General features: G+C 67.1%; 53 protein-coding genes and 1 tRNA gene (2 of these 54 only partly in view). 26 read left to right on the top strand and 28 right to left on the bottom strand.

The window, feature by feature from the left end; all coding sequences use genetic code 11:
- The 4 genes in view from KDW55_RS07245 to KDW55_RS07230 are tightly spaced (at most 25 nt apart) and all read left to right on the top strand, a layout consistent with a single transcriptional unit that may run on beyond the window.
- Positions 1–210: the final stretch of a cytochrome C oxidase subunit I gene (locus KDW55_RS07245; protein ID WP_069241777.1), read on the top strand. 417 nt of this gene lie to the left of the window's left edge; 210 of the gene's 627 nt are visible here — the last part of the coding sequence; the start codon falls outside the window, past its left edge; the stop codon is at positions 208–210.
- Between the two features lie 25 nt (positions 211–235).
- Positions 236–1,348 (top strand): COX15/CtaA family protein, encoded by a 1,113-nt coding sequence (locus KDW55_RS07240; protein WP_212160837.1) that lies wholly within the window; start codon positions 236–238, stop codon positions 1,346–1,348.
- A gap of 8 nt (positions 1,349–1,356) precedes the next feature.
- The gene (cyoE, locus tag KDW55_RS07235; RefSeq protein ID WP_040142097.1) at positions 1,357–2,259 is read left to right on the top strand and encodes a heme o synthase; all 903 of its coding nucleotides are present in this window, start codon (positions 1,357–1,359) and stop codon (positions 2,257–2,259) included.
- Between the two features lie 18 nt (positions 2,260–2,277).
- On the top strand, positions 2,278–2,895 hold the full coding sequence (locus KDW55_RS07230; RefSeq protein WP_069241776.1) for an SCO family protein: 618 nt from the start codon (positions 2,278–2,280) through the stop codon (positions 2,893–2,895).
- 138 nt (positions 2,896–3,033) lie between these two features.
- On the opposite strand, the gene KDW55_RS07225 is transcribed toward KDW55_RS07230, so the two are convergent.
- Positions 3,034–3,324, bottom strand: coding sequence for a YciI family protein (locus tag KDW55_RS07225; RefSeq protein WP_040144798.1), 291 nt, complete (start codon positions 3,322–3,324; stop codon positions 3,034–3,036).
- A gap of 222 nt (positions 3,325–3,546) precedes the next feature.
- Between KDW55_RS07225 and KDW55_RS07220 the strand changes: the two genes are divergently transcribed.
- Positions 3,547–5,115 carry a methyl-accepting chemotaxis protein gene (locus KDW55_RS07220; RefSeq protein ID WP_069241775.1) on the top strand — a complete coding sequence of 523 codons (1,569 nt, stop codon included), beginning with the start codon at positions 3,547–3,549 and terminating at the stop codon, positions 5,113–5,115.
- Positions 5,116–5,291: 176 nt separating this feature from the next.
- Complete coding sequence (locus tag KDW55_RS07215) at positions 5,292–6,107, top strand: MetQ/NlpA family ABC transporter substrate-binding protein (RefSeq protein ID WP_040142089.1); 816 nt, start codon at positions 5,292–5,294, stop codon at positions 6,105–6,107.
- Positions 6,108–6,195: 88 nt separating this feature from the next.
- Here KDW55_RS07215 and KDW55_RS07210 read toward each other — a convergent pair whose 3' ends face one another.
- The gene (locus KDW55_RS07210) at positions 6,196–6,510 is read right to left on the bottom strand and encodes a VF_A0006 family four-cysteine protein (protein ID WP_040142087.1); all 315 of its coding nucleotides are present in this window, start codon (positions 6,508–6,510) and stop codon (positions 6,196–6,198) included.
- 345 nt (positions 6,511–6,855) lie between these two features.
- On the opposite strand from KDW55_RS07210, the gene KDW55_RS07205 reads away from it, so the two are divergent.
- The 11 genes from KDW55_RS07205 (at position 6,856) to nagE (ending at position 23,060) form a co-directional block, all read left to right on the top strand.
- Complete coding sequence (locus tag KDW55_RS07205) at positions 6,856–7,821, top strand: ABC transporter substrate-binding protein (RefSeq protein WP_069241774.1); 966 nt, start codon at positions 6,856–6,858, stop codon at positions 7,819–7,821.
- Positions 7,822–7,975: 154 nt separating this feature from the next.
- Positions 7,976–8,872 carry an ABC transporter permease gene (locus KDW55_RS07200; RefSeq protein ID WP_040142082.1) on the top strand — a complete coding sequence of 299 codons (897 nt, stop codon included), beginning with the start codon at positions 7,976–7,978 and terminating at the stop codon, positions 8,870–8,872.
- Between the two features lies 1 nt (position 8,873).
- A complete protein-coding gene (locus KDW55_RS07195) occupies positions 8,874–9,668 on the top strand; it encodes an ABC transporter ATP-binding protein (protein WP_059544716.1) in 795 nt (264 codons plus the stop codon).
- 301 nt (positions 9,669–9,969) lie between these two features.
- A complete protein-coding gene (gene imuA / locus KDW55_RS07190; RefSeq protein WP_040142078.1) occupies positions 9,970–10,677 on the top strand; it encodes a translesion DNA synthesis-associated protein ImuA in 708 nt (235 codons plus the stop codon).
- The gene (locus tag KDW55_RS07185; RefSeq protein WP_040142075.1) at positions 10,610–12,097 is read left to right on the top strand and encodes a DNA polymerase Y family protein; all 1,488 of its coding nucleotides are present in this window, start codon (positions 10,610–10,612) and stop codon (positions 12,095–12,097) included. The genes imuA and KDW55_RS07185 overlap by 68 nt, the downstream gene beginning before the upstream one ends.
- A gap of 6 nt (positions 12,098–12,103) precedes the next feature.
- Complete coding sequence (locus KDW55_RS07180; RefSeq protein WP_040142073.1) at positions 12,104–15,319, top strand: error-prone DNA polymerase; 3,216 nt, start codon at positions 12,104–12,106, stop codon at positions 15,317–15,319.
- A 322-nt stretch (positions 15,320–15,641) separates the two neighbouring features.
- Complete coding sequence (locus KDW55_RS07175; protein ID WP_040142071.1) at positions 15,642–16,376, top strand: GntR family transcriptional regulator; 735 nt, start codon at positions 15,642–15,644, stop codon at positions 16,374–16,376.
- A gap of 122 nt (positions 16,377–16,498) precedes the next feature.
- On the top strand, positions 16,499–17,602 hold the full coding sequence (gene nagA / locus KDW55_RS07170; protein ID WP_040142069.1) for an N-acetylglucosamine-6-phosphate deacetylase: 1,104 nt from the start codon (positions 16,499–16,501) through the stop codon (positions 17,600–17,602).
- Positions 17,595–18,611 carry an SIS domain-containing protein gene (locus KDW55_RS07165; protein WP_040142067.1) on the top strand — a complete coding sequence of 339 codons (1,017 nt, stop codon included), beginning with the start codon at positions 17,595–17,597 and terminating at the stop codon, positions 18,609–18,611. The genes nagA and KDW55_RS07165 overlap by 8 nt, the downstream gene beginning before the upstream one ends.
- Positions 18,612–18,626: 15 nt before the next feature.
- Positions 18,627–21,209 (top strand): phosphoenolpyruvate--protein phosphotransferase, encoded by a 2,583-nt coding sequence (ptsP, locus tag KDW55_RS07160; protein WP_212197908.1) that lies wholly within the window; start codon positions 18,627–18,629, stop codon positions 21,207–21,209.
- 87 nt (positions 21,210–21,296) lie between these two features.
- Positions 21,297–23,060, top strand: coding sequence for an N-acetylglucosamine-specific PTS transporter subunit IIBC (gene nagE / locus KDW55_RS07155; RefSeq protein WP_212160841.1), 1,764 nt, complete (start codon positions 21,297–21,299; stop codon positions 23,058–23,060).
- Between the two features lie 184 nt (positions 23,061–23,244).
- On the opposite strand, the gene KDW55_RS07150 is transcribed toward nagE, so the two are convergent.
- The 6 genes from KDW55_RS07150 to rpoH form a co-directional block, all read right to left on the bottom strand.
- Positions 23,245–25,728: a family 20 glycosylhydrolase gene (locus KDW55_RS07150; protein ID WP_212160842.1), complete on the bottom strand. Its 2,484-nt coding sequence runs from the start codon at positions 25,726–25,728 to the stop codon at positions 23,245–23,247.
- Positions 25,729–26,331: 603 nt separating this feature from the next.
- Entirely contained in the window at positions 26,332–26,454 is a 123-nt protein-coding gene (gene cydX, locus KDW55_RS07145) for a cytochrome bd-I oxidase subunit CydX (protein WP_069241768.1), read from the bottom strand.
- Between the two features lie 55 nt (positions 26,455–26,509).
- Positions 26,510–27,646 carry a cytochrome d ubiquinol oxidase subunit II gene (gene cydB, locus KDW55_RS07140; protein WP_209824637.1) on the bottom strand — a complete coding sequence of 379 codons (1,137 nt, stop codon included), beginning with the start codon at positions 27,644–27,646 and terminating at the stop codon, positions 26,510–26,512.
- 31 nt (positions 27,647–27,677) lie between these two features.
- The gene (locus KDW55_RS07135) at positions 27,678–29,258 is read right to left on the bottom strand and encodes a cytochrome ubiquinol oxidase subunit I (protein WP_209821113.1); all 1,581 of its coding nucleotides are present in this window, start codon (positions 29,256–29,258) and stop codon (positions 27,678–27,680) included.
- Positions 29,248–29,526: a cytochrome oxidase putative small subunit CydP gene (gene cydP / locus KDW55_RS07130; protein ID WP_040142053.1), complete on the bottom strand. Its 279-nt coding sequence runs from the start codon at positions 29,524–29,526 to the stop codon at positions 29,248–29,250. The genes KDW55_RS07135 and cydP overlap by 11 nt, the downstream gene beginning before the upstream one ends.
- 327 nt (positions 29,527–29,853) lie before the next feature.
- The gene (gene rpoH / locus KDW55_RS07125; protein WP_212148337.1) at positions 29,854–30,789 is read right to left on the bottom strand and encodes an RNA polymerase sigma factor RpoH; all 936 of its coding nucleotides are present in this window, start codon (positions 30,787–30,789) and stop codon (positions 29,854–29,856) included.
- A gap of 360 nt (positions 30,790–31,149) precedes the next feature.
- Between rpoH and KDW55_RS07120 the strand changes: the two genes are divergently transcribed.
- Entirely contained in the window at positions 31,150–31,719 is a 570-nt protein-coding gene (locus KDW55_RS07120; protein WP_040142049.1) for an acyloxyacyl hydrolase, read from the top strand.
- A 45-nt stretch (positions 31,720–31,764) separates the two neighbouring features.
- Positions 31,765–32,148 (top strand): nuclear transport factor 2 family protein, encoded by a 384-nt coding sequence (locus tag KDW55_RS07115; RefSeq protein WP_040142047.1) that lies wholly within the window; start codon positions 31,765–31,767, stop codon positions 32,146–32,148.
- Between the two features lie 143 nt (positions 32,149–32,291).
- On the opposite strand, the gene leuA is transcribed toward KDW55_RS07115, so the two are convergent.
- Positions 32,292–33,938, bottom strand: coding sequence for a 2-isopropylmalate synthase (gene leuA, locus KDW55_RS07110; RefSeq protein WP_069241765.1), 1,647 nt, complete (start codon positions 33,936–33,938; stop codon positions 32,292–32,294).
- Positions 33,939–34,331: 393 nt separating this feature from the next.
- Positions 34,332–35,306, bottom strand: a complete 975-nt coding sequence (ybiB, locus tag KDW55_RS07105; protein ID WP_040142044.1) for a DNA-binding protein YbiB — start codon at positions 35,304–35,306, stop codon at positions 34,332–34,334.
- Positions 35,307–35,515: 209 nt separating this feature from the next.
- Between ybiB and maiA the strand changes: the two genes are divergently transcribed.
- Positions 35,516–36,160, top strand: coding sequence for a maleylacetoacetate isomerase (gene maiA / locus KDW55_RS07100; RefSeq protein ID WP_069241764.1), 645 nt, complete (start codon positions 35,516–35,518; stop codon positions 36,158–36,160).
- An 84-nt stretch (positions 36,161–36,244) separates the two neighbouring features.
- Here maiA and ftsY read toward each other — a convergent pair whose 3' ends face one another.
- Positions 36,245–37,405: a signal recognition particle-docking protein FtsY gene (ftsY, locus tag KDW55_RS07095; protein WP_040142040.1), complete on the bottom strand. Its 1,161-nt coding sequence runs from the start codon at positions 37,403–37,405 to the stop codon at positions 36,245–36,247.
- 202 nt (positions 37,406–37,607) lie between these two features.
- On the opposite strand from ftsY, the gene rsmD reads away from it, so the two are divergent.
- The 3 genes from rsmD to KDW55_RS07080 all read left to right on the top strand — a co-directional run bounded on the left by rsmD (position 37,608) and on the right by KDW55_RS07080 (position 39,157).
- Positions 37,608–38,222: a 16S rRNA (guanine(966)-N(2))-methyltransferase RsmD gene (gene rsmD / locus KDW55_RS07090; RefSeq protein WP_212160843.1), complete on the top strand. Its 615-nt coding sequence runs from the start codon at positions 37,608–37,610 to the stop codon at positions 38,220–38,222.
- Between the two features lie 111 nt (positions 38,223–38,333).
- Positions 38,334–38,831, top strand: a complete 498-nt coding sequence (gene coaD, locus KDW55_RS07085) for a pantetheine-phosphate adenylyltransferase (RefSeq protein WP_006398238.1) — start codon at positions 38,334–38,336, stop codon at positions 38,829–38,831.
- Positions 38,832–38,890: 59 nt separating this feature from the next.
- Positions 38,891–39,157, top strand: a complete 267-nt coding sequence (locus KDW55_RS07080) for a YfhL family 4Fe-4S dicluster ferredoxin (protein WP_040142035.1) — start codon at positions 38,891–38,893, stop codon at positions 39,155–39,157.
- A 114-nt stretch (positions 39,158–39,271) separates the two neighbouring features.
- Here the strand turns inward: KDW55_RS07080 and hisC are convergent, their stop codons facing one another.
- The 3 genes from hisC to KDW55_RS07065 all read right to left on the bottom strand — a co-directional run bounded on the left by hisC (position 39,272) and on the right by KDW55_RS07065 (position 41,743).
- The gene (gene hisC, locus KDW55_RS07075) at positions 39,272–40,339 is read right to left on the bottom strand and encodes a histidinol-phosphate transaminase (protein WP_212160844.1); all 1,068 of its coding nucleotides are present in this window, start codon (positions 40,337–40,339) and stop codon (positions 39,272–39,274) included.
- 129 nt (positions 40,340–40,468) lie between these two features.
- The gene (gene pth, locus KDW55_RS07070) at positions 40,469–41,068 is read right to left on the bottom strand and encodes an aminoacyl-tRNA hydrolase (protein ID WP_040142032.1); all 600 of its coding nucleotides are present in this window, start codon (positions 41,066–41,068) and stop codon (positions 40,469–40,471) included.
- A 120-nt stretch (positions 41,069–41,188) separates the two neighbouring features.
- Positions 41,189–41,743, bottom strand: a complete 555-nt coding sequence (locus tag KDW55_RS07065; protein WP_315854980.1) for a 50S ribosomal protein L25/general stress protein Ctc — start codon at positions 41,741–41,743, stop codon at positions 41,189–41,191.
- Here KDW55_RS07065 and KDW55_RS29730 point away from each other — a divergent pair.
- Positions 41,687–41,833 (top strand): ribose-phosphate pyrophosphokinase, encoded by a 147-nt coding sequence (locus tag KDW55_RS29730; protein ID WP_315854979.1) that lies wholly within the window; start codon positions 41,687–41,689, stop codon positions 41,831–41,833. The genes KDW55_RS07065 and KDW55_RS29730 overlap by 57 nt on opposite strands.
- 126 nt (positions 41,834–41,959) lie before the next feature.
- Here the strand turns inward: KDW55_RS29730 and KDW55_RS07060 are convergent, their stop codons facing one another.
- The 5 genes from KDW55_RS07060 to KDW55_RS07040 all read right to left on the bottom strand — a co-directional run bounded on the left by KDW55_RS07060 (position 41,960) and on the right by KDW55_RS07040 (position 46,446).
- Entirely contained in the window at positions 41,960–42,922 is a 963-nt protein-coding gene (locus KDW55_RS07060) for a ribose-phosphate pyrophosphokinase (RefSeq protein ID WP_040142028.1), read from the bottom strand.
- Between the two features lie 44 nt (positions 42,923–42,966).
- Positions 42,967–43,043 (bottom strand) — tRNA-Gln (locus tag KDW55_RS07055).
- 53 nt (positions 43,044–43,096) lie between these two features.
- Entirely contained in the window at positions 43,097–43,978 is an 882-nt protein-coding gene (gene ispE, locus KDW55_RS07050; protein WP_212160846.1) for a 4-(cytidine 5'-diphospho)-2-C-methyl-D-erythritol kinase, read from the bottom strand.
- Between the two features lie 27 nt (positions 43,979–44,005).
- Complete coding sequence (lolB, locus tag KDW55_RS07045) at positions 44,006–44,623, bottom strand: lipoprotein insertase outer membrane protein LolB (RefSeq protein WP_040142024.1); 618 nt, start codon at positions 44,621–44,623, stop codon at positions 44,006–44,008.
- Complete coding sequence (locus KDW55_RS07040) at positions 44,623–46,446, bottom strand: tetratricopeptide repeat protein (RefSeq protein WP_212160847.1); 1,824 nt, start codon at positions 46,444–46,446, stop codon at positions 44,623–44,625. Before KDW55_RS07040 ends, lolB begins: the two co-directional genes overlap by 1 nt.
- Before the next feature lie 365 nt (positions 46,447–46,811).
- On the opposite strand from KDW55_RS07040, the gene mutM reads away from it, so the two are divergent.
- Both mutM and mutY read left to right on the top strand, forming a co-directional pair.
- The gene (gene mutM, locus KDW55_RS07035; protein WP_040142018.1) at positions 46,812–47,639 is read left to right on the top strand and encodes a bifunctional DNA-formamidopyrimidine glycosylase/DNA-(apurinic or apyrimidinic site) lyase; all 828 of its coding nucleotides are present in this window, start codon (positions 46,812–46,814) and stop codon (positions 47,637–47,639) included.
- 36 nt (positions 47,640–47,675) lie between these two features.
- Entirely contained in the window at positions 47,676–48,782 is a 1,107-nt protein-coding gene (gene mutY, locus KDW55_RS07030) for an A/G-specific adenine glycosylase (RefSeq protein WP_040142016.1), read from the top strand.
- 120 nt (positions 48,783–48,902) lie between these two features.
- On the opposite strand, the gene KDW55_RS07025 is transcribed toward mutY, so the two are convergent.
- The 9 genes from KDW55_RS07025 to lptC all read right to left on the bottom strand — a co-directional run.
- The gene (locus KDW55_RS07025) at positions 48,903–49,538 is read right to left on the bottom strand and encodes an LON peptidase substrate-binding domain-containing protein (protein WP_212148333.1); all 636 of its coding nucleotides are present in this window, start codon (positions 49,536–49,538) and stop codon (positions 48,903–48,905) included.
- A 27-nt stretch (positions 49,539–49,565) separates the two neighbouring features.
- Positions 49,566–50,474, bottom strand: a complete 909-nt coding sequence (rapZ, locus tag KDW55_RS07020; RefSeq protein ID WP_040142012.1) for an RNase adapter RapZ — start codon at positions 50,472–50,474, stop codon at positions 49,566–49,568.
- 75 nt (positions 50,475–50,549) lie between these two features.
- Complete coding sequence (gene hprK, locus KDW55_RS07015; protein ID WP_006483133.1) at positions 50,550–51,518, bottom strand: HPr(Ser) kinase/phosphatase; 969 nt, start codon at positions 51,516–51,518, stop codon at positions 50,550–50,552.
- Positions 51,519–51,647: 129 nt separating this feature from the next.
- On the bottom strand, positions 51,648–52,160 hold the full coding sequence (locus KDW55_RS07010) for a PTS sugar transporter subunit IIA (RefSeq protein ID WP_040142010.1): 513 nt from the start codon (positions 52,158–52,160) through the stop codon (positions 51,648–51,650).
- Positions 52,161–52,356: 196 nt separating this feature from the next.
- Positions 52,357–52,716, bottom strand: coding sequence for a ribosome-associated translation inhibitor RaiA (gene raiA / locus KDW55_RS07005; protein ID WP_006477786.1), 360 nt, complete (start codon positions 52,714–52,716; stop codon positions 52,357–52,359).
- Between the two features lie 159 nt (positions 52,717–52,875).
- The gene (locus KDW55_RS07000; RefSeq protein ID WP_040142008.1) at positions 52,876–54,381 is read right to left on the bottom strand and encodes an RNA polymerase factor sigma-54; all 1,506 of its coding nucleotides are present in this window, start codon (positions 54,379–54,381) and stop codon (positions 52,876–52,878) included.
- Between the two features lie 163 nt (positions 54,382–54,544).
- On the bottom strand, positions 54,545–55,321 hold the full coding sequence (gene lptB, locus KDW55_RS06995; RefSeq protein ID WP_040142006.1) for an LPS export ABC transporter ATP-binding protein: 777 nt from the start codon (positions 55,319–55,321) through the stop codon (positions 54,545–54,547).
- Entirely contained in the window at positions 55,318–55,983 is a 666-nt protein-coding gene (gene lptA, locus KDW55_RS06990) for a lipopolysaccharide transport periplasmic protein LptA (protein ID WP_040142004.1), read from the bottom strand. Before lptA ends, lptB begins: the two co-directional genes overlap by 4 nt.
- Before the next feature lie 20 nt (positions 55,984–56,003).
- A protein-coding gene (gene lptC / locus KDW55_RS06985) for an LPS export ABC transporter periplasmic protein LptC (protein WP_040142002.1) crosses the window boundary here: on the bottom strand, positions 56,004–56,379 show its 3' portion. The gene runs 239 nt beyond the window's last position; 376 of the gene's 615 nt are visible here — the last part of the coding sequence; the start codon falls outside the window, past its right edge — the gene reads right to left on this strand; its stop codon occupies positions 56,004–56,006.

Genomic DNA, 56,379 nt, shown 5'->3' with positions numbered 1-56,379 from the left:
CTCGACGCGTATCCCGACACGCGCCGCCTCGTCGCGGATCCGGCCGCGGTCGCCGCGTGGCTGCCGGCCGACACCGGCACGAAGGACAGCGACCACCTTTACATGGTCGATCCGAACGGCAACCTGATGATGCGCTTCCCGAAGAATCCGAATCCCAGCAAGATCAAGGCGGACGTGACGAAGCTGCTGAAGTGGTCGAGCATCGGCTAACGCGAGACGACGAGGCAACCATTCGATGTCGTATCTACTGCAACTCGGCCTGATCGGCTTGTGCATTGCGCTGCTGCCGCTGTCGTACGTGTGGGTGAAGGCCGACGACGACAAGTTTCGCAAGCTGGTGTGGATCACCACGTTCCTGACCCTCGACCTCGTGATGTTCGGCGGCTTCACGCGGCTCACCGATTCGGGCCTCGGCTGCCCGGACTGGCCGGGCTGCTACGGCACGTCGTCGCCGTTCATCGCTCACGCGGCGATCACGGCCGCCCACCAGGCGATGCCGACCGGCCCCGTCAGCATGACTAAGGCATGGATCGAGATGATCCACCGCTATTTCGCGATGGCGATCGGCGTGCTGATCATCGCGCAGGTCGTGATCGCGTGGTCCGCGCGGCTGCGCCGCCGTCCGCTGCACGTGTCGCCTTGGTGGCCGACGAGCCTGTTGCTGTTGATCGTCGTACAGGGCGTGTTCGGCGCGTGGACGGTCACGATGAAGCTGCAGCCGGTGATCGTCACGACCCATCTGCTGCTCGGGCTCACGCTGCTCGGCACGCTCGGCTGGCTCGCGGCGCGGCAGACGCCGCTGCCGTCGCATGATCCGGAAGCCGGCCGGCACCGCGCGGCCGCGCTCGCGGCGCTGGTGCTGCTGGTCGTGCAGATCGCGCTCGGCGGCTGGGTGAGCACCAACTACGCGGTGCTGGCCTGTACCGATTTCCCGACCTGCAACGGCCAGTGGATCCCGCCGATGAACTTCGGCCAGGGCTTCCACCTGTGGCGCGCGCTCGGAATGACGAAGGACGGCGAGGCGATCACGCAGGACGCGCTGGTCGCGATTCACTGGACTCACCGCACGTTCGCGTTCGTCGTCGTCGCGTATCTGGTCGCGTTCGCGCTGAAGATGCGCCGTTTCGAGTCGCTGCGGCGTCCGGCGAACGGTGTGCTGCTGGTCGTGCTGGTGCAGTTCCTGACGGGCCTGACCAACATCGTGCTGCAGTGGCCGCTGCCGGTTGCCGTCGCGCACAACGGCGGCGCCGCGGTCCTGCTGCTGCTCGTCGTCATGTTAAACTTTCGCATCCTTTCAAGCCGCCCCGGCCGTGTCGTGCAGCCCGCGCGCGACGCCGCCCCGGCGTGACCGTCCCCATGCAAAGCACCCTTTCCCAATCGCCCGGTAGCCGGTTTTCGCAGTACATGGCGCTGACGAAGCCGCGTGTCACGCAGCTCGCGGTGTTCTGCGCGGTGATCGGCATGTTTCTCGCGACGCCGGGCATGGTGCCGTGGCACGTGCTGATCGGCGGCACGGTCGGCATCTGGCTGCTGGCCGGCGCCGCGTTCGCGATCAACTGCCTCGTCGAGCAAAAGGTCGACGCGATGATGCGCCGCACCGCGTGGCGACCCTCCGCGCGCGGCGAGATCACGACCCCGCAGATCCTGCTGTTCTCGGCCGTGCTGGGCAGCGTCGGCGCATGGACGCTCTATACGTTCACGAACCCGCTGACGATGTGGCTGACGATCGCGACGTTTGTCGGCTACGCGGTGATCTACACGCTGCTGCTCAAGCCGATGACGCCGCAGAACATCGTGATCGGCGGCGCGTCGGGTGCGATGCCGCCGGCGCTTGGCTGGGCGGCCGTCACCGGTGCGGTGCCGGGCGATGCGTGGATCCTCGTGCTGATCATCTTCGTGTGGACGCCGCCGCATTTCTGGGTGCTCGCGCTCTATCGCCGCAAGGACTACGAGAATGCGGGGCTGCCGATGTTGCCGGTCACGCACGGCGAGAAGTACACGCGGCTGCACATCCTGCTGTATACGGTGATTCTGTTCGCGGTTGCGCTGATGCCGTTCATTTCCGGGATGAGCGGCGCCGTCTATCTGACGAGCGCGGTGCTGCTCGGCGCGGTGTTCCTCGCGTATGCGTGGAAGATCTACCGCGACTATTCGGACGAACTCGCCCGCAAGGCCTTCCGCTACTCGATCGTCTACCTGTCGCTGCTGTTCGCCGCGCTGCTCGTCGATCACTATGCACGCCCGCTGCTCGGCGTGTAACCGCACGGTTTGAACGCAATGCTCCAATCATGGTTCGGGCGCCGCGCGCGCCAAGGCTGGATGCTCGCGTGCGCACTCGCGGCAGCCGCGCTGCTCACGGGCTGCGACAACGCACCGAAATTCCAGAATCTCGACATCACCGGCAACACGCAGTTCGGCAGCGACTTCGCGCTGCCCGACACGACCGGCAAGGTGCGCACGCTCGCCGACTTCAAGGGCCGTGCCGTCGTGATGTTCTTCGGCTATACGCACTGCCCGGACGTGTGCCCGACGACGATGGCCGAACTGTCCGAAGCGCTGAAGCAGCTCGGGCCCGACGCGTCGAAACGCGTGCAGGTGCTGTTCGTGACCGTCGATCCGGAGCGCGACACGCCCGCGCTGCTCGGCCAGTACGTGCCCGCGTTCGATCCGTCGTTCATCGGTCTGCGCCCGGCCGACGAAGCGCAGCTCAAGAAGGTCACGAAGGATTTCCGCGTGTACTACGCGAAGGTGCCCGGCAATACGCCCGGCAGCTACACGATGGATCACACGGCCGCGAGCTACGTGTTCGATCGCGACGGCAAGCTGCGCCTGTTCGTGCGCGACGGCCAGGGCCCCGGCCCGTGGGTCCACGACCTGAAACTGCTGGTCGACTGAGCGGCGCACGCCGCATGAACGCGCGGGCGCCGGCCCGGCGACACGCGTGACGGGGCTGCGCCGTCACGCATTCCTCCTGCTTTCCGACGATTTCTGATACGCCGCTTGTCGCGCGCCCGGGCATGCACGCGCGCGACGTTACGGCAGCGCCGGCACGTTGAAGCCCTGCGCGGCCCGCGTGATCCTGAACTCGGTCACGCGATAGGTTGCGAGCCCTTCTGTCACGAACGGGTCGGTCTGGAGAATCGCGTCGAGTTCGTCGCGATCGATGCGCGCCGCGAGAATCATGCCGCCTTCGCGCGGCACCTTCGGGCCCGCCGCAATGAAAATCCCGCGTTCCAACAGCGGCTGCAGATACGCGCGGTGGCGTTCGAGTGCATCGTCGATGCGCTCGAGCGACGCGGTGTAGTGGATGTCGATGACGTACATGAATGGCCCCGGAATGTCGCCGGCGCATCGCGCACCGGCCAGCCGATCTTTGTAGCACAGCGGCCGTTCGATGTGGTGTCGCGCGTGGCACGCGCGCTGCGCGCATCGGGTGCGTGTATTCAAGTTGAAAGCCTCGCTGCCGTAAATACGGAAGCAACCGTTTGCGCGCGACCGGCCGTGCGCGCGCAACGCGGGCAAAGACTTCGACTTCAAGGCACGCAGATGAGCAGAATGAGTTTGAACCGCAAGCTGTGGCTCGCGCTTGCGCTGGTATGGATCGGCCTACTCGGCGTCGGTGCATGGAGTGCGTACGAGACGCGCTCGACGATGCTCGCTGAACGCAAGGAAGGCATCGCCAACCTCGTCGACTCGGCGGCCGGCATCGTGAAGGCGTATCACGCGCTCGCGCAGGCCGGCACGCTGTCCGAGGCCGATGCGAAGCGCGACGCGCTCTCGAGCCTCGCCGCGATGCGCTACGGTGAGTCCGGCTACGTATTCGTGATGGATTCGAAGCCGGTCGTGCTGATGCACCCGACGCTGCCGAAGCTGGTCGGCACGCAGGTCGGCGACTATCTCGATTCGGACGGCAAGCCGCTGTTCGTCACGATCCTGAACGCCGCGAAGGCGAGCGGCAGCGGCTTCGCCGAGTATCGCGGCCGCCTCCCGCACAGCGAGACCGCGGTGCCGAAGATCAGCTACGTCACGCGCTTCGCGCCGTGGGACTGGAACATCTCGAGCGGCGTGTTCCTGAAGGACATCGATACCGTCTACTACCGCACGCTGTTCGGCCACCTTGCGGTCGTGCTCGTGATCGGCTTCGTGATCAGCGCGGCGATGCTCGTGATCATCCGCAACGTGCGCGGCAGCCTCGGCGGCGAGCCGGACGAAGCAGCCGCGCTGGCGACGCGCATCGCTCAGGGCGATCTCACGCGGCCGGTACCGGTGCGAGCCGGCGATCGCACGAGCATGATGGCGGCAATGCGCGACATGCAGGCGCGGCTGCAGGCGACGATCGGCGGGATCCGCCAGTCGGCCGAGTCGATCGCGTCGGCGAGCCGCGAGATCGCGTCCGGCAACGACGACCTGTCGCAGCGCACCGAGGAGCAGGCCGCGTCGCTCGAGGAAACGGCTGCGAGCATGGAGCAGCTGACCGCGACGGTGAAGCAGAATGCCGACAACGCGCGGCAGGCGAGCGGGCTCGCGAACAATGCCTCGGAGATCGCGCGGGCGGGCAATGACGTCGTGAGCCGCGTGATCGGCACGATGGGCGAGATCGACGACAGTTCGCGCAAGATCGCCGACATCATTGGCGTGATCGAAGGCATTGCATTCCAGACCAACATCCTCGCGCTGAACGCGGCGGTCGAGGCCGCGCGCGCCGGCGAGCAGGGCCGCGGCTTCGCGGTGGTCGCGGGCGAGGTGCGCTCGCTCGCGCAACGCAGCGCGACGGCCGCGAAGGAGATCCGCGCGCTGATCGTCGATTCGGTCGAGCGTGTGCGCAACGGTTCGACGCTGGTCGGGCAGGCCGGCACGACGATGGGCGAGATCCTGCAGGCGGTCGCGCGCGTGACCGACATCATGGGCGAGATCGCGGCCGCGTCCGAGGAGCAGGCGAGCGGCATCACGCAGGTCGGGCGCGCGGTCACGCAGATGGACCAGGTCACGCAGCAGAACGCGGCGCTGGTCGAGCAGGCCGCGGCGGCGGCCGCGTCGCTGCAGGAGCAGGCCGGGAAACTGCGCGACGCGGTCGGCGCATTCCGGGTCGCCGAAGCGGGCGGCGGCGCCCGTTGAAATGCAACCGATCGCCGGGTCGCGCGGGCGCACCCGGCACCGTCGCAGTGCATACCCATATGAGCGGGATGTATTTCACTTCCGGCCGATCCTGTGACACCATTTGCGCCTTCGTGCGAGTCCGGGCATACCCGTATCGCGCCCCATTTTTCAGTTAGCAAGAAAGCGAGAAACAGATGAAGCGTCGCAGTCTCCTGAAGGTATTTTCCGTGCTGGCCACCGGCGCAGCGCTGACGCTGTCGGCGGGCGCGCACGCCGACGACAAGGTGATCAAGGTCGGCACGGTCGCCGGCCCGGATGCGGAAGTGTGGCAGGTCGTGCAGAAGGTCGCGAAGGAGAAGGAAGGCCTGAACGTGAAGGTCATCGAGTTCAACGACTACGTGCAGCCGAACGCGGCGCTCGACGCGGGCGACCTCGACGCGAACAGCTTCCAGCACCAGCCGTACCTCGACAGCCAGGTGAAACAGCGCGGCTACAAGATCGTCAGCGCGGGCCTCACCTACATTTCGCCGATCGGCGTGTACTCGAAGAAGTTCAAGTCGCTGAAGGATCTGCCGCAAGGCGCGAAGCTCGCGGTGCCGAACGATCCGTCGAACGAGAACCGCGCGCTGCTGCTGCTTCAGACGCAAGGCGTGATCAAGCTGAAGGCGGGCGCGGGCACCGGCGGCAACAATGCGACGGTGCTCGACATCGCCGAGAACCCGAAGAAGCTGAAGATTTCCGAGCTCGACGCCGCGCAACTGCCGCGCGTGCTGTCGGACGTCGACGCGGCCGTGATCAACACGAACTACGCGCTCGCCGCGAACCTGCAGCCGACCAAGGATGCGATCGCGCTCGAATCGCTGACGAGCCCGTACGCGAACCTGATCGCCGTGCGCGCGAAGGACAAGGATCAGCCGTGGGTGAAGAAGCTGGTCAAGGCGTACCAGTCGCCGGAAGTGAAGGAATTCATCAAGAAGCAGTTCAAGGGCTCGATGGTCGCGTCGTTCTGAACGCCGCACCGTTGTCCGACCGCTGAAACGAAAGGGCCTGCATCGCGCAGGCCCTTTTTCATTGCCGTGTCCGGCGTTCAGCGCGCGCTCACATCTCGCCGCGCCGCGAGCAGATCGCCATGATCTGCTGGATCGCATAGTTGTCGCGCACACCCGGCAGCGATTGCACGACGCACTCGTGAAAGCGTCGCTCGCGCGGCAGCAGCATCGCGTTGTTGCGGTACAGCGCGTCGCACGAGCGCTGGATCAGCTGCGCGGCCACGCCGTTGCGGCTCTCGCGCAGCGCGCCCAGCATGCAGTCGTCGTATTGCGCGTTGCCGTCGGTCAGCGCGAGCGCCGCGCCCGGCAGCGCCAGCGTCAGCGCGGCAACCGCCTCGGCAACCGCACGGAACCCCCGTTTCATACGCCCTCCGATGGCATGGACTGGGTCGGCCGACAGCATAGCGTAAAGCGGCGCGGGCGGCTGGCGCGTTGCATCGAAGCGGGCTGCAAAGGGCTGCCGGCCGGGCTTTCGGCGGATTGTGCGGGCGCGCCCGCACGCGGCGGCCGTGCTGGGCGCGAAAGCGTTCAGTCAGGCGGTGGTCTGCGGAAATGGTATCCTCGTGCGTTCGCCGCCGCGCGCCTTCCCGGGGCCCGCGCGGGGCCGCTGCCGCCTCCGCCGTCACCCGGCTACGCGCGCTCGGCACCTGCATGACGGCGGCGGGAATCCATCATCCAGAACCGACACAAATACGGGGGAGACTCACCCATGAAGCGTTTCAAGACTTTCGCGATCCGTTCGATCACGGCCGGCGTCGCTGCGCTCGCGCTGGCGGGCGCCGCGCACGCGCAGACCGTCAAGGTGCTGTCGATCGTCGATCACCCGGCGCTCGATGCGATCCGCGACGGCGTGCGCGCGGAACTGAAGGCCGAAGGCTACGGCGACGACAAGCTCAAGTGGGAATACCAGAGCGCGCAGGGCAACACGGGCACGGCTGCGCAGATCGCGCGCAAGTTCGTCGGCGACCAGCCGGACGTAATCGTCGCGATTGCGACGCCGGCCGCGCAGGCGGTCGTCGCGTCGACCAAGAGCGTGCCGGTCGTGTATTCGGGTGTGACCGATCCGGTCGCGGCGCAGCTCGTGAAGGGCTGGGGTCCGTCGGGCGCCAACGTGACCGGCGTGTCCGACAAGCTGCCGCTCGACCGCCAGGTCGCGCTGATCAAGCGCGTCGTGCCGAAGGCAAAGACGGTCGGCATGGTGTACAACCCGGGCGAGGCGAACTCGGTCGTCGTCGTGAAGGAGCTCAAGGAGATCCTCGCGAAGCAGGGGATGACGCTGAAGGAAGCGGCCGCGCCGCGCACCGTCGACATCGGCCCGGCCGCGAAGAGCCTGATCGGCAAGGTCGACGTGATCTATACGAATACCGACAACAACGTCGTGTCCGCGTACGAAGCGCTCGTGAAGGTCGCGAACGAGGCGAAGATTCCGCTCGTCGCCGGCGACACCGACAGCGTGAAGCGCGGCGGCATCGCGGCGCTCGGCATCAACTACGGCGACCTCGGCCGGCAGACCGGCAAGGTCGTCGCGCGCATCCTGAAGGGCGAGAAGCCGGGCGCGATCGCGTCGGAGACGAGCAGCAACCTCGAGCTGTTCGTGAACACGGGCGCGGCCGCGAAGCAGGGCGTCACGCTGTCGCCGGACCTCGTGAAGGAAGCGAAGACGGTCATCAAGTAAGCCGCGGCCGGCGATCGCCGCGCGCGGCCGGCCCGATCCGGGCCTGAACGAAACCGCCGGACGGGCGGCTCTTACCCGGGCCGCCCGTCCGTTTTGCCGGCCATACATGCCCGGCCGTACACGTCCGGCCGGCAAGCAACAGGATTTCCCCATCATGTCTCTGTTCTCGTTTCTGGGCGCGCTGGAGATCGGCCTGATCTTCAGCCTCGTCGCCCTCGGGGTGCTGATTTCGTTCCGCATCCTCAACTTCCCCGATCTCACGGTCGACGGCAGCTTTCCGCTCGGCGGCGCCGTCGCCGCAACGCTGATCTCTGCCGGCCACGACCCGTTCACGTCGACCGTGATCGCGATCGTTGCCGGCGCGCTGGCGGGCTTCGTCACCGGCTGGCTCAACGTGCGGCTGAAGATCATGGACCTGCTCGCCAGCATCCTGATGATGATCGCGCTCTACTCGGTGAACCTGCGGATCATGGGCCGGCCGAACGTGCCGCTCATCACCGAGCCGACCGTCTTTACCGTACTGCAGCCGGACTGGATGCCCGACTACGTGCTGCGCCCGGCGCTGCTCGCGATCGTCGTCGTGGTCGCGAAGCTCGGCCTCGACTGGTTCTTCTCGTCGCAGCTCGGCCTCGCGATGCGTGCGACTGGCGCGAACCCGCGGATGGCGCGCGCGCAAGGCATCGCGACGGGGCGGGCGACGCTCGCCGGGATGGCGCTGTCGAATGCGCTCGTCGCGCTCGCAGGCGCGTTGTTCGCGCAGACGCAGGGCGGTGCGGACATCTCGATGGGGATCGGCACGATCGTGATCGGGCTGGCCGCCGTGATCATCGGCGAGACGCTGCTGCCCGCGCGCCGGCTCGTGCTGACGACGCTCGCCGTCGTGCTCGGCGCGATCGTCTACCGCTTCTTCATCGCGCTGGCGCTGAACAGCGAATTCATCGGCCTGAAGGCGCAGGACCTGAACCTCGTGACGGCCGCGCTCGTCACGATCGCGCTGGTGCTGCCGGCGACGCGCAAGAAGCTGTTCGCGCGCAAGAACGGAGGGGCATGACATGCTGTCCGCACAAGACCTCAAACTCACGTTCAATCCCGGCACGCCGATCGAGACGCGTGCGCTGCGCGGGCTGTCGCTCGAGATTCCCGACGGCCAGTTCGTCGCGGTGATTGGCTCGAACGGCGCCGGCAAGTCGACCTTCCTCAATGCGGTCAGCGGCGACCAGCGCGTCGATTCGGGGCGCATCGCGATCGACGGCATCGACGTCACGCGCCAGCCGGCGTGGGACCGCGCGCCGCTCGTCGCGCGCGTGTTCCAGGATCCGATGGCCGGCACCTGCGAGGCGCTGACGATCGAGGAGAACATGGCGCTCGCGATGGCGCGCGGTGCGCGGCGCGGCTTTCGCGCGGCGCTCGACCGGCCGTCGCGCGAGCTGTTTCGCGACAAGCTGCGGCTGTTGAACCTTGGGCTGGAAAACCGGCTCACCGACCGGATCGGGCTGCTGTCGGGCGGCCAGCGGCAGGCGGTGAGCCTGCTGATGGCGTCGCTGCGGCCGTCGCGGATCCTGCTGCTCGACGAGCATACGGCCGCGCTCGACCCGAAGACGGCGGCGTTCGTGCTGGAACTGACCGCGCGCATCGTCAACGAAAGCAAGCTGACGACGATGATGGTCACGCACAGCATGCGGCAGGCGCTCGATTACGGCGACCGCACGGTGATGCTGCACCAGGGCCAGGTCGTGCTCGACGTGTCGGGCGATGCACGCCGCGGGCTCGACGTGCCCGATCTGCTGCACATGTTCGAGAAGGTGCGGCACGAGCAGCTCGACGACGACGCGTTGCTGCTCGGGTAACGGGCGGGAAGCGGGCCGCCGGCACGGGATGCGGGGTGCGTGCCGCCGTGGCGGTTGGCTTGCGTCGCGCGCCCGTGCGGGCCGGTTCGCCGGTGTTTTCGACGCCGGACGATGGCGGTGGGCGCTCGCGGGGCGTTCGCCCTGCCCGAGGCGGGCGCGGCAGGCGCGGTGTACCGTAACCGGACGCAGGCGCCTCCTTTCCGGCTCTCTCTAGTCTGACGAAAAGCCGGTTTCGTCCCAGTACTGTGCGGCACGAGCGCATTGCCATATACTGTATATCCATACAGTTGTGGGTGGCGTCATGCTCGCATCCTCCATTTCCCCCGAATCCCTTCATCCCTCTCTGTGGCGAGGCTCGCAGCTCGCGCGCGGCGGCCCGCGCACGATCGACACGGGCTTCGCGCCGCTGTCCGCCGAGCTGCCGGGTGGCGGGTGGCCCGTCGGCGGGCTCGTCGAACTGCTGGCCGCGCAACCTGGCTGCGGCGAGATGCGGCTGCTCGCGCCCGCGCTTGCGCGCACCGTCAGCGCGCGGCGTCCGCTTGCGCTCGTCGCGCCGCCGCACGCACCGCATGCGGCCGCGCTCGCCAGCCTCGGCGTGCCGTCCGATGCGCTGCTGTGGCTGCGCGCCGGCAGCCGCACGGATGCCTTGTGGGCCGCCGAGCAGGCGCTCAAGGCGGGCTGCTGCGGCGCGCTGTTGCTCTGGCAGGACGCGCGGCCCGATGCGCTGCGGCGCCTGCATCTCGCGGCCGCGCGCACCGGCGATACGCTGTTCGTGATGCTGCGCCCGCTGTCGGCCGCGCGGCAGCCGTCGCCGGCCGTGCTGCGCGTCGCGCTGCACCCGGTGCCGGGCGGCGTGTCGCTCGACATCGTCAAGCGTCGCGGGCCCGCGCGCAGCGAGCCGCTCGAGCTCGATTTGCCGTCGCCCATCGTGGAGAGCCGCTATGCGCGTCTTGCTCGGCATCCATCTGCCGCGCCTGCCGCTCGACGTGTGCGCCGCGCCGCCGTCTGACGCAGCGGCCGGCGAGGCCGGCTGTGCGGTGCTCGAGCAGGGCGTCGTGCTGATCGCCGATGCGGCTGCGCGCCGGCAGGGCGTGCGTGCGGGCATGAAGCGCGGCGGCGTGCTGACGCTCGCGCCCGACACGCGGCTCGTCGAACGCGATCCCGCCCGCGAGGCCGATGCACTGCGCGCGGTCGCGCTCGCGTTGCTGCGCTTCTCGCCGTGCGTCGCGCTCGACGACGAAGCGACGCTGATCGTCGACGTCGGCCCGAGCCTGCGCCTGTTCGGCGGGCTGCCGGCGCTGTGCCGCCAGGTGCGGGCAACACTCGCGGCGCTCGGCTATGCGGCACGCCTGTCCGCCGCGCCGACCGGGCGCGGCGCGTGGCTGCTCGCACGCACGTCGGCGCGGGCGCGCATCCGGCGCCGCGTGGCTGCGCCGGCTTCGCTCGTCCGCACGCTCGACCGGTTGCCGTGCGTGCTGCTGCCCGATGCGCGTCCATATGCAGGCTGGTTCGACGGCCTCGGCTGCCGCACGCTCGCCGATCTGCGAGGCCTGCCGCGCGCGGGGCTGCAGCGCCGCTGCGGTCCGGCGCTGCTCGCCGCGCTCGATCGCGCGTACGGCGATGCGGTCGAGCCGCTCGCATGGATGGCGGTGCCGCCCGTGTTCGACGTACGGCTCGAGTTGCCGGAGCGCGTCGAATACGCGGAAGCCGTGCTGTTCGCCGCGCGGCGGCTCGTCGTGCAGCTCTGCGGGTGGCTTGCCGCGCGGCAGCTGTCGCTTGCCGCGATGACGTTCGATCTCGAGCACGAGCGCGGCCGCCAGGCCGTGCCGCCGACGCCGCTCGAGCTTGCGTTCGCGGCTCCGGTGCGCGACGAAGCGCACTTCATGCGGCTGCTCGGCGAGCGGCTCGCGCGCGTCGAGTTGCCGGCCGCGGTGATCGCGGTGCGGCTGAAGGCCACGCGCGTCGAATCGGTCGCGCCGCCGGCCGACGATCTGTTTCCCGAGCCGGGCGGCACGAAAGAGACGCGCGCACGCTTGCTCGAACTGCTGGTCGCTCGGCTCGGCGCGGACAACGTGCTGCGCGCGGCGCCCGTCGCCGATTACCGGCCGGAGGCCGCGAACCGCTGGCTGCCGCTCGATGCGCAGGCAGGCAAGCCGGCCGGCGGGCTGCCGGCCGCGCCGCCGCGTCCCGCGTGGCTGTTGGCCGAGCCGTTGCCGCTGCTGATGCGCGGCGAGCGGCCGGTATTTCATACGCCGCTGCGGATGATGTCGTCGACGGAGCGGATCGAGGCCGGGTGGTTCGACGGTCAGCTCGCTGCCCGCGATTACCACGTCGCGCAGGACGAAGCCGGTGCGTGCTATTGGGTGTTCAGGGAGCGAGCGGGGAGCGAGTCCGAACCGCACTGGTTCCTGCACGGGCTGTTCGGGTGAACGAAGATGGTTGCGCAATTCAGTCTGCTGCCCGATTACGCGGAGTTGTTCTGCCGTTCGAACTTTTCGTTCCTGCATGGCGCGTCGCATGCGGAAGAACTGGTCGAGCGGGCGGCGGAACTCGGCTATCGCGGGATCGCGATCACCGACGAATGCTCGCTCGCCGGCGCGCCGCGCATGCATGTTGCCGCGAAGGCGAAAGGATTGCCGCTCGTCATCGGTTCGTATTTCGAGGTCACGCCGGATGAAGCCGCGCCCGGCCACGATCCGGGCCCCGGCGCGTTCGGGCTCGTGTTGCTCGCGCAGAACCGCGAGGGGTACGGCAACCTTTCCGAGCTGATTTCGTGGCGGCGCATGGCGTCGCCGAAGGGCACTTATACGCTGACGTCGCGGATGCTGTCGGCGCCGCCGGCCCAGTTCGCCCATTTGCGCGGCATGCCCGACTGCTTCGCGATTCTCGTGCCGACGTATCCGGTGCGGGCGGACGTGCTCGATGCACAGGTCGCATGGTTTCGCGCAACGTTCGGCGAGCGTGCGCGGCTCGGGCTCGTGCAGTTGCAGCGCGCGCTCGACGGTGCGCAGCGCGAAGAGATCCGCGACGCCGGCGAGCGTCGCGGTGTGCGCGTCGTCGCGCTCGGCGACGTGACGATGCATGTGCGCTCATGCAAGCCGCTGCAGGACGTGATGACGGCGATTCGCGTCGGTATGCCGGTTTCCGAATGCGGGTATGCGCTTGCGCCGAATGCGGAGCAGCATCTGCGTTCGCGCGGGCGGATCGCGAAGTTGTTCGCGCCGGCCGAGATCGCCGAGACGTGCGCGATGCTCGACGCGTGCGATTTCGAACTCGATTCGTTGCGCTACGAGTATCCCGACGAAATCGTGCCCGACGGCCACACACCGACGAGCTACCTGGAACAGGAAACGCGGGCGGGCGCGGCCGCGCGTTATCCGCAGGGCATTCCGGAGAAGGTCGAAAAGCTGATCCGCCATGAACTCGAGCTGATTGCAAAACTGAGCTACGAACCGTTCTTCCTGACCGTCTATGACATCGTCAAATACGCACGCAGCCAGAACATCCTGTGCCAGGGCCGCGGCTCGGCCGCGAACTCGGTCGTCTGCTATTGCCTCGGTATCACCGAGGTCGATCCCGACCAGAGCACGATGCTGTTCGAGCGCTTCATCAGCGAAAAGCGCGGCGAGCCGCCCGACATCGACGTCGACTTCGAGCATCAGCGCCGGGAAGAAGTGATCCAGCATATCTACGAAAAATACGGCAAGGATCGCGCCGCGCTCGCGGCCGCGGTATCGACGTATCGTCCGCGCGGCGTGCTGCGCGAAACCGGCAAGGCGCTCGGCGTCGATCCGATGCTGGTCGATCGCGTCGCGAAGGGGCATCGCTGGTTCGACGGCAGCCGCGATCTGCTGCAGCAATTCTCGTCGACCGGGCTCGACCCGCACACGCCGCTGATCCGCACGTGGGCGGAACTCGCCGCGCGCTTGCTCAACTTTCCGCGTCACCTGTCGCAGCACTCGGGGGGCTTCGTGATCAGCCGCGGCAAGCTCACGCGGCTCGTGCCGGTCGAGAACGCGGCGATGGACGGGCGGCGCGTGATCCAGTGGGACAAGGACGATCTCGAGGCGCTCGGGCTGATGAAGGTCGACGTGCTCGCGCTCGGCATGCTGTCGGCGCTGCATCGCGCGTTCGACCTGCGCACCACGTGGCGCGGGCCGGAGAAGAACGGCGAACCGTTCACGCTGAAACACATTCCGCAGGATGACAAAGCAACCTACGACATGATCTGCCGCGCCGATACGGTCGGCGTATTCCAGATCGAATCGCGTGCGCAGATGTCGATGCTGCCGCGGCTGAAGCCGCGCAATTACTACGATCTTGTCGTCCAGGTATCGATCGTGCGGCCCGGCCCGATTCAGGGCGGCGCGGTGCATCCGTACCTGAAGCGGCGCAGGATCGTGGCCGGTGAAGAGGAGGGTGAGATCACGTATCCGAGCGACGCGCTCAAGGAAGTGCTCGAGCGCACGCTCGGCGTGCCGATCTTCCAGGAGCAGGTGATGCAGATCGCGATCGTCGCCGCGGGTTTCACACCCGGTGAAGCGGATGACCTGCGCCGCGCGATGGCCGCGTGGAAGCGCAAGGGCAACCTCGAGAAGTATCACGACAAGATCATCAGCGGGATGCTCGAGCGCAACTACACGCGCGAGTTCGCCGAGCAGATCTTCGAGCAGATCAAGGGCTTCGGCGAATACGGTTTTCCCGAGAGTCATGCGGCCAGCTTCGCGAAACTCGCGTACGCGAGCAGCTGGCTTAAATGCCACGAACCGGCGATCTTCGTCGCCGCGCTGCTGAACAGCCAGCCGATGGGGTTCTACGCGCCCGCGCAACTCGTACAGGACGCGAAACGCCACGGCGTGAAGGTGTTCCCGGCCGACGTCACGCGCAGCGGCTGGGAGGCGTCGCTCGAAGCGCTGCCCGGCCAGCCGCCGCCGCACGGCCAGCCCGCGGTGCGGCTCGGCCTGTCGCTCGTGCGCGGTCTCGGCGAGGCCGCCGCACGGCGCATCGAGGCCGCGCGCGCGGCCGGCCCGTTCGAGAACGTCGATGCGCTCGCGCGCCGCGCGCAGCTCGAACGGCGCGATCTCGAAGCGCTCGCCGCCGCGAACGCGCTCGCGACGCTCGCCGGCCATCGCCGCGATGCATTGTGGCGGGCCGTCGCCGCGGCGCCCGAGCGCGACCTGCTCGCCGCCGCGCCGATCGACGAGGCGGAGCAGCCCGCGCTCGACGCGCCATCCGAAGCCGACGACATCCTCGCCGACTATCACGCCACCGGCCTCACGCTGAACCGCCATCCGGTCGCGCTGCTGCGGCCCGCGTTGCGTGCGCAGCGATTGTCGTCCGCGGCAGAGCTGCGCGACCGCCCCGACGGCCGCCTCGCACGCGCGTGCGGGCTCGTGATCGCGCGACAGATGCCGGGCACCGCGAAGGGCGTGATGTTCATGACGCTCGAGGACGAAACGGGCTGCGTAAACGTGATCGTGCGGCCCGAACTGCTCGCGCGGCAGCGCCGCGAAACGCTCGATTCGCGGCTGCTCGCAGCATCGGGCGTGTGGCAAGTCGTCAGCGACGTGAGGCACCTCGTCGCGCAGCATTTCGAGGACCTGACGCCGCTGCTCGGCGGCCTGCGCACGTCGAGCCGCGAGTTTCACTGACGTGACGCGCGCCGGACGCTTTCCGGGCGCCCGGCCGACGATGCATACCAGTTACGCGAACTGGTTCTATTCAGGTGTCGATTTCGTCCCTTTCAAGCGGCCGGATGCGCCGCCGGAACTGTCCCCTTGCATACCAATCCGGGTAAATCCCTATCCCGCATCGCATTGTAAACAAAGGCTTTTCGGTTACTAAAACGCTTGCCGGACAAGGCTTCCCGCGATTTTGTGCCAGCTAATACCAGTTCGTTGACTGGTATTATGGTGGTTATATAATGCGTTCACTTTCGACGGTCCGAGATCGTCGTCCGACACGCGGAGGCACATGGAAACCGGCTGGTCCGAACTGGCGCCCGATCCCCTCGACGACACGCCGCTGTATCTGCAGCTTGCCCGAAATCTAACGAGCGCGATTCATGCCGGCGCGTGGCGGGCAGGCGAGGCGCTGCCGTCGGAGCGGCTGTTGTCGGCGTCGGTCGGCGTGTCGCGGATCACCGCGCGCCGCGCGCTCGCGCTGCTGGTCGAGCAGGGGCTGATCAAGCGGGCGCGTGGTGCGGGCAGTTTCATCACGCCGCGCGTCGCCGATCCGCTGTCGCGGCTCGTGGGCTTCACCGCGAAGATGCAGCAGCGCGGTTTCGTGCCCGATTCGGTGTGGCTGTCGCGCACGCTGCGCGCCGCCAGCCGCGACGAGCTCACGCGGCTCGGGCTCGCGCCGGGCGCGACGGTCGCACGGCTCGAGCGGCTGCGCCGCGCGGACGGCATCGTGATGGCCGTCGAGCATTCGACGCTGCCGGCCGCGGTGGTGCCGGATCCGCAGGCGCTCGGCGCGTCGCTGTACGAGTACCTCGACGCGCGCGGGATGACGGTCGTGCGCGCGCTGCAACACTTTCGCGCGGCGAACGCGACGCACGACGTCGCGAAATGGATGGCGGTGAAGCCGGGTTCCGCACTGCTCGTGATCACGCGCATCGGCTACGGCACCGACCAGCGCGCGATCGAAGTGACCGAAACGTATTGCCGCGACGATTACTACGACTTCGTCGCCGAACTGAAACGCTGACGCGCGAGGCTGCGCGCACGCCGCGCGACACGCAATGGAACGCAATCGCGCGCAATGAATCGCAACGAATTTGCAAAGCGCGACGCGGATGTCCGCGTCACCCGCTCATCAAGAGAAACGTCATGCTGACTGGAAACATCCTGACCCCCGACGGCTGGATTCACGGCTCGATCGACAGCGAAAATGGCCGCATCGCCGCGCTCGACGGCACCCCTGTGGACCCTGCGAAGAACGACGCGCCGTACATCCTGCCCGGCTTCATCGACCTGCACGTGCATGGCGGCGGCGGCGCCGACGTGATGGAAGGCGGCGACGCGATCGACACGATCGCGCGCACGCACGCGCAATTCGGCACGACGAGCCTGCTCGCGACGACGATGACCGCGCCCCGCGACGAACTGATGGAAGTCGTCGCGAACCTCGGCATCGCGGCGCGCACGCGTACGCCCGGCGCCGCGCGCGTGCTCGGCGTTCACCTCGAAGGCCCGTACATCAACCCCGGCAAGCTCGGCGCGCAGCCCGACGCGGCGGTGTCGGCCGTACTCGACGAAGTGCTGAAGTACCTGTCGATCGCACCGATCCGCGTCGTCACGCTCGCGCCGGAAATCGCCGGCCACATCGAGATCATCGGCGAGATGGCCGCGCGCGGCGTGCGCGTGCAGCTCGGCCACTCGCTCGCGACTTACGACGACGCCGTCGCCGCGCTCAAGCATGGCGCATGCGGGTTCACGCACCTGTTCAACGCGATGTCGCCGCTGCATCACCGCAATCCGGGCCTCGTCGGCGCGGCGCTCGCGCATGCCGAGTACGCGGAAATCATCCCCGATCTGCTGCACGTGCATCCCGGCGCGATCCGCGCTGCGCTGCGCGCGATCCCGCGCCTGTACGTCGTGACCGACAGCACGTCCGCCACCGGCATGCCCGACGGCGAATACCGGCTCGGCAGCCAGCATGTGACGAAGTGTCTCGGCGGCGTGCGGCTCGCCGACGGCACGCTCGCCGGCAGCACGCTGACGATGGATCAGGCGCTGCGCAATCTCGTGTCGCTCGGCCTGCCGATCGCCGACGTTTCGAACCGGATGTCGCGCTATGCGGCCGACTATCTCGGCATCGCCGATCGCGGGCGCCTCGAGCGCGGCGCGTGGGCCGACCTCGCGGTGTTCGATCGCGACCTGAACCTCACCGCGACCTACGTCGAAGGAGAATCGATTGTCGAATATGCTTAAGGAAGCGCGCGAGTCCGCTCAGGTCGTCGCCGCGCAACTCGCCGACACCACGCGCGTCGAAGCGCTCGCCGGCCAACTGCTCGATCATCCGCCGGCCGTCGCGCTGACGGTCGCGCGCGGCAGCTCGGATCACGCCGCCAGCTATTTCGCGAGCCTGACGATGAGCCGCCTCGGCGTGCCCGTCGCGTCGCTGCCGATGTCGGTCGCGACGCTGCAGCAGGCGCCGCTGAAGGTGCAGGACCAGCTCGCGCTTGCGTTCTCGCAGTCGGGCAAGAGCCCCGATCTCGTCAACACGATGGCCGCGCTGCGCGAAGCCGGCGCGCGCACCGTTGCTGCCGTGAACGTGCTGCCGTCGCCGCTCGCCGACGCGTGCGAGCACCAGCTGCCGCTCATGGCCGGCCCCGAACTGTCGGTTGCGGCGACCAAGAGCTATATCGCGATGCTGTCGCTGTCCGCGCAGATCGTCGCGTACTGGCAGCGCGACGCCGCGCTGGCGACCGCGTTGCGCGGCCTGCCCGACGTGCTCGCGCAGGCCGGCCGGCTCGACTGGTCGCCGGCCGTTGACGCGCTCGCGGGTATCGAGCGGATGATCGTGATCGGCCGCGGCCTGGGCCTCGCGATCGCTCAGGAAGCCGCGCTGAAGCTGAAGGAAACGTCCGGGATCCAGGCCGAGGCGTTTTCGAGCGCCGAGGTCCGTCACGGCCCGATGGAACTGATCGACCGCGACTATCCGTTGCTCGTGTTCGCACCGCCGGGGCCGGAGCAGGCCGGGCTGCTGCAGCTCGCTCACGACATGCGTGCCCGCGGCGCCGCCGTGCTGCTCGCGGCGCCCGCCGGCACGCCGGGCGTGTCGGGCACCGTGCTGCCGCTTGCGCAATCCACGCATTCGGCGCTCGACCCGATCGCCGCCATTCTTTCGTTCTACGTGATGGCGGCCGAACTTGCCGTCGCGCGCGGGCGCAATCCCGACACGCCGCGCCACCTGAACAAAGTCACCGAAACGCACTGATAGCCGAGACAGCCGATGAGACGCGCCGAGGAGTCCCAGTTGAAGAGTTCCACCCATGATCAGATTGTCCTGCTCAGCCCGTTGACGGGGCGGATCGTCGCGCTCGCCGATGTGCCCGATCCGGTGTTCTCCGGCGGGATGTTCGGCGACGGCATCGGCATCGATCCGCTCGCAGGCAAGCTCGTCGCACCGTGTGCCGGCATCGTGTCGCATCTCGCGCGCACCGGCCATGCGGTGACGATCACGACGCCGCAGGGCGCGGAAGTGCTGCTGCATATCGGCATCGATACCGTCGGGCTGAACGGGCAGGGCTTCACGGCGCGCGTCGAAGCCGGCGCGCGAGTCGATGCGGGCGACCTGCTGATCGAGTTCGACCAGGATGCGGTCGCGCGCAGCGCGCATTCGCTGGTGTCGGTCATCGCGATCGCGAACTCCGACGCGTTCGACGTCGTCGAGCGCGCGAGCGGTTTCGCGACGGCCGGCGAGACGCCGCTCCTGACGCTGCGCGGGAAAGGGGAAGCTGCGGCGCAAGCGGCGCAGGCGGGCGCCGCCGCGATGAACGAGGTGCGCCGCGAAATCGTGCTGACGCAGCCGGGCGGCCTGCATGCACGGCCGGCCGCGCGCGCACGCGAGTCGGTGCGCGGTTTGGATGCGACCGTCGACGTGCAATTCGAAGGCCGCAAGGCGTCGATCGCGAGCGTCGTGGGGCTGCTCGGCCTCGGCGCTGGCGAAGGGACGACGATCGAGCTGATCGGGCGCGGCGCACAGGCGCGGCAAGCGGTCGACGCGGTCGAACGGGAACTGCTGCGCGAAGCGCACGGCGAGGTCGAGGAGAAGCCGGCGCGGCTGCGCTCGCCCGCACCGCAGACGGTCGCGCGCGACACCGGCGCGCCCGCCGATCCGGACACGCTCGCGGGCGTGTGCGCGGCGCCGGGCATCGCGGTCGGCGCGCTCGTGCGTCTCGACGATGCGGACATCGTGCCGCCCGAACAGGCTGCCGGCACGCCTGCGTCCGAAAGCCGCCGGCTCGATCAGGCACTGAAGGCGGTCGACGCCGAACTCGACGACACGGTGCGCAACGCTTCGGCGCGCGGTGCGGTCGGCGAAGCGGGGATCTTCGCGGTTCATCGCGTACTGCTGGAGGACCCGACGCTGGTCGATGCGGCGCGCGACCAGATCAGTCTCGGCAAGAGCGCGGGCTTCGCGTGGCGCGCGACGATCCGCGCGCAGATCGACACGCTGTCGAAGCTCGACGACGCGCTGCTCGCCGAGCGCGCTGCCGACCTGCGCGACATCGAGAAGCGCGTGCTGCGCGCGCTCGGCCACACGAGCGGCGCGACGCGCGCGTTGCCGGACGAGGCCGTGCTCGCCGCGGAGGAATTCACGCCGTCGGACTTGTCGTCGCTCGATCGCCAGCGCGTGACCGCGCTGGTGATGGCGCGCGGCGGCGCAACGTCGCACGCGGCGATCATCGCGCGTCAGCTCGGCATTCCGGCGCTGGTGGCGGTCGGCGACGCGCTGTATGCGATTCCGGACGGCACGCAGGTCGTCGTCGATGCGAGTGCTGGCCGTCTCGAACACGCGCCGACCGCGCTCGACGTCGAGCGGGCGCGCCACGAGCGCCAGCGTCTGGACGGCGTACGCGAAGCGAACCGGCAGCTGGCCGGCGTTGCGGCCGCGACCATCGACGGTCGCGCGATCGAGGTCGCCGCGAACATCGCGACGCTCGACGACGCGAACACCGCCGTGGACAACGGCGCGGACGCGGTCGGCCTGCTGCGCACCGAATTGATGTTCATTCATCGCCAGGCCGCACCGACCGTCATCGAACACCAGCAGAGCTACCAGTCGATCGTTGACGCGCTGCAGGGCCGCACCGCGATCATCCGCACGCTCGACGTCGGCGCGGACAAGGAAGTCGACTACCTGACGCTGCCGCCCGAGCCGAACCCGGCGCTCGGCCTGCGCGGCATTCGCCTCGCGCAGGTGCGCCCCGATCTGCTCGACGATCAGCTGCAGGGCCTGCTCGCGGTGAAGCCGTTCGGCGCGGTGCGCATCCTGCTGCCGATGGTGACCGACGCGGGCGAGCTCGTGCGGTTGCGTAAGCGCATCGACGAATTTGCGCGCGCGCAAGGCCGCACCGAGCCGATCGAGGTCGGCGTGATGATCGAGGTGCCGTCGGCGGCGCTGCTTGCCGATCAGCTGGCGCAGCACGCGGATTTCCTGTCGATCGGCACCAACGACCTCACGCAATACACGCTCGCGATGGACCGCTGCCAGGCCGATCTCGCCGCGCAGTCCGACGGTCTGCATCCGGCCGTGCTGCGTCTGATCGACATCGCGGTGCGCGGCGCCGCAAAGCACGGCAAGTGGGTCGGCGTGTGCGGCGCGCTGGGCGGCGATCCGCTCGCGGTGCCGGTTCTCGTCGGCCTCGGCGTGACCGAACTGTCGGTCGACCCGGTATCGGTGCCGGGCATCAAGGCGCGTGTGCGCCGTCTCGATTACCAGCTGTGTCGCCAGCGTGCGCAGGAACTGCTCGCGCTCGACTCGGCACAGGCGGTAAGGGCAGCAAGCCGCGAGGTCTGGCCGCTCGACTGAACGTCGACGGCGGGCGCGCGACCCGTTTCACTACGAAAGCAATTAGGTCAACGACGCTTAACGACGAGACATGGATTGGAGGACTGAATGGACGGGAATCCGTTTCTGAAGATACAGGGCCTGGGCCGCGCGCTGATGCTGCCGATCGCGGTGTTGCCGGTCGCCGGCATCCTGCTGCGGCTCGGACAGCCGGACGTGTTCAACATCAAGATGATCGCCGATGCCGGCGGCGCGATCTTCGACAACCTGCCGCTGTTGTTCGCGATCGGCGTGGCGGTCGGCTTCGCGAAGGACAACAACGGCGTGGCGGCGCTTGCGGGCGCGATCGGTTATCTGATCGAAACCGCGATCATGAAGGACATCGATCCGAAGCTGAACATGGGGGTGCTGTCCGGGATCATCGCGGGCGTGGTCGCGGGCTTGCTGTACAACCGCTACAAGGACATCAAGCTGCCCGATTACCTCGCGTTCTTCGGCGGCAAGCGGTTCGTGCCGATCATCACGGGGCTGGCGTGCGTGATACTCGGGATCGTGTTCGGATACGTATGGCAGCCGATCCAGCATGCGATCGACGCGGCCGGCCAGTGGCTGACGACGGCGGGCGCGATCGGTGCGTTCGTGTTCGGCTTCCTGAACCGGCTGCTGCTCGTCACGGGCCTGCATCACATCATCAACTCGCTTGCGTGGTTCGTGTTCGGCAACTTCACGCCGCCGGCCGGCGGCGAGATCGTGCACGGCGACCTGCACCGCTTCTTCGCCGGCGATCCGACCGCGGGCGCCTTCATGGCCGGTTTCTTCCCGATCATGATGTTCGGCCTGCCGGCCGCGTGTCTCGCGATGCTGCATGAAGCGCCGAAGGAGCGCCGCGCGATGGTCGGGGGGCTGCTGTTCTCGATGGCGCTCACGTCATTCCTGACCGGCGTGACCGAGCCGATCGAATTCAGCTTCATGTTTCTCGCGCCGGTGCTGTACGTGATCCATGCGGTACTTACCGGGCTGTCGCTCGCGATCTGCCAGATCCTCGGCGTGAAGCTCGGCTTCACGTTTTCGGCCGGCGCGATCGACTACGTGCTGAACTACGGGCTGTCGACGAAGGGCTGGATCGCGATTCCGCTCGGTATCGCGTATGGCGTCGCGTACTACGGGCTGTTCCGCTTCTTCATTCGCAAGTTCAACATGGCGACGCCGGGCCGCGAGCCGGCGTCGGCCGATGCCGCGGCGCAATCGTACGCATCGGGCGGCTTCGTCGCGCCGGCGGCCGATGCCGCAGCGGTCGCGCCGCGCGCGCAGCGCTACATCGCCGCGCTCGGCGGTGCGGGCAACCTGACGGTCGTCGACGCATGCACGACGCGCCTGCGCCTGACCGTCGTCGATCCGGAGAAAGTATCCGAGCCGGAACTGAAGTCGATCGGCGCGCGCGGCGTGCTCAAGCGCGGCGGCAACAGCGTGCAGGTGATCATCGGGCCGGAGGCCGACATCATCGCCGACGAAATGCGTGCGGCAATCGGTAGCGGCGCGACCGGTGCTGCCGCGCCGGCCGCGGCTGCCCCCGCGCAGGCTGTCACCGGCGCGGCGGCCGGGCCGCTCGACCCGGATCCGCTGCGCTGGCTTGCGGTGTTCGGCGGCGCGACCAACGTCGCATCGCTCGACGCGATCGCGACCACGCGTTTGCGTGTCGTCGTGCGCGATGCGACGGCGGTCGATCGGGAGCGGCTCGGCGCGCTCGATGTCGCGTGGGTGTCGGCCGACACGTTCCACATCGTCTGCGGCAGCGCGGCCTTGCGCTATGCGGAACAGCTCGGCGCGCGCCTGCCGTCGGCGGGTGGCGGCGCGGCCGCGCAACCGGCGTGATGCGATGAAACGCGCCCGAGCCGCATGGCGGGTCCGGGCCGCCGGACGGTAGAACGAAAACGGCTTGCGACGGATGTGTCGCAAGCCGTTTTTCTTTGTGGGCGCGCGATGCGCTCAGCCGCATCGCGCACCGCCTGCGCCATTGATTCGGATCAGCCGCGCAGCCGTTTCGTCGTCCGATCGTTCAAGGATTCGTCAGCGTGAAGGTCGGCTTCCGGTAGCCGATCCCGGCCCGGTCGAGCTTCGGCAATTCGCGCTGCGTGACGAGCGTCGCGAAGCCGGCCCAGTCCCGCTGCAGCGCCGCCGTGTCGACATGATGCGTGTCGCCGCGCTTGTAACGCACGCCGGCCGCATACGGCAGCTCCCAGTCCGCCCGGTGCCACGCGCGCTCGGCGAGTGCGAGCAGCCGCGGATAGACCATGTACTCGAGGAACGTGTCGTTGCGCATCACCTCGCCCCATGCCTGCCCCTGAATCCCTTCGATGCGCGGTGCGGCGCCCGTGCCCGTGACTTCGAATGCGTTGCCGTCGCGATCGCCCATCACCTCCGCGTTCTGCGGCAGGTTCTCCGGCGCGAGCGAGAACACCTTGTACTCGTCGGTGGCTTGCGAGCCCCAGTAATAACCGCGCTCGCGCGGGTTCAGCGTGTACGGGAAGTCGAAGTACAGGTAGTCGGGCAACGCGAGCACCGTCAGATAGCCCTTGTTGCTCAGGTCGCGCGCGCTGTCCGAAGCGCCCCAGAAGATCGTGTCCCACAGCGACACCATCACGCGCCGCGTGCTGAAGTCTTGCGGCCCGTTCGCGTGCTTGATGCCATCCTGCCACGCGGCCATCGTGCCGATCCCGTTCGCATCGACCGCCGCGCTCACCTGCTTCGCGAAGCGCGTCGGCAACTCGTCGATCGACTTGATCTCGCCGCGCTGAAGCAGTGCCGTGCACGCGGGCGAGCGCGCCCACGGCTTGTCTTGCGCGGCCAGATCGATGCGCCCCTTGTTCGGGTCGGTGCCGTTCAGCGGCTGGAAGCCGCCGCCGAGCAGGATGTTCTTCGCTTCGTCGCCGCCGTAGTGCCAGATGCGCAGCGGAACCTGTGCGTCCGCATGCATCGCCGCGATCTCGCGGATCACTTTCGATGCGAAATTCAGCGCGCCCGGCACGCACGGATTCAGATCGCTGCGCCGGTCGTAGAACTGCACGGTCGTCAGGTTCGACGTGTCTTGCGGATCGAGCAGCCGGTACGCATTCGCTTGCTGGTCCCGGCCCGCCGCGTGCAGCCTCCGGTAGCGCGCTTCCATCGACACGACGGCCGCGCGCGCGTGCGCGGGCATGTCGATTTCGGGAATCACTTCGACGAAGCGGTCGGCCGCGTAGCGCACCAGCTCGACGTAATCGGCACGCGTCAGGTAACCGCCGCCCGAGCGGTTGTCGGGACCGGAGCCGAGTTGCGGCAGCAGGCAGCGCGTCTCGCCCGGATCGTGGCAGCGGCGCGCGCCGATATCGGTCAGCTCCGGCAGGCCCGGGATCTCGATGCGCCAGCCTTCGTCGTCGGACAGGTGCAGGTGCAGGCGATTGAGCTTGTACGCGCTCATCTGGTCGATCAGGCGGCGCAGGGTCGCCGGATGCTTGAAATTGCGCGCGAGATCGACGTGCATCCCCCGGTGCACGAAACGCGGCGCATCCTCGACGAGCAGCGCCGGGATCGTGCCGCCGCCGGCCGGCGCGAGCGAGAACAGCGTCTGCACGCCGTAGTACACGCCCGCGCGATCGTAGCCTTCGATCAGGACGCCGCGCGGCCCGATCGCGAGCCGGTAGCCGGCCGGCTTCGCGATATCGGCCGGCAGCCGGCGCGGGGCCACCGCGCCACGCACCGGTACGCGTGCGCCGTCGAGACCCAGCGTCGCCGCGCGCTCGCGCAGCGCCGCGACCTGCGCGTCGGGCAGGTCGGGCAGCGCGAGTTCGACGCCGCGCAGGTCGAGCGCGCCGGGCAGCGGTTGCTCGCGCTTCACGCTCGGCAGCGCGCGGCTCGCATCGGGGCGCGCGGCCACCGGCGGCGCATTGCCGGTCGAGCTGTTCTGCGCGTCGGCCGGCAGCGATTCGACGTAGCGCAACTCGTCGTCGGTGTCGTTGTAGCGCAGCATGGCAGGCGGCGCGCCATCGACGACGACGTACGGCCGCGGAATCACGTCGCTGTAGCGCCGTAGCCAGTATTCGGCGACGAACGGGAGCTCGATGCGTTCGCCGGGCCCGAGCCGGACGGCGCCCGGCTGCGGTGTCAGTTCGTACAGGTCGCCCGTGAGCCGCCGCAGCGCGAAGTCAGGCCGGTCGATCCGCAGCAGGCGGCGGATGCTGTGCAGGTAGAGCTTCCAGCCGCCGTCGGCGATCGGCTGGTGGCCGCGATTCTGCAGAAACAGGCGTCCGGTCGCGCAGGCCGCACCGTCGGCGCCGAGATCGGCGCATGGCACGCCGGCTGCGGCCGCGTGATTGTTGTCGACGACCACGCGCAGCGCGAGACCGTTCGCGAGCACTGCGGCCAGGTCGGCCGGCTGCATGGCCGGCCGCGCGGTGCCGGCGAGCGCACCCGCAGCGGATTGCGCGGGCTCGGCGCAGCTTGCCGCCGGCAGCAGTGCCGCGATCAGCAAGCCGGTCAACAGGGAAGGCAACGTGCGTTTCATTCGAACTCCTCAGAAAAAAGGGGCGTAGCGGCCTCGCGAGACGACGTCGCTGCGGTCTGGGCTTTCAACGGAGCTGCGGGGGACATCGATGTCCGGCGTGACGAGGGGAGCCGGACGTGTTCGACACGCTGATGACGCGCGTTACGGCCCCGGAGTCGAGTACGCGTGCCGATCGGATCGGCGCGAGCGCCGGAACGCGTTCATCGGGGCGGCGCGCGGACCGCTGCGATACGGACGCGACAATCGCGAGCACCGTCCGGCAGGTATCGCCGGCCGGCGGGGGCGCGCGGCCGGCCGGGAACGGCCGCTGCACGCGAACGGCGACGCGGTGCGACGGCGCGCAGCAGACACGGAAATCGCATGTCTCCCCCACTGAATGGAAACGGCCTGTCAGCGGCCGTGTGGAAAGATCTTATGAAACCTTTTATTGGTATTCAAGTGGTATCAATCTGGCGCTAAATTGGCATCGGTCTGTGAACCGCGGCCGGCGTGACGACGACGAAAAAAAACCTCGCATGAAGCGAGGTTCGTTCCGGCGATGCGACGGCGCGGCGAGGGCTGCGGCATGGTTGCCGGCCGCGCGCGCCGCGCATGTATCGCACGTCAGTCGCGGCGTGCGCGCACCGACGCTTCCTGCGATTTCTGCCGCGCTTCGAGCCACATCGCGTTGACGATGCCGAACGACAGTGCGACGCCGATACCGAGAATCCAGCTGAAATACCACATGATCCGACTCCTTGCGAAACGGTGGCGAAGGGCGCGTATGCGCCCCCGGCCGGGTTCAATACATCGAGTGCTTGTTCTCTTCGAGCGATTGATGCGTGACCTTGCCGCGCATCACGCGATAGACCCAGCCCGTATAGAGCAGCACGATCGGCAGGAACACGACCACCGCGAACAGCATCACCTGCAGCGTCATGTGGCTCGACGTCGAATCCCATACGGTGAGGCTGCTGCGCGGATCGAGCGACGACGGCATGATGAACGGGAACATCGAGAAGCCCGCGGTCAGGATCACGCCGGCGATCATCAGGCCCGTGCAGAAGAACGCCGTCTTTTCCTGCTTCGAGCCGGCGAGCAGCAGCGCGAGCAGGCCGCCGGCGATGCCGACCACCGGCGCCGCGATCATCCACGGATATTCGCCGTAGTTTGCGAGCCAAAACCCCGAGCCGGCCGCGACGTCCTTCAGCAGCGGGTTCGCGACCGTGTCGTTCGGTGCGGCGTGGGTGATGTGGAAGCCGCCGATGGTCGACGCGACGAGCACGCCTGCGAGCACGAACAGCACGACCGCGACGAGGGCCGACACGCGCAGCGCGATCGACGCGCGGCGAGCGATCGCGCCGTCGGTCTTCATCTTGATGAACGCGGCGCCGTGCGCGACGAGCATCGCGAGGCTGACGAGCCCGCAGAGCAGCGCGAACGGGTTCAGCAGCGCCCAGAAGCCGCCGTAGTAGGTCACGCGCAGGTCGCTGTCGAACTTGAACGGCACGCCCTGCAGCAGGTTGCCGAATGCGACGCCGAACACCAGCGCCGGCACGAAGCCGCCGACGAACAGGCCCCAGTCCCAGCCGGCGCGCCAGCGCGGGTCGGGCCGCTTGCTTCGATAGTCGAAGCCCACCGGCCGGAAGAACAGCGCGAACAGCACGAGCAGCATCGCGAAGTAGAAGCCCGAGAACGACGCGGCATAGACGAGCGGCCACGCGGCGAACATCGCGCCGCCGGCCGTGATAAGCCATACCTGGTTGCCTTCCCACGTCGCGCCTACCGTGTTGACGATGATGCGGCGCTCGTCGTCGGTCTTGCCGAGAAACGGCAGCAGCGCGGTCGCGCCCATGTCGAAGCCGTCGGTGACGGCGAAGCCGATCAGCAGCACGCCGACGAGCAGCCACCAGATCAGCTTGAGAGTTGCGTAGTCCATAGCGATTCCTTGTTCCGTTGCGGGGGCGTGCTCAAACCGCGGCGCGCTCGCCGGCTGAGGCGAGTTCGTGGTGATAGCGGCCGGTATGCAGCGACGACGGGCCGAGGCGCGCGTACTTGAACATCAGCTTGATCTCGATGACGAACAGTGCCGTGTAGAACGCGATGAAACCGGCGAGGCTCAGGTACAGGTCCGTCGACGTCAGGCTGGACGCGGACAGATGCGTCGGCAGGATGCCCGCGATCGTCCACGGCTGGCGGCCGAGCTCCGCGACGACCCAGCCGAATTCCGCGGCGAGCCACGGCAGCGGGATCGCCCACACCGCATAGCGCAGGAACCAGCGGCGGTTGTCATCCAGCAGCTGCCGGCGCGCGCAGAACCAGAACGCTGCGATGAAGGTCGCGAGGAACAGGAAGCCGAGGAACACCATGATCCGGAACGAGAAGAACACGGGCGCGACCGGGGGGATCGTCTTCTTCGCGGCGGCCTTGATCTGCTCCGGCGTCGCATCGACCACGTTCGGCGTGAATTGCTTGAGCATCAGCCCGTAGCCGAGATACTGCTTGTGCTGGTCGAACAGCGCGCGGGTCGCGGCGCTCGTGTCGCCTTCCTTGATCTTCTGCAACGCGCCGTACGCGACCATCCCGCTCTGGATGTGTTCCTCGCTGTGCTTCGCGAGTTCGCGCAGGCCGACCACCGGCTCGTCGATCGAGCGCGTCGCGATCAGGCCGAGCGCGTACGGGATCTTGATCGCGTAGTCGGTGCGCTCTTCCTTCTGGTTCGGGATGCCGATCAGCGTGAACGAGGCCGGCGCGGGCTGGGTTTCCCATTCGGATTCGATTGCGGCGAGCTTCATCTTCTGCACTTCGCCGGTCGTATAGCCGGATTCGTCGCCGAGCACGATCACGCACAACGTGGCCGCGAGGCCGAAGCCCGCCGCGACCGCGAACGAGCGCAGCGCGAAGTCGGTGTCGCGCTTCTTCAGCAAGTACCATGACGAGATGCCGAGCACGAACATCGCCGCCGTCACGTAGCCGGCCGACACGGTGTGCACGAACTTCACCTGGGCGACCGGGTTGAACAGCACGTCGAACAGGCTCGTCAGCTCCATGCGCATCGTCTGGTAGTTGAACTCGGCGCCGACCGGGTTGTTCATCCAGCCGTTCGCGACGAGGATCCACAGCGCGGACAGGTTCGAGCCCAGCGCGACGAGGAACGTGACGATCAGGTGCTTCACCTTCGACAGGCGGTTCCAGCCGAAGAAGAACAGGCCGACGAACGTCGATTCGAGGAAGAACGCCATCAGGCCTTCGACCGCGAGCGGCACGCCGAAGATGTCGCCGACGTAGTGCGAGTAGTACGACCAGTTCGTGCCGAACTGGAATTCGAGCGTGATGCCGGTCGTCACGCCCATCGCGAAATTGATCCCGAACAGCTTGCCCCAGAACTGGGTCATGTCCTTGTAGACCTGCTTGCCGGTCATCACGTACACGGCTTCCATGATGACGAGCAGCCAGGACAGGCCGAGCGTCAGCGGCACGAACAGGAAGTGGTAGAGCGCCGTGATGCCGAACTGCAGACGCGACAGATCGACGACTTCGCTACTTATCATGGTGGTCTCCCTCGGAGGATGCAGGCGCCGGCACCGAGAGCAGCTTCTCGGCGACGACGGCAGGCGGCAGCGACATGTGCTGGGCCTGCGGATGATTGAAGAATGCGTATTTGAGCGACATCAGCAGGATCAGCTTGACGATCAGCACCAGCGTGATGTCGCGCACGAGCGTTGGCCCGCGGGCCCACGCGACGATGCGCGCGCGCCAGCCGACCGTGCCGTCGGCACGCGGGGAACGCGCGGCAGGCTCTTTATTGATCGAGATCAAGGCGATAATCCTGAATCGATTTACGTGGTTTGGGGCGACTTTACGTCGGATTTATGACGGCGGTTAAGCTGTTTTTTTAATCCTTTTAAGCCGACGTGCCAATTTTAAAATGCCGGCTTCCGGCTGCCGAGTGCCGCGCTGCGGCAGACCGTCGCGAACGGCGGGTGAAAACTTGAGGCAGATCAAGGTTATACGGAAGGAGGCGGAATCCGTCCGATACCCGATCAATAAGGTCAGTCAATAAACGACGCGTGACGCGAAATGACAGGCGAAAAAAACCGCTGCCGGGCGGGGCAGCGGTTTTGGGGGAAACGCTCTGAATTGCGCTTATGCGTATTCGGCGAGTGCGGTGCGCATCTTCTTCATTGCGCTCGCTTCGATCTGGCGGATGCGTTCCGCCGATACGCCGAATTCGGCCGCGAGGTCGTGCAGCGTCGAGCCGCCCGAGCCGTCGTCGTCGACGTTCAGCCAGCGCGCCTCGATGATCCGCCGGCTGCGCGCGTCGAGCGCGTCGAGCGCCTGCGCGATGCCGTCCGTCTGCAGCATGTCGCGCTGACGCGCGGCCAGCACGGCGGTCGGCTCGTTGTGCGAATCGGCCAGGTAGGCGATCGGCGCGTACGCCTCTTCGCCGTCCTCGACTTGGCCCTCCAGCGCGATGTCACCGCCCGACAGGCGCGTTTCCATCTCGCTGACTTCCTCGCGCTTGACGTTGAGCTCCTGCGCGAGGCCGTCGATTTCCTCGGGCGTCATCGCCTGCATGCTCTTCTTGTGGCTGCGCAGGTTGAAGAACAGCTTGCGCTGCGCCTTCGTCGTCGCGACCTTCACCATCCGCCAGTTGCGCAGGATGTATTCGTGAATCTCGGCCTTGATCCAGTGAATCGCGTACGACACCAGGCGTACGTTTTGCTCCGGATCGAAGCGCTTTACCGCCTTCATCAGGCCGATGTTGCCTTCCTGGATCAGGTCGCCATGCGGCAGCCCGTAACCGAGATAGTTGCGCGCGATCGACACGACGAGCCGCAGGTGCGACAGCACGAGGTGGCGCGCCGCGTCCAGGTTGTTGTGTTCGCGGAATTCGGTCGCGTACTGGCGTTCCTCTTCGGCGGTCAGCAGGGGGATCCGGTTGACGGCCTGGATGTACGCGTCGATGTTGCCAAGCTGGCCCGGCAACATCGCGTGGGTTGCGAGCGCCAGCGAGCCTGCCGATTCGGCCTTGGCCGGCGTCGGGCTCAGGGTGTTCGGAAGGGTCAGGGCGTGGCTCACTAAAAACTCCTTTGGAATCAGGGACAAACCCGTAGTCTCGGATGAGATTCCGGGGCCCATCTTAGCACTCCGGCAATCCGAGTGCTAATTCCTTAGAGGGCACGGGGGCATCCAAGTTCCCGTTTTTCTATCGACTTGCTGGAGTCGATAGTCTAATTTGCGACCTGTGCGGTGTCGCCGAGTTCCGTAAGTCGTTGTTTCAGATAGTAATCAGTAGACGTTTTCGATTTTTGTAGTTTTGGAAGCAAACAATTTCGCTTCCTGATGCCGATCCGAAAAGTCCTTTACCATACCATTCAGTTCGCTCGGGCCCAGCCGCTGCGGCGAGGCTCCATTCAACCCACAAAGTTGGAGTGTCAGATGAACAATAAGAAGAACCGCCGGCCTCGTACCCGGCTTGCGGTGCATGCGCTGGTGGCGGCGTCGCTGCTCGGCGGATCGGGCGCCGCGTTTGCGGATCGGTGGGGCATCCAGGCGGGAGGCGGGTTTTCCGATCGCCACGGGATCGACAAGGCCGATCTCGGTGTGGTGTGGGATCCGGGCTGGAACTGGTGGGAAATCGGCGGCTGGCACTTCGCATTCGTGATGGAAGGCCATGTCGGCTACTGGCACACCGGCGGCAACGTGCACGCCAATATCGGCGAATTCGGCGCGACGCCGATGTTCCGTTTCATCAAGAGCGCGGGCCAGGTGCGCCCGTTCGTCGAAGCCGGCGCCGGGATCCGGTTCCTCACGCATCCGACCATCTCGAACAACCTGTCGCTGTCGACGTCGTTCCAGTTCGCGGACGTCGTCGGTGTCGGCGCGCAGTTCGGCGAACGGCAACAGTATCAGCTCGGCTACCGTTTTCAACATGTGTCTAACGCGGGTATCAAAGAGCCGAATCCTGGTATAAATTTCCACCAGTTCTACGTGCAGTACAACTTCTGATCCGCACGCCGGCGCACGGCGGGCGCGTTGCCGAGGAGTCAGGCGATGGCGAAGGTGGTCGATGCGATTCGCGCACTCGAGCGCGATCGGTTCCGGGCGATGGTCGACGGGGACGGCGAGGCGCTCGACGCGCAATTGTCCGACAAGGTTTTCTTCGTGCACACCAACGGCAAACGCGAAACCAAGCAGCAGTTCATCGACGCCATCGTCGCCGGCCGCCGCCGCTATCGCCAGATCGAGATCCAGTCGCAGGACTTGTTGCCCGTCGGCGATGCAACCTGCGTGGTCACCGGGCGCGCATTGATCGAGATGGAAACGAACAACGGCGGCCTCGTGTTCCCGATCGCCTATACGGCCGTGCATACCCACGAACACGGCGAATGGCGGCTGCTCGCGTGGCAGGCGACGCGGTGCGCGACCGAGACGTGAGCGCGCGTGGCGCTCGTTTTCACGTCCCAATCGAAGCGGCCTTCTGGGCCGCTTCTTGTTGGCCCGTGCACCGCGGATCGCGCGGTGCACGGGCGGTCACACACCGCTCGCTGACATTCCGACCATGAAATGCAACTCGCCGGTCAGGCCGCCGCACGGCGGTCGGCGCAGTGCCAGGCCGAGCGGTTGATCGCGCTGACGACCGCATCGAGCGCTGCACTCGCCGGATCGTCGTGTACGCCCACGCCGTGGCGCAGCGGCGCATCGCCGATCCGGCAGCCGACCGACACCGCGATCCGGCCATCCGCCGTGCGCACGTGCTCGCACGATGCGACGTCGACCGTCGTGCCGGCTGCCGCCGCGAACGCCGCGGCCGCGCGCTGCACCGCGTCTTCGGGTGCGGTACCGGCCGGCGCCGCGCCCGCGATGTCGCGGTTCTGCCAGCGCGCGCCGTTGCCATGGCGTGACGCCGGCCCGTCGGCCTCGAAGAATTCGCGGGCGAACAGTGCGCAGATCGCATCGCCGGTCACTTCCTCGCCGGATGCGTCGGCGAGCGTCTGCACCGCATGGCTGAACTCGATCTGAACGCGGCGCGTCGGCGTGAAGCCCATCCCGCGCTCGAGCAGGAACGTCGCGCCGCCCTTGCCGGACTGGCTGTTGACGCGGATCACCGCATCGTAGCTGCGGCCGAGGTCGGCCGGGTCGATCGGCAGGTACGGCACTTCCCACACCGCATCGGGACGCTGCTGCGCGAAGCCCTTACGGATCGCGTCCTGGTGCGAGCCCGAGAATGCGGTGAACACGAGGTCGCCCGCGTACGGATGACGCGGATGCACCGGAATCTGGTTGCAGCGCTCGACAACGCGGCGCACCGCGTCGATGTCGGAGAAGTCGAGGCCCGGGTCGATGCCCTGCGTGTAGAGGTTCAGCGCGAGGGTCACGAGATCGACGTTGCCGGTGCGCTCACCGTTGCCGAACAGGCAGCCCTCGATCCGGTCGGCGCCCGCGAGCAGTGCGAGTTCGGCGGCCGCGACCGCGGTGCCGCGGTCGTTGTGCGGATGCACCGACAGCACGATGCTGTCGCGATACGCGAGGTTGCGGTCCATCCACTCGATCTGGTCGGCGAACACGTTCGGGCTCGCGGCTTCGACGGTCGCCGGCAGGTTGACGATCATCTTGCGCTCGCGTGTCGGCCGCCACATTTGCGCGACCGCGTCGCACACCTCGCGCGCGAACGTGAGTTCGGTCATGCTGAACGTTTCCGGCGAGTACTGGTAGGTCCAGTGCGTGTCCGGGCGAGCCGCCGCGTGCTCCTTGATCATGCGCGTGCCGTTCACCGCGAGCGCCTTGACGTCGTCCTTCGACATCCCGAACACGATGCGCCGGAACGACGGGCAGATCGCGTTGTACAGATGCACGATCGCGCGCGGCACGCCCTCGAGCGCGTCGAACGTGCGGGCGATCAGGTCTTCGCGCGACTGCACGAGCACTTCGATCGTCACGTCGTCGGGAATCCGCTTCTCGTCGATCAGCTTGCGGACGAAATCGAAGTCGGTTTGCGACGCCGACGGAAAACCGACTTCGATCTCCTTGAAACCGATCGCGACCAGCATGTCGAAGAATTCGAGCTTCTGCTCGATGCTCATCGGCTCGATCAGCGACTGGTTGCCATCGCGCAGGTCGGTGCTCATCCAGACCGGCGCGCGCTCGATGGTGCGGGTGGGCCAGCGGCGGCCGTTGATGCGGACGGGCTCGAACGGACGGTATTTGTCTTGCGGGTTGCGCTTCATCTTCTGGACCTCGGGTCTCAAGTCGCGAGCGAAGACGGGCGGCAAGGGCGACGGGTGGCGCTGCCTCGCACCGTGGCGCGGGAAACGCGCTGCGGGTGCGGATGATCTTCGCGAATCGGCCGCCGGATAGACGGACGAATGCTGACGACTTCGGGTTGTAAAAACTGCGAGAAGGGTGCTGCGAGGAACTGCTGGAGGGACCGTGCGGACAGCACACGGCGCTAAGACAGCCTTAGGCTAGTCGTAGCGATAGCGACCGCGCTAGGCGGCCGGAGGTAATTCGGAGGGTGTTCGGAAAGGAACGCATGGCGTCAACTCTATGCCAGGATGCGTGCGCGTGTCAAATGGTCAGTCGGAAGGCCGGCGCGACAGAGGCGCGGCGCGCGCGGCGGGTCACGCCGCAATCCGGACGATTCGCACGATCGTCTCGACCTGCCGCGCGAGCGTGTCCGGCACCGGAATTTCACCGCGCAGCACGGCGTCCGTCCACGCGGCCGTGGTTGCCGCGTCGCGCGACTCCGGCAGCGCGACGGGCGGCGCGTCGCTCGACGAGCGCTCGGCCTCGATCAGCGTATCGCACACGCCGTCGTGCAGCCAGTCGACCTGCACCTGACGCCGCGTATCGGCCACCGCCTCGCCTTCGGTGCCGCGCGCAAGCAGTGCGCCGCCGAGCGCGGCGTCCGGATGGTCGCGGAAGAGTGCCGCGAGGCTGTCGCGATAGGGCGGATGCGTGTAGTTGACGAGCCGCAGCCCGGCCGGCGCGAACGGCTGCAGAATCTTCACGAGCGTGTGGGTGGAATTGCGCACGCCGAGCACGCTGCGCAGTGCGAGCAGGCGCGCGATGCGCGGCGCGAGCGCGTCGATCGGCGCGAACGCGACGCGGCGTTCGGCAAGCGTGTCCTCGATCGCGTCGTGCGACGTCGACGGCGCGATCGACAGCGCGGCGAAAATTTCCGCGCTCGTCACGCGGCCCGGATCGCGTTCGACGCCGTGCACGAGCACCGGCACGCCTTCGCGCGCGAGCAGCAGCGCAAGCAGCGGCACCAGGTTCGGCTGCTTGCGCGCGCCGTTGTAGCTCGGAATCGATACCGGCCGGAACGCTGCGTCCTGCACGTGCACGGGTTCGAACGACGCCTGCGCGGCGGCCAGCATCGCGGCCAGTTCGTCGGCCGTTTCGCCCTTCAGGCGATACGCGATCAGGATCGCGCCGAGTTCGACGTCCGACACGCGCGCATCGAGCATCGCGCGATAGAGTTCGAACGTGTCTTCGGCGGATAGCGCGCGTGCGCCGTGCGGGCCGCGGCCGATTTCCTTGATGAAGCGGGCGCAAGGGAACGGCGAAGCTGCGAAATCGTGGGAAGCGGTCATCGGAGCGTGGGGCGGCGGCCGGCATCGGGCCGCACGGTGAGCGATCGGGAATGCCCCGAGTATCGCACGGGCGCGCCGCGGCCACGCGCGCCCCGCTCGTGTGCCGACGCGGCGCGCCGCGCTAAACTCGGGTTCCCGGCGGTGCGGCGCGCGCATGGCGGCTCTCCGTCCCCCGCCCGCCGGCCGAATATCACTACGAGAGACACCCGATGAAGCTCTACAGCTATTTCCGCAGTTCCGCGTCTTACCGCGTGCGGATCGCCCTGAATCTGAAGCAGCTGCCGTTCGACACGGTCCCGGTCCACATGCTGCGCGACGGCGGTGAGCAACTGAAGGACGCGTACCGCGCACTGAATCCCGACGCGGTCGTGCCGACGCTCGTCGACGGCGACGCGACGCTTCAGCAATCGCTCGCGATCATCGAATATCTCGAGGAAACGCACCCGGAGCCGGCGCTGCTGCCGAAGGACCCTGTCGATCGCGCGTACGTGCGCGCGATCGCGCTGCAGGTCGCATGCGAGATCCATCCGTTGAACAACCTGCGCGTGCTGAAGTACCTGAAGCACACGCTGCAGGTTCCGGAGGACGCGAAGAACGCGTGGTACCGGCACTGGATCGAGGCAGGCTTCGCGTCGCTGGAGACCCGCCTCGCGAACGATCCGCGCACCGGCAAGCTGTGCTTCGGCGACTCGCCGACGCTTGCCGATATCTGCATCGTGCCGCAGGTGTTCAATGCGAACCGCTTCTCGATCGACACGACGCGCTTCCCGACGATTCAGCGGATCGCCGATCATGCGTCGACGCTCGATGCATTCAAGGCCGCCGCGCCGGGTGTGCAACCCGACGCCGAGTGACGTTGCGGCCGCCGGCCGCACGGTGTGCGGCCGCGCATGAAAAAGGGCGCCCGCAGGCGCCCGTGACGATGCGGCAGGCGGCGTTCAGCCGAGCAGCGCGTCCGCGAATTCCACGGCGCTGAACGGCTGCAGGTCCTCGACCTTCTCGCCGACGCCGATGAAGTACACCGGCACCGGGCGCTGCCGCGCGATCGCGGCGAGGATTCCGCCCTTCGCAGTGCCGTCGAGCTTCGTGACGATCAGCCCGGTGAGCCCGAGCGCGTCGTCGAATGCCTTCACTTGCGTAAGCGCGTTCTGTCCCGTGTTCGCGTCGATCACGAGCAGCACCTCGTGCGGCGCGCCGTCGTGCGCCTTCGAGATCACGCGCTTCACTTTCTTCAGCTCTTCCATCAGGTGCAGCTGCGTCGGCAGGCGGCCGGCCGTGTCGGCCATCATCACGTCAATCTTGCGCGCGCGCGCGGCGCTCACCGCATCGAAGATCACCGCGGCCGGGTCGCCGCTTTCCTGCTGGACTACCGTCACGTTGTTGCGCTCGCCCCAGACCGCCAGTTGCTCGCGCGCGGCTGCCCGGAACGTGTCGCCCGCGGCCAGCAGCACCGATTGGTCGAAGCTCTGCAGGTGCTTCGCGAGCTTGCCGATGCTGGTGGTCTTGCCCGCGCCGTTCACGCCCGTGATCATCATCACGAGCGGCTGCGCGCGGCCGAGCATCAGCGACTTCTCGAGCGGTTTCAGCAGTTCGACGAGCAGGTCGTGCAGCGCCCCCTTCACTTGCTGCGGATCGGTCAGCCGGCCCGCGCGCACCTTCTCGCGCAACGCGCCGAGCAGATACTCGGTCGCGTCGACGCCGGCATCGGACATCAGCAGCGCCGCCTCGAGTTCTTCATACAGATCCTCGTCGATCTTCGTGTTGACGAACACGCCGGTGATGCTCGAGCCCGTCTTTGCGAGCCCCGACTTCAGGCGCTCGAGCCACGATTTCTTCGCCGATGCGTCCTGCGTCGGCGGCGGCACGATCTCGACCGTCTCGACGACGTCGTCGCTGCCGTCGTTGGCCGGCGTGACCGTCATCACGACGGCCGGCGCGGCCGGTTGCGGTTGCGCGGGCGTTTGCGGTGCGTCGGCCGCCGGGCGGGGCTCGGCAACGGGCGCGTCGGCCGGCGCGGCCGATTGCTGCGCATTGGCCGATTGCGATTCCGCGGAGTCGGACTCCTGCGTTTTCTTGAATCGTTTGAAGAAGCTGAACATGGTCTGACGTCGGGAAGAGGGCGGGGCGCCGCGAGGGCGGAGCGCCGGAGTGGCCGTCGCGTGTGCGCACGACGGCCGAAACCGTGCATTTTATCAGTGCGGCGCGGCACTCGCGTCAGCCGGCGCCGCCGCTGTGGTAACGTGCGCGTGTTTGGCGGTGCGCCCCCGTGCGCACCCGGTCCCTCCGTCGTCGATACTCCGTATGTCCCGTTCCTCTTCCGGCCGCCCGGCGGCCTCCGCCAGCCGCGGCAAGCCGCACACGATCCGCATCATCGGCGGTGACTGGAAACGCACGCCGCTCGCCGTGCTCGATCTCGACGGCCTGCGTCCGACACCCGATCGTGTGCGCGAGACGTTGTTCAACTGGCTCGGCCAGGAACTCGACGGGCAGCGCTGCCTCGACCTGTTCGCCGGCACCGGCGCGCTCGGCTTCGAGGCCGCGTCGCGCGGCGCGGCGAGCGTCGTGATGGTCGAACGCCACCCGCGCGCCGCGCAGCAGTTGCGCGCGATCAAGGACAAGCTCGGCGCGCGTTCGGTCGAAGTCGCGGAAGCCGACGCGCTGCGGCTCGCGGCCGGGCTGACGCCAGGCGTGTTCGACGTCGTGTTCCTCGATCCGCCGTTCGGCGAGCCGGCCGTGCTCGAGCGCGCGCTCGCGCTCGCGGCGCCGCTCGTCGCGCCCGATGGCGCGCTGTACGTCGAAACGGGCGCCGAGCTGGAACCGGGCGCTCACGACGCGCTGGCCGGCTGGCAGGTGGTGAAGCACGGCAAGGCCGGTGCGGTTCACTATCATTTGCTGCGGCGCGAAAATGATGAATAATGCGCGTTCCATACGAGGCGGCGCGCCGCAACGGCGACGCACGCCCATCTCGGCAGCGGCGTGCGCGTCGCACGGCTGCCACCCCGATTGCGTGATGACAGGAGGAGCGACATGGTAGTCGCCGTGTATCCCGGTACGTTCGATCCGCTGACCCGCGGGCACGAAGACCTCGTGCGGCGTGCGTCGAGCATTTTTGATACGCTGGTGGTCGGTGTCGCCGACAGCCGTGCGAAGAAGCCGTTCTTCTCGCTCGAAGAACGTCTGAAGATTGCGAACGAGGTGCTCGGCCATTATCCGAACGTGAAGGTGATGGGCTTCAAGGGTCTGCTGAAGGACTTCGTCCGCACCAATAACGCGCGTGTGATCGTGCGCGGCCTGCGCGCCGTGTCCGATTTCGAATATGAGTTCCAGATGGCGGGGATGAACCGCTACCTGCTGCCCGACGTCGAGACGATGTTCATGACGCCGTCCGATCAGTACCAGTTCATCTCGGGGACGATCGTGCGCGAGATCGCGCAGCTGGGCGGCGATGTCAGCAAGTTCGTGTTCCCGTCCGTCGAGAAGTGGCTGACCGAGAAAGTCGCTGCGATGGGAGGCCCGGCCGCGTAACGCGGCGCCGGCCGGTTTCGATCCGAAGCCGGCCGCTGGCCTTAAGAAGTGAGATCAGTATGGCTTTGATGATTACCGACGAGTGCATCAATTGCGACGTATGCGAGCCCGAGTGCCCGAACGGCGCGATTTCGATGGGCCCTGATATCTACGTGATCGACCCGAAGAAATGCACCGAGTGCGTCGGTCATTTCGACGAACCGCAGTGCCAGCAGGTGTGCCCGGTCGAATGCATTCCGCGCGATCCGCAGCATGACGAATCGCACGCGCAGTTGATGGAGAAGTATCACGCGTTGATCGCCGCGAAGGGCGACGACGCGCAGTGACCGTGCGGTGACGCCGCAGGTGTCACCACGTCATGGTTTCCTCGGCCGGCGCCGTTCGGCGCCGGTTTCGCTACAGCTGTGACTACAGCCGTAGCTGCCTCTTCCGCTATCGTTTCAGCCGAGCACGTCGCGCAATGCCGCGACGAGCGCGTCGCATTCGGCGTCGGTGCCGACGGTGATGCGCAAGTGCTGGTCGATGCGCGGCGCGCGGAAGTGCCGCACGAAAATTTCCCGCTCCTTCAGCTTCGCCGCGATCGCCGCGGCATCGTGCGCGGGGTGGCGCGCGAACACGAAATTCGCAGCCGACGGCACGACGTCGAAACCCAGCGTTTGCAGCGCATGCGTGAGCCGCGCACGGCTGTCGATCACGCGGCGGCAGGTCGCGCCGAAGTAGTCGGTGTCTTCGTACGCCGCCTGTGCGGCCGCCTGTGCGAGCCGGTCGAGCGGATAGGAATTGAAGCTGTCCTTCACACGATTGAGCGCGTCGATCAATGCCGCATCGCCGAACGCGAAACCGACGCGCATCCCGGCGAGCGAGCGCGCCTTCGACGTCGTGTGTACGACGAGCAGGTTCGGATGGCGGTCGATCAGCGCGATCGCCGATTCGGCGCCGAAATCGACGTACGCTTCGTCGATCAGCACGACCGACGACGGGTTCGCGGCCGCGATGCGCTCGATGTCCGCGAGCGGCAGCGCGCGGCCGGTCGGCGCATTCGGGTTCGGGAACAGTACGCAGCCGGCGTCGTCGAGATAGTCTTCGACCCGGATCGAGAAATCGTTCGCGAGCGGCACGATCGTCGTCTCGACGCCGTACAGGCGCGCGTAGGTCGGATAGAAGCTGTACGAGATGTCGGGAAAGCGTAGCGGCCGGTCATGCTTGAGCAGCGCCTGGAACGCGTGCGCAAGCACCTCGTCGGAACCGTTGCCGACGAAAACCTGCTCGGGCTTGATCCGATGATGGGCCGCAACCGTCTCGCGCAGTGCGCGCGCGAGCGGGTCGGGATAGCGGCGCAGCGAGTCGCCGGTATTGCCGAGTTCGCGTGCGATCGCCGCGACGACGCGCGGCGAAGGCGGATAGGGATTCTCGTTGGTGTTCAGCTTGACGGGGTGCGCGAGCGCGGGCTGTTCGCCCGGCACGTAAGGCACGAGTTGCTGAACGACGTCGCTCCAGTAACGGCTCACCGCTTGGCTCCTGACGGGCAAAAAACGACCAGATTACCGCATGTCGGCGTTGCAGTGCGCAGTTGCGCGGCACGGCGAGGCCGCGCGTGACGGCCGGGCGGTCCGCTGCCGCATGCCGTTGCGGGCGGATCAGTTGCGATGCAACTGCATCGTCGCGCGGTCGAGCTCACCCTTGACGACCATCGGCATCACCGCGAGCGCGCGTTCGATCGACGCGTCGATCACCTCCTGCTCCTCGCGGCGCGGCGGCTTCAGCACGAAATTCGCGACGTCCGGTTTCGCGCCGGCGCGTGCGCCTTCCGGGATCAGGTCGCGCGGATGACCGATGCCGATGCGCAGCCGCCAGTACTGCTGCGACGACAGGTGTGCCGAGATGTCCTTCAGACCGTTGTGCCCGCCGCTGCCGCCGCCGAGCTTGAGCTTCACGGTGCCGGGCGGCAGATCCAGTTCGTCATGCGCGACGAGAATCTGGTCGGGCAGGATCTTGAAGAAACTCGCTAGCGCGACCACGGATTGGCCCGAGCGGTTCATGTACGTCTGCGGTTCGAGCAGATGGACTTCCTCGCCGTGCAGCCGGGCTTTCGCGTAGAAGCCGTGGAAGCGGCGCTCGTCGCGCAGCGTCGCGCCGGCTTCGCGGGCAAGCTGGTCGATCAGCCAGAAGCCGGCGTTGTGGCGCGTCGCGGTGTATTCCGCCCCGGGATTGCCGAGGCCGACGATCAGTTTGATCATGACGTTTCGTAGGCGGCAGCGGCCGCCTGGGCGCAGAAAAAGAAAAACCCGCCGGGCAAGCCGCGGCGGGTTGCGTCGACCGTTTTCGTGAAACGGATCGAATGGCGTGTAGGCAGCCGCTTACGCAGCCGGCGTTTCGCCTTCGCCTGCTGCGTCCGACACGGCGCCAGCCGGGACCGTCGCCGATGCGACGACCGGGTTTTCCGCGTCGACGTGCGCGACCAGCGTCACGCCCTTCGGCAGTGCGATGTCCTTCGCGTGCACCGACTGACCTGCTTCGATCTTCGACAGATCGACTTCGAGGAATTCCGGCAGAGCCGACGGCAGGCACTCGACTTCGATTTCCGTCGCGACGTGCGAGACGATTGCGCTCGACAGCTTCACTGCCGGGCTGACTTCGGCGTTCAGGAAGTGCAGCGGCACCTTCGTGTGCAGCTTCTTCTTCGCGTCGACGCGCTGGAAGTCAACGTGCAGCACGAGTTGCTTGAACGGATGGTATTGCACGTCGCGCAGCAGAACCTGTTGCGACTGGCCAGCGATTTCCAGGTCGAGGATCGACGAGTGGAAGGCTTCCTTCTTCAGTGCGTGCCACAGCGCGTTGTGATCCAGTTCGATCTTTTGCGGGGCTGCTTCGCCACCGTAGACGATACCCGTGGTCTTACCGGCGTTGCGCAGGCGGCGGCTCGCACCCGTACCTTGCTGTTGGCGCTCGAAAGCGACGACTTTCATGTGATTCTCCAATTGCTGCCCGCGACCAGGCAGTAAAACGGGGCCGGCGAAATGGCGGCCCCCGATGAAACGAACGGGGTTTCGTCTATCCCGTCCGATTGTGCAAAAAGCGAAGCGTTGCCGCTTCGCTTTCCGCGCATGCTAAATCGTATCGTTCCGCGATCAGGATTCCGCGAACAGCGACATCACCGAGTCGCCGCGGCGGATCCGCGAGAACGTTTCTGCCAGCAGGCTCGCGCTCGTCAGCGAGCGGATCTTCGAGCAGGCCAGCGATTCGGCCGACAGCGGGATCGTATCGGTGACGACCAGCTCGTCGAGTGCCGACGCGGCGATACGCTCGGCGGCGCCACCCGACAGAACCGGGTGCGTCGCGTACGCGAACACCTGTTTCGCGCCACGATCCTTCAGCACTTGCGCGGCCTTGCAGAGCGTGCCGGCCGTATCGACCATGTCGTCCATGATCACGCAGGTGCGGCCTTCAACTTCACCGATGATGTTCATCACTTCGGCGACGTTCGCCTTCGGGCGACGCTTGTCGATGATCGCGAGATCGCAGTTCAGCTGCTTCGCGAGTGCCCGGGCGCGAACCACGCCACCGACGTCCGGCGACACGACGAGCAGATCCGAATAGTTCTGCTTGCGCAGGTCGCCCAGCAGGATCGGCGTTGCGTAGATGTTGTCGACGGGGATGTCGAAGAAGCCTTGAATCTGGTCGGCGTGCAGATCCATCGTGATGATCCGCTCGACGCCGGCGATTTCCAGCATGTTCGCGATGACCTTCGCCGAGATCGCAACACGCGCGGAGCGCGGGCGACGGTCTTGACGGGCATAGCCGAAGTAGGGGATGGCGGCGGTGATCCGGCCGGCGGACGCACGCTTGAGCGCGTCGACCATGATCATCAGTTCCATCAGGTTGTCGTTCGTCGGCGCGCACGTGGATTGCAGGACGAAGACGTCCTTGCCGCGCACGTTTTCCTGGATCTCGACCTGGATCTCGCCGTCGGAGAAACGGCTGACCATTGCTTTGCCGAGGGGGATACCAAGGATATTGACGACTTCCTGGGCCAGCGCGGGATTCGCGTTGCCAGTAAAGACCATCAGGCCATCATGGCTGTGGCTGCTCATCGTGCACCTGCTTCAGGCTTAGGCGGGAAATGCGGGAAAATTTTTGGCAGGGGAGGAAGGACTCGAACCCTCGCATGCCGGAATCAAAATCCGGTGCCTTGACCAACTTGGCGACTCCCCTACACTTAACTGATAACTTCACCGGACACGTAGGCCATCCGGCAAAGCAAAACTTCATGACACGAAAGCGAAGAGCGGATGCTCGTTCAGGCTTTCGGCAACTGCACCGTTCCAACCGGTGGGCAGCTTGGCTTTCGCCGCTTCTGCCTCGTGCTTGCTGGGAAATGCTGCAAACACGCTAGCTCCGGAGCCGGTCATCCTCGCGGGGGTCACATTATACAACCATTTGACCACCTGCGCAACTTCCGCGTACTTACTTGTCACAACTTGCTGCATATCGTTCCGGCCGAAGCTGTCTGGCCATCCCGCATCGCTGTTTTGCCGTGCAAGAAAGTCAGCAATTGTGACTGGCTTTGTGTCCCTTGTCAACAACTCATCTGAAAAAATTTCAGCGGTTGGGACATGAACTCGCGGCGTCACAACCAGGAACCAGCGAGTCGGCAATTCTACCTCAGCTAATTCCTCTCCGATACCCTCTGCGAACGCATTTTTTCCAAAAACAAAAAACGGAACGTCGGCGCCGAGTTTTACCGCGAGCGATTGCAATTCCGCGCGCGGCAAGTCGAGTTGCCACAGACGGTTCAGCGCGAGCAGCGTCGTGGCCGCGTCGGAGCTCCCGCCCCCAAGGCCCGCGCCCATCGGCAGGCGCTTGTCGATTTCGATGTCTACGCCGGCCGCAGCGCCCGTATGCGCTTTCAGCAGATTGGCCGCGCGCACGACGAGATCGCTTTGTTCGGGTACGCCGGGCACGTCGGTGACGCGTGCGACGCGGCCGTCGTCGCGCAGCGTGAAGTGCAGCGTGTCGCCCCAGTTCAGCAGCTGGAACACGCTTTGCAGATCGTGATAGCCATTCGGCCGGCGGCCGGTGATGTGCAGGAACAGGTTGAGTTTCGCGGGCGCGAGGCAGTTGCGCAGCGAGCGGGTCGAATCGGTCATGCGTAGGTCGGAGCTAGGTTCGCGTGCTTACTGGTCGAGCACGAGCTTGATGTCGAGCGGCGGCGTTGCGCGCACGAGGTTCACACGTTTGACACCGGTGGCCGGTGCGTCCGCGTAGGCGAGGTAGTCGATCGTCCAGCCGTCCTGGCGGATCTGCTTCACGCGCGTCGCGTCGGCGGGGTCGCGTACCGTCTGCGCGGGCGTCGCCGGGGCCGCCGTCGGCAGCAGCCAGTAGCGCAGGCCGGCCAGCGGCAGCGAGAAGCCGAGCGTGTTCTGCATCAGTTCGCCGACGTCCGTCGCGTATTGCGGTTGGCGGTTCGGCAATTCGAGCGACGCGGCCTGCGGCGTCGATTTGACGACCGCAAGCGTCTGCCCGAGCGGGCTGCGCAGTTCGAGTGACACGTCGTCCCCCTGTTCCTGCCAGTCGAAGTTGCCGTACACGTTCTGTTGCCGGCCAAAGCGGTCGTTGTACTGCACCGCGAAGCGGCCGTGATAGGCGTGCGTCGCGGCCGTCTGCAGCACGGCGCCCGGCGCATTCGCCGACGGCGGCGTGCTCGCGCAGCCGGCGAGCGCGAGCGCAGCGCCGGCCGCCGCCAGCGCGCGCCGCGCACGGGAAGACAGGAGAGGCATCGGGAGCATCCGCATCAAAGGCCGTTGATCTGCAAGCGCTTCAGCGTCTGCACGAGCGTTTCGTTGTCGGGCTCGAGCTTCTGCGCGGCACGCCACGCGGTGCGCGCGTCGTCCTGCGCGCCGCTCTTCCACAGCACCTCGCCCAGGTGCGCGCCGATCTCGGCATTCGGCTGCAATTCGTACGCACGCCGCAGCACCTTCGCCGCGCCCGCCGAATCGCCCATCCGGTACTTCACCCAGCCGAGGCTGTCCATGATGTACGCGTCGTTGGGCGCGAGCGACAGCGCCTTGTCGATCAGCTTGCTGGCCTCGGGCAGGCGCTGGTTGCGATCGGCGAGCGAATAGCCGAGCGCGTTGTATGCCTGCGGGTTGTCCGGCTGCGTGCGGATCAGCTCGCGCAGCTGCTTTTCCATCGTCGCGTAGTGGCCCGTCTTTTCCGCCGCCATCGCGTAGTCGTAGCGCAGGTCCGGATCGTCCGGGAAGTCCTCGACCGCGCGACCGAGCCGCGCCTCGGCTTCCGAATAGCGTTTCGCGCTGAACAGGATCGACGCATCGGTGCGCGCGACGACGGCCGCGTCGCGCGGATCGCTGATCGGCAGATCGTCGAGCACCTTGCGCGCCTCGTCTGTCTTGCCCTGCTTCTGCAGCAGCTGCGCACGCGTGATCTGCGCCGGCAGGTAGTGCTGGCTCGTCTGGTCGACCTTGTCGAGCCACTGCGACGCCTGCGCGTCGTTGCCCTGTTCGATCGCGATCTGCGCAAGGTAGATGTAGCCCTGGCCGACGTCGAGGTTCGGCTGCTTGCCGCCGAGCTGCACGTACTGCTTCAGGTACGCGCTCGCGTCGTCGAGCTTTTTCTGCTGGATCTTGATCAGCGCGAGCGCCATCAGCGGCGTCGGATCTTTCGCATCGAGCTTGCGCATCGTCTCGAACTGCTTCTGCGCGTCGTCGAGGCGATCGTCGGCGAGATAGAGCTGCGACAGCGCGAGCCGTGCGTCGCGCGACTTCGGATTCTGCTGAACATATTTCTCGAATGACACGATGCCGGCAGCGCGCTCCGCAGGCCCCATCTGCGACAGCATCAGTGCTGCCGGCAGGTAGTCGGGGCGAATCTGCAGCGCCTGTTTCAGCGACTGTGCGGCGCCTTCCTTGTCGTCGACCGCCAGTTGCTGCCGCGCGATCGCGAGGTGCGCCTCCGGGCGGTTCATGTCGTTCTTCAGCATGTCCTTCAGCACCGCGAGGCCGCCGACGCGGTCGGAGCCGCGCACCAGCAGCGCCTGCAGCGCGAGGATCGCGGGGCCGCGCGTTTCGCCCGTCGCGCGGGCCAGCTCGCGCGCGAGCATCGGCTGCGCATCGGCCGGCTTGCCGGCGAGCACGAGCAGCGCGGCGTCGACTTGCGATGCGCGGTTCGAATCGGGTGCGTACTGGCGCCACAGATTGGCTGCGGACAGCGCATCGGCCGGGCTTTGCGCGCCGAGCGCGATCTCGGTCGCACGCTGCGCCATGCGCGGGTCGCGCGTGTCGCGGGCAAGCGCGAGATAGGTCTGGTACGCGGGTGCCGGCTGGTTGCGCTGGAGCGCGACCTCCGCGGCGAGCACCTGATAGACGATCTGGCTCGTCAGCGGGACGCCCGGGAGATCCTTTTTCTCGTCCGACATGACGTGTTCGAACGCGCCCTGCGGCTCCGTGTCGTCCGATGCCGGACCTTGCGCGTGAGCCGGGAGGGCGGTGAGGGTCCAGGCGGCGAACAGCGCTGCGCCGAGCGCACGGCGGACCGGGAAGGCACGCGCGCCGCACGCAGCGGCGGGGCGCTTCAGAAGCATCTTCGAGGGCAGGGTCATGGAAATCCGTTCGGTGTTTCAACCGATTGTAACGCGCTCGCTACAATACACGCACGATCGTGGTAGGGTCCGTTTACATATGGAACGCACATGCGAATGCCCGAAATCGCCTGCATGGCAAGAAGCGACGAGCGTCGTTTGGCGAACCGAACAAGCGCCGAGCGACGCCGCGATGCGGGCGATTTCGGGCATTCCCCCGACATAAACTTCTCGATTCGGGGTTGCCGCGGGAACGACCGCTCGCCGCGTGGCGCTCCGTGCGAGTACGTCAGTATTCGCGGCGTCGCGCGTCTCGCGAGCGGCCGTTCGCGGCAACGCATGCGCGTTCCGTACGTAAACAGATCCTCGTCTCAGACCCGCAAAACATGCCAGAGTTGCCAGAAGTCGAAGTCACGCGCAGGGGCATCGCGCCCTTTGTCGCGGGCCGCCGCGTCGAGCGTGTCGACGTCCGCACCGCAATGCTGCGCTGGCCGGTGCCGGCCGGACTCGCCGAGCAATTGCGCGCACGCGAGGTGCTCGCCGTCGAGCGTCGCGGCAAGTACCTGCTGTTCGAGGTCGACGCCGGCTGGTTCATCGTCCATCTCGGGATGACGGGCACGCTGCGCGTGCTGCCCGCGGCCGGCGTGCCGGTTGCCGCGAAACACGATCACATCGACTGGATCTTCGACGAATTCGTGCTGCGGTTCCGCGATCCGCGCCGTTTCGGCGCGGTGCTGTGGCACCCGCGCGAAGCGGGCGACGTGCACGCGCATCCGCTGCTCGCAAGCCTCGGCGTCGAGCCGTTCTCGTCCGCGTTCACCGGTGCGCTCCTGCATGCACGCACGCGCGGCCGCACGGTATCGGTCAAGCAGGCGCTCCTCGCCGGCGACATGGTCGTCGGCGTCGGCAATATCTATGCATCGGAGAGCCTGTTTCGCGCCGGCATCCGGCCGACGACCGCCGCCGGCAAGGTTTCGCTGCCGCGCTACGAGCGGCTCGCCGACGCAGTGCGCGCGACGCTCGCCGATGCGATCGAGCGCGGCGGCAGCACGTTGCGCGATTTCGTCGGCAGCAACGGCGAAAGCGGCTATTTCCAGCTCGACTGCTTCGTCTATGACCGCGCCGGACTGCCTTGCCGCGTGTGCGGCACGCCGATCCGTCAGATCGTGCAGGGTCAGCGTTCGACCTATTTCTGCCCGACCTGCCAGCGTTGAGTTCGGCGCTGCAACCTTTTACAAAGATTCGAACACTTGAAGCCGCCCCGCATCGCCCCCGCTCCGTTTCCCGTCACGCCGCTGCATCGTTCGTTCTCCACGCGCCTGATCGCGTGGCAGCGCGAGCACGGCCGCCACGACCTGCCGTGGCAGAACACCCGTGATCCATACCGGATCTGGTTGTCGGAAATCATGCTGCAGCAGACCCAGGTCTCGACCGTCATTCCGTATTACACGCGCTTTCTCGAGCGCTTTCCCGACGTCGCCGCGCTTGCGGCCGCGCCGGCCGACGACGTGATGGCGCTATGGGCCGGCCTCGGCTATTACTCGCGCGCACGCAACCTGCACCGCTGCGCGCAGGTGGTTGCTGCCGAGCATGGCGGCGTATTCCCGTCGACGCCTGACGCGCTCGCGGAACTGCCGGGCATCGGCCGCTCGACGGCAGCGGCGATCGCATCGTTCGCGTACGGAGCGCGCGCGACGATCCTCGACGGCAACGTGAAGCGCGTGCTCGCGCGGGTGTTCGGCATCGAAGGTTTTCCGGGCGAGAAGCGGGTCGAGAACGACATGTGGGCGCTGGCCGAATCGCTGCTGCCGGATGCCGCGAACGCAGCCGACGTCAGCGCGTATACGCAGGGGTTGATGGATCTCGGCGCGACGCTGTGCGTGCGCGGCAAGCCGGATTGCGCGCGTTGCCCGTTCGCGGGCGACTGCGTCGCGCAGTCCACGGGCCGGCAGCGCGAACTGCCGGCCGCACGGCCGAAGAAGGCCGTGCCCACGCGCAAGACCTGGATGCTGGTGCTGCGCGACGGCGACGCGGTGCTGCTCGAGCGGCGCCCGCCAGCTGGCATCTGGGGCGGGCTGTGGTGCCTGCCGCAAGCCGACGGCGATGCGGCACTGGCCGAACTCGCGCGCGGCTTCGGCGGCGGCGGCCCGGTGCCGCTCGCGGCGTTTACGCATACGTTCACGCATTTCCGGCTCGAGATCGAGCCGCGGCTGAGCGACCTGAAGAACGACGGCACGCCGCCCGCGCGCGCGCAAGACGCCGAGACCGCGTGGGTGCCGCTCGCCGCGCTCGACGCGTATGGCGTGCCGGCCCCCGTGCGCAAGCTGCTCGATGCGTTGAGCGGGCCGCTGCTGTAACGAAACGGGAAGCGGGGCGCGCTCACGCGAATGCAGCGCGGCCCAAGCGTGTTTTGCCGCTCGAACGGAGCAACCGAGCACCCGGACGATGCCGGTGCGACGCGAAGCAACAGCGGGCGCCTACAGCCACCCGTGCCGGTCAAGGACGTGGTGCACGGCATCGATCCGCGCACCGACGTCGGGAAACTCCATCAGCTTCTGCCGTGCGCGCAGGTCGAGCGGCAGAAGCTCGGCAAGCCGGTTCGACACCCAGCTCGGATCGTCGAGACGGAACGGTTCGATGAACGGCATCTTGTCGGGTTCGCTCTTCTTCAGCGCTTCGATGATCCGCTCGAGCACCTCCGCGCACGATCCGAACTGCGCGAGCGCCTGTTCTCCTTCCAGCGGAATGTCGTCGGGCAGCGGCTCGGCGATGCCGACCAGCAGCCCGTTCGCTTCGACGCGATACGACAGCAGCTCGAAACGCTGCGTGCCGACCGCCTGCAGATACAGTATCCCGAATTCGCCGGTGTCGCACTCGGTGATGCGCGCCATGCAGCCGATGGTCTCGGGCACCGACACGGCGCCGTCCTGCGCGACTTCCGGGCCGCTCTTCAGCAGGCATACGCCGAACGGCGCATCGTCGCGCAGGCATGCGCGGCACATGTCGAGATAGCGCGCCTCGAACACCTTGAGCGGCAGCCAGCCACCTGGAAACAGCACCGTGTGCAGCGGGAACAGCGGCAAGTCGATCAGGGTCGTCGATAGGGTAGACATGGCGCGCCGGCGAGAGGGCGGGTGTCGCTAAGGTCGGTCGACCTCGGTGACGAGCCGCGACGACGCGTCGACATCCACGGGCGCGTCACGATGCCGCACGATCACGTTCGCATCGTGCGCGAGGCGCGCGGCGAGCGTTTCCGCGATGAACACCGAGCGATGCTGGCCGCCCGTGCAGCCGATGGCGACGGTCAGGTAGCTGCGGTTGTCTTCGCGAAAGTGCGGCAGCCATTTCATCAGGAACGCATGGATGTCGTCGATCATCTGGTGGACGATCGGCAGTGCGTCCAGAAACGCGATGACCGGCTGGTCGAGCCCGGTGAGCGGGCGCAGCTCATGGTCATAGTACGGATTCGGCAGCGCGCGCACGTCGAACATCAGGTCGGCGTCGAGCGGCACGCCGCGCTTGAAGCCGAACGACTCGAACATCACCATCAAGTCGTTGTTCTTCTGCTCGATGAAGCGCTTGACCCAAGTGCGCAGCACGTTCGCGCGCAGCGTGCTCGTATCGATCTGATGACCGAATTCGGCGAGCGGCGCGACGAGTTCGCGTTCGCGCTCGATCGCTTCCTCGAGCGACGACAGCAGCCCGACGTTCGCGTCGTGCGACGGCGAACCGGACAACGGGTGGCGCCGGCGCGTTTCGGAGAAGCGCTGGATCAGCGCCTGCGTGCTCGCGTTGAGGAACAGCACGCGGACATCGTGCTCGAGCGACAGCGCGCGAATCAGGCCGGGCATTTCGTCGAGCGACGCGCTCGACCGCGCATCGATCGCGACCGCGAGCCGATGCTGGCCGCCCTCGGCAAGATAGCGGGCAAGTTCGGGCAGCACGTGCGGCGGCAGGTTGTCGACGCAGTAGTAGCCTGCGTCCTCGAGCGCGTTCAGCGCGACGGACTTGCCAGAGCCGGAGATGCCGGTGATGAGGACGATGCGCATGGGAAGCAGAGAATCCTGACGTTTCATCATAGCACCGGCTCGACGCGTCGGCGCTGCGAGGCCGGCGCGGGAAAGTTACACGAGCTTGCCGGGGAACTGACTGTCGGGATCCTGCATCGCGAGCCGTTGCCGATCCATGAAGTCGCGCAACGTGTCGATGCCGCGCAACTGCAGGATCGTGTTGCGTACGGCCGCCTCGACGAGCACCGCGAGGTTGCGACCGGCCGCCACCTGGATCGTGACCTTGCTGATCGGCAAACCGAGCACGTCGACCGTCTGGCTTTCGAGCGGCAGCCGCTGGAATTCGCCGTCCGGGCGGCGCACGAGCTGGACGATCAGCTTCAGCTTCATTTTCCGGCGCACCGCGGTTTCACCGAAGATCGTCTTGATGTCGAGCAGGCCGAGGCCGCGCACTTCGAGCAGGTTCTGCAGCAACGGCGGGCAGCGGCCTTCGACGAAATCGGGGCCAAGTCGGACGAAGTCGACCGCGTCGTCGGCGACGAGGCCGTGGCCACGGCTGATGAGTTCGAGGCCGAGCTCGCTCTTGCCGAGCCCGGAGTCGCCGGTAAGCAGCACGCCCATCCCGAGGATGTCGAGGAACACGCCGTGCAGCGTCGCGCGCGGCGCGAGAATGCGGGACATGTAGAGCCGCAGGCTGTCGATTACCGCGGCGGCCGACATCGGCGTCGTAAACAGCGGGGTAGACGAGCGCGTGCAGCGCAGCACCAGCTCGGGCGGCGCGGCGGCGCCGCCGGCGACGACGAGAAACGGCGGCTCGAGCGCGATCAGCTCGGCCATGTGGCGCGAACGGTCTTCGTCGGTCTGCCGCTGGTAGTAGTCGATTTCGGCTTCGCCGAGCACCTGGATCCGGTTCGGGTGGATCAGGTTCAGGTGGCCGACGAGGTCGGCACTCGACGTTGCATTGCCGACGGTGTCGGCCGAGAAACCGCGCTCCCAGCCTTCATGCCCCGTCAGCCAGCTCAGCTTCAGCGTGGCCGCGTTGTCGTCGAAGATGCTCTGGGCGTTGATGCTGGACGTATCCATGACTCTCGTCACTCCATTGAGCCGGTGCATGCGCGCGGCGACGGGCGTCGCCATGCCGGACCGGCGCCGGGCGGCCCTGGATGGCGGCGCGTGCCGCCTCGTTCGGGAAAATAATCCGCCCGGATCAACTCAAGGTTGCCACTGAGTGAGCAGGCGATGCAACTCGGCGATATCCGTTTCGTTGTGCAGACGCTCGCGCGCGTCGCGATCGGACAGCAGTTGCGCGATTTCCGACAGGATTTCGAGGTGCTGCTGGGTGGCTTGCTCGGGGACGAGCAGGAAAATCAGGAGACCGACCGGCTGGCCGTCGGGTGCTTCGAACGGGATCGCGTCCGCAAGCCGCACGAACGCGGCGAGCGGGTGCTTGAGCCCCTTGATGCGCCCGTGCGGAATCGCGACGCCTTCGCCGAGCCCGGTCGAGCCGAGGCGCTCGCGCGCGAACAGGTTGTCCGTGACGGTGCTGCGGGCGATGCCGTTCTGATTCTCGAAGATCAGCCCGGCTTGTTCGAAGACGCGTTTCTTGCTGGTGACGGAGAGGTCGATGACGACGTTCTCTATGGGCAGGATTTTGGCTAGGCGATTCATGTTGACAGGCGATTGGGCGGCCTGGGGTCTCCTTGCGGCGGCAGACTGATCTTCCATGTTCGGCGATGTCGAGGCGTTCGGCACGGGAGGCCAGCAACGCAGCGATGGCACCCGATGCCCCCCGGCGATAACCGGGACATTATAGAGCACAGCCGCGCGCGTGGCGCAGCACGGACGGACCGGTCGCACCACGGCCGCGCGGACCCAAAAAAAACGCCCGGCGAACCGGGCGGCGTGCGTATTGCGTTGACCGTTATTGCGGCGGCAATTCGATCTGGTCGATCGACGGCTGCAGCTTGATCGGGTCGTGCGCATGGGTTTGCAGACGTTCCATGTGCTTGACGACCTGGCGATCCAGCTTGTCGATCAGCAGATCGATCGCAGCGTACAGGTTGCCGTTTGCGCTTTCGACGAAGATGTCCTTGCCCTTCAGGTGCAGATTGATTTCTGCGCGCTGCTGCTTGTCCTTTTCCTTGTGGTTGTCGACCGAGAGGATCACAGTGCCATCGATCACCTGATCGCTATGGCGTAGCACCCGGTCCAGCTTGGTGATCACGTATTCGCGAATTGCAGGCGTGACTTCCAGATGATGTCCACTGATCTTCAGGTTCATAGTGCTTCTCCAAGCGAGTGACCACCCGGCCGCATCGAGGCGGCGCTCCGGTCGACTTGCCCGCGCCGCACGCGGCGGCGGAATCGCGGACAGGTCGCCCGGCCTGTTCCCCGTGTGCGCGGTGGCCGGAACACGCCTGCCGCCGGGCAGGCAGCAGGCTTAAAGAGACTTGCGCAGATTCACTGCCGGGATCTTGAGGGCTTCGCGATACTTGGCAACCGTGCGGCGCGCGACCACGAAACCCTGTTCTGCCAGCAGCTCGGCAATGCGGCTGTCCGAAAGTGGCGATTTTGGGTCTTCAGCTCCTATCAGTTGCTTGATCAGGGCTCGGATGGCGGTCGACGATGCGGCGCCTCCGGTGTCGGTCGAAACGTGTGATCCGAAGAAGTACTTAAATTCGAGCGTCCCGAACGGGGTCAGCATGTACTTGCCGGTTGTCACACGGCTGACAGTCGACTCGTGTAGGCCCAGCGTATCAGCTATTTCCCGCAAAACCAAGGGGCGCATGGCAATTTCACCGTGCGCAAAGAAATTCTTTTGACGCTCGACAATCGCCTGCGCGACACGCAGGATCGTGTCGAATCGCTGCTGGATATTCTTGATCAGCCACCGTGCCTCCTGCAGCTGCTGTTTCAGCGAACCGGCCGCCGGATCGCCGCGGCTGTTGCGCAGGATGTTCGCGTAGAGGTTGTTGATCCGCAGGCGCGGCATCACCTCCGGATTGAGTTCCGCGAGCCAGCCCTGGCCGGCCTTCTTCACGATGATGTCGGGCACGACGTAGTCGGCCTCGGCCTTGCCGTATGCAGCGCCCGGGAACGGCTCGAGCGAGCGGATCAGCGCATGCGCGTCGCGCAGTGCGTCGTCGGTCGCCTTCAGGTGCTTGCGCAGCCGCGTGAAGTCGCGCGCGGCGAGCAGTTCGAGATGCTGCGACACGATTTCCAGCGCGAGCGTCCGAGTCGGGGACGGATCAAGGCGCAGCAGCTGCAGCTTCAGGCATTCGGACGCCGAGCGGGCACCGACTCCGGGCGGGTCGAAACTATGCAGCAGCGCGAGCGCGGCATTCAGCTCGTCGCCGTCGATCTCCAGTTCCGGCGGGAGGTCGGCGAGCACCTCGTCGAGCGACGCCGTCAGGTAGCCGTCGTCGTCGAGCGATTCGATCAGGAACATCACGAGTGCGCGGTCGCGCGGGCTGGCCTGCGTGACGCGCAATTGCGCGGACAAGTGGTCGCGCAGCGACGTCGCCGCTTCCTGCACCTGCAGCGGCGGGAGGTCGTCGTCGTCCGATGCGCCGCTCGAACGGCCGAATTCGTCGAGATTCCACTGCGGGCCGTCGCCGGCGTCGCCGGACGCGTAGCCGTCGTATTCGTCGGCGCCGGCAGGTTCGTCGCGTTCGGCGCGATCGCTTGACTGGGTGCTGCCGTTGGACGCGCTCGGTTCGGCATTCTGGCCGGCAGGCGTCTGCGCGATCAGCGATCCGTCCGCGGCGACCCGCAGCGGACTCGCGATCCATTCGTCATCGTTCTCGAGCAGCGGATTCTGCGCGACGGCCATCGCGACTTCCTGCTGCAGTTCGAGCGTCGACAGCTGCAGCAGCCGGATCGACTGCTGAAGTTGCGGGGTCAGCGCTAGATGTTGCGACAGGCGGAGTTGAAGGCTGGCTTTCATGGCAATGAGGGAGTCATACCGGCAGTTTGCCACGACCCAGGCGCATTGAGCCATCCGCGATTACGCGCGGCGCGGCGCCCGGCCGCGCACAGGCCGCCGCGCGACGCGTGCGCGCGCCACCGCACGGCGATGCCGCGCAGGCGGCAGCCAGCGAAGAGGGGAGTTACATGCGGAAGTGTTCGCCGAGGTACACGCGGCGCACGCTTTCGTTTTCGATGATTTCGCTCGGCGCGCCGGCGGCGAGCACCGAACCGTCGCTGATGATGTACGCGTGGTCGCAGATGCCGAGCGTTTCGCGCACGTTGTGATCGGTAATCAACACGCCGATATTGCGCTGCTTCAGGAACTTGACGATCTTCTGGATCTCGAGCACCGCGATCGGATCGACGCCGGCGAACGGTTCGTCGAGCAGGATGAAGCTCGGATTCGTTGCGAGCGCGCGCGCGATTTCCACGCGGCGGCGTTCGCCGCCCGACAGCGACAGCGCCGGGTTCTCGCGCAGATGGCCGATCTGCAGTTCGTCCAGCAGCGCCTCGGTGCGCGACGCGATCGCGTCCTTCGACAGCCGCTTGCCATCTTCGCCGTGCTGCAACTCGAGCACCGCACGGATGTTTTCCTCGACGGTCAGCTTGCGGAACACCGAAGCTTCCTGCGGCAGGTACGACAACCCGAGCGACGCGCGCTTGTGGATCGGCAGCAGGCTGATCGAGCTGCCGTTCAGCGAGATCTCGCCCGCATCGAGCGGCACGAGGCCGACGATCATGTAGAACGACGTCGTCTTGCCGGCGCCGTTCGGGCCGAGCAGGCCGACGACTTCGCCGCTCTTCACGTCTAACGACACGTCTTTCACGACGGTGCGCGAGCCGTAGCGCTTCTTCAGGTTGCGGACGACGAGCGAGCTCGTGGTGCCGGCCGGCTGGCGGTTCGGGAGCGCGTTCATTGACCCGGCGCTCCCTGGATCGTGGTCGACGGCGACAGCTTCGCCGGCGCGCCGTTCAGCGGCCCGGCGCCGCCGTTCTTCGGCGACAGCATCGCGCGCACACGGCCGTTCGGATTACCCGGCGCCGCGACGTCCTTGCCGCCCTTCGCGGTGTAGAAGTCGTGCTGGCCGTCGTACGTGATCACGCTGCCGTGCACGGTGTCGGCGATCGTCGACGTGCCCTGCAGGCGGCGCACGGTCGCGGCGGTCGTCAGCGTCGTCAGGTCCTGCTTGCCGTCGTAGTCGATGCGCTCGGCGTCGCCGTCGATGTATTCGTCGAGGCCCTCGCGCTTCTGGCGGAACGTCGCGTGCTTCTTGCCGCTGCCGAACGACGTCGCGTACTGATAGCCTTCCGGGTCCTGGCGCACTTCGACGCGATCGCCCTTGATGATGATCGTGCCCTTCGTGATCACGACGTTGCCGGTCGCGACGGTCACCTGCTTCAAGTCGTCGTAGGTCAGGTTGTCGGCCTCGACGTTGATCGGCTTGTTCTGGTCGGCCTTCTCGGCATGGGCGAGCGGCGCCAGCCCGACCAGCGGGAGCGCCACGAGCGTCGCGGCGAGCGCGGCGCGGACGGCGCGCGCAGCGCCGCCGGAATTCTGTCGAGGGAACGGTTCGTTCATGCAGTCACGTGAGGGATGCGTCACTTGGGTTGGCCTTTCGAGCCGCCGGACGTGTCCGCCGCGGCGATCGTGCCGCGCACGTTGCCGTAAAGCTCGATGACCCGGGTGACGTTGTTGTACTTCATGCCGTCGGTCGCGTTGACGAGCGACAGGCCGCGCTGAAGTTTAACCGGCTTTTCGGTCTGGATCACATCGTCATTGACGAAGATCCGGAAATGCTGGGAATCGGCCTGCATCTGCGGATCGCCGCCGCCGGCCATGCGCACGATGCGCGCGTCGTCGTACAGATCGACGATCGTCACGTCGCCGTTGACCGTGCCGCGCTTCGCGGTGGTCGTCACGACGGGCTTGCCGGGCTGGAACGCGCGCATGGCCGGATCGGTCAGGTCGCTGCTC

Source organism: Burkholderia sp. AU19243 (assembly GCF_018148075.1).
GTDB classification, from domain to species: Bacteria; Pseudomonadota; Gammaproteobacteria; order Burkholderiales; family Burkholderiaceae; genus Burkholderia; species Burkholderia latens_A.
This window is presented reverse-complemented; position numbering and strand designations above follow the sequence as displayed.

Coding starts and splice junctions, on each gene's coding strand:
- KDW55_RS07150 (WP_212160842.1), bottom strand. CDS start 25,728: ATGAAACGCACGTTGCCTTCCCTGTTGACCGGCTTGCTGATCGCGGCA.
- cydB (WP_209824637.1), bottom strand. CDS start 27,646: ATGGACTACGCAACTCTCAAGCTGATCTGGTGGCTGCTCGTCGGCGTG.
- KDW55_RS07230 (WP_069241776.1), top strand. CDS start 2,278: ATGCTCCAATCATGGTTCGGGCGCCGCGCGCGCCAAGGCTGGATGCTC.
- raiA (WP_006477786.1), bottom strand. CDS start 52,716: ATGAACCTGAAGATCAGTGGACATCATCTGGAAGTCACGCCTGCAATT.
- nagE (WP_212160841.1), top strand. CDS start 21,297: ATGGACGGGAATCCGTTTCTGAAGATACAGGGCCTGGGCCGCGCGCTG.
- KDW55_RS07120 (WP_040142049.1), top strand. CDS start 31,150: ATGAACAATAAGAAGAACCGCCGGCCTCGTACCCGGCTTGCGGTGCAT.
- leuA (WP_069241765.1), bottom strand. CDS start 33,938: ATGAAGCGCAACCCGCAAGACAAATACCGTCCGTTCGAGCCCGTCCGC.
- KDW55_RS07135 (WP_209821113.1), bottom strand. CDS start 29,258: ATGATAAGTAGCGAAGTCGTCGATCTGTCGCGTCTGCAGTTCGGCATC.
- ybiB (WP_040142044.1), bottom strand. CDS start 35,306: ATGACCGCTTCCCACGATTTCGCAGCTTCGCCGTTCCCTTGCGCCCGC.
- lolB (WP_040142024.1), bottom strand. CDS start 44,623: ATGCGGATGCTCCCGATGCCTCTCCTGTCTTCCCGTGCGCGGCGCGCG.
- ptsP (WP_212197908.1), top strand. CDS start 18,627: ATGAGACGCGCCGAGGAGTCCCAGTTGAAGAGTTCCACCCATGATCAG.
- ftsY (WP_040142040.1), bottom strand. CDS start 37,405: ATGTTCAGCTTCTTCAAACGATTCAAGAAAACGCAGGAGTCCGACTCC.
- lptA (WP_040142004.1), bottom strand. CDS start 55,983: ATGAACGAACCGTTCCCTCGACAGAATTCCGGCGGCGCTGCGCGCGCC.
- hprK (WP_006483133.1), bottom strand. CDS start 51,518: ATGGATACGTCCAGCATCAACGCCCAGAGCATCTTCGACGACAACGCG.
- KDW55_RS07205 (WP_069241774.1), top strand. CDS start 6,856: ATGAAGCGTTTCAAGACTTTCGCGATCCGTTCGATCACGGCCGGCGTC.
- coaD (WP_006398238.1), top strand. CDS start 38,334: ATGGTAGTCGCCGTGTATCCCGGTACGTTCGATCCGCTGACCCGCGGG.
- KDW55_RS07240 (WP_212160837.1), top strand. CDS start 236: ATGTCGTATCTACTGCAACTCGGCCTGATCGGCTTGTGCATTGCGCTG.
- KDW55_RS07040 (WP_212160847.1), bottom strand. CDS start 46,446: ATGACCCTGCCCTCGAAGATGCTTCTGAAGCGCCCCGCCGCTGCGTGC.
- KDW55_RS07220 (WP_069241775.1), top strand. CDS start 3,547: ATGAGCAGAATGAGTTTGAACCGCAAGCTGTGGCTCGCGCTTGCGCTG.
- KDW55_RS07025 (WP_212148333.1), bottom strand. CDS start 49,538: ATGTCTACCCTATCGACGACCCTGATCGACTTGCCGCTGTTCCCGCTG.
- pth (WP_040142032.1), bottom strand. CDS start 41,068: ATGATCAAACTGATCGTCGGCCTCGGCAATCCCGGGGCGGAATACACC.
- imuA (WP_040142078.1), top strand. CDS start 9,970: ATGCTCGCATCCTCCATTTCCCCCGAATCCCTTCATCCCTCTCTGTGG.
- KDW55_RS07000 (WP_040142008.1), bottom strand. CDS start 54,381: ATGAAAGCCAGCCTTCAACTCCGCCTGTCGCAACATCTAGCGCTGACC.
- KDW55_RS07195 (WP_059544716.1), top strand. CDS start 8,874: ATGCTGTCCGCACAAGACCTCAAACTCACGTTCAATCCCGGCACGCCG.
- rsmD (WP_212160843.1), top strand. CDS start 37,608: ATGTCCCGTTCCTCTTCCGGCCGCCCGGCGGCCTCCGCCAGCCGCGGC.
- cydX (WP_069241768.1), bottom strand. CDS start 26,454: ATGTGGTATTTCAGCTGGATTCTCGGTATCGGCGTCGCACTGTCGTTC.
- rapZ (WP_040142012.1), bottom strand. CDS start 50,474: ATGCGCATCGTCCTCATCACCGGCATCTCCGGCTCTGGCAAGTCCGTC.
- KDW55_RS07225 (WP_040144798.1), bottom strand. CDS start 3,324: ATGTACGTCATCGACATCCACTACACCGCGTCGCTCGAGCGCATCGAC.
- KDW55_RS07180 (WP_040142073.1), top strand. CDS start 12,104: ATGGTTGCGCAATTCAGTCTGCTGCCCGATTACGCGGAGTTGTTCTGC.
- mutM (WP_040142018.1), top strand. CDS start 46,812: ATGCCAGAGTTGCCAGAAGTCGAAGTCACGCGCAGGGGCATCGCGCCC.
- KDW55_RS07215 (WP_040142089.1), top strand. CDS start 5,292: ATGAAGCGTCGCAGTCTCCTGAAGGTATTTTCCGTGCTGGCCACCGGC.
- ispE (WP_212160846.1), bottom strand. CDS start 43,978: ATGACCGATTCGACCCGCTCGCTGCGCAACTGCCTCGCGCCCGCGAAA.
- KDW55_RS07060 (WP_040142028.1), bottom strand. CDS start 42,922: ATGAGCAGCCACAGCCATGATGGCCTGATGGTCTTTACTGGCAACGCG.
- KDW55_RS07080 (WP_040142035.1), top strand. CDS start 38,891: ATGGCTTTGATGATTACCGACGAGTGCATCAATTGCGACGTATGCGAG.
- KDW55_RS07010 (WP_040142010.1), bottom strand. CDS start 52,160: ATGGAAGATCAGTCTGCCGCCGCAAGGAGACCCCAGGCCGCCCAATCG.
- KDW55_RS07210 (WP_040142087.1), bottom strand. CDS start 6,510: ATGAAACGGGGGTTCCGTGCGGTTGCCGAGGCGGTTGCCGCGCTGACG.
- KDW55_RS07175 (WP_040142071.1), top strand. CDS start 15,642: ATGGAAACCGGCTGGTCCGAACTGGCGCCCGATCCCCTCGACGACACG.
- lptB (WP_040142006.1), bottom strand. CDS start 55,321: ATGAACGCGCTCCCGAACCGCCAGCCGGCCGGCACCACGAGCTCGCTC.
- KDW55_RS07200 (WP_040142082.1), top strand. CDS start 7,976: ATGTCTCTGTTCTCGTTTCTGGGCGCGCTGGAGATCGGCCTGATCTTC.
- cyoE (WP_040142097.1), top strand. CDS start 1,357: ATGCAAAGCACCCTTTCCCAATCGCCCGGTAGCCGGTTTTCGCAGTAC.
- KDW55_RS07165 (WP_040142067.1), top strand. CDS start 17,595: ATGCTTAAGGAAGCGCGCGAGTCCGCTCAGGTCGTCGCCGCGCAACTC.
- maiA (WP_069241764.1), top strand. CDS start 35,516: ATGAAGCTCTACAGCTATTTCCGCAGTTCCGCGTCTTACCGCGTGCGG.
- nagA (WP_040142069.1), top strand. CDS start 16,499: ATGCTGACTGGAAACATCCTGACCCCCGACGGCTGGATTCACGGCTCG.
- KDW55_RS07185 (WP_040142075.1), top strand. CDS start 10,610: ATGCGCGTCTTGCTCGGCATCCATCTGCCGCGCCTGCCGCTCGACGTG.
- KDW55_RS07115 (WP_040142047.1), top strand. CDS start 31,765: ATGGCGAAGGTGGTCGATGCGATTCGCGCACTCGAGCGCGATCGGTTC.